The sequence below is a fragment of the Klebsiella sp. GW_Kp181 genome (genome assembly GCF_040062315.1).
Taxonomy (GTDB): Bacteria; Pseudomonadota; Gammaproteobacteria; order Enterobacterales; family Enterobacteriaceae; genus Klebsiella; species Klebsiella oxytoca.
This window is the reverse complement of sequence record NZ_JBEAFR010000045.1, coordinates 1-57,671: the sequence shown is the minus strand read 5'-3', so window position 1 is coordinate 57,671 and position 57,671 is coordinate 1. Positions and strand designations below refer to the sequence as shown.

Below are 57,671 nucleotides of genomic sequence, written 5' to 3'. Positions count from 1 at the left end.
TCCGAGGTTGCGCGCCACGCCGTCGTCCAGCCCCATCAGGGTCAGCGGACGCAGCAGCAGCAGCGTTAAAATGGCTCCGCCCAGCAGCTGCGGCCACAGTCGCTGCGCCACGCTCCAGTCGGTCTGGGTCAGGGTTCCGGTGCTCCACAGGAACATACTTTGCAGCTGATCGTGATGGAAGATCGCCATCAGTTGATTAAGCGCGCCGCAGTACAGGCTGACTATCAGCCCAGCCAGAATCAACGTCACCGGCGAGAGGCGTTTGCCCCACGACACACCAAACACCAGCGCGCCGACAATGCACGCCCCGGCAAGCGCGGCGAACTGCGACGCCAGCACGCCAGGGATCGCCCACAGCGTGGTGACCGTCATGCCCAGCTGCGCCCCGGTCGCTACGCCGAGCGTCGTCGGTTCCGCCAGCGGGTTACGTAGCACCTGCTGGAACAGCACGCCCACCAGCCCCAGCCCGGCGCCGACGAGCAACGATATAACCAGCCGCGGCAGCAGGCTGTAGTGGAACAGCATCTGAGCGATATTATCGATATTAGGCTGCCACAGCGCCTGCCCCCATTCGCTTCGCGGCAGCACCACGTTGAGGTTGAACAGCGTCAGCGCAGCAGCGACGATAAGCAGAGTTAACAGCAGAGATGTCGCCAAAGGCGAAATACGCGATCTCACACAGGGCCCCCCTGAGCGTCGGCCAGCACGCGGGCAAAATGCATCGCCGATAGCGTCGCGCCATAGAACCACACCGCCGGGACGCGCTGAAAACGCCCTGCGCGAACAAACGGCATCGCTTGCCACAGCGGCGTCGCCGTGAGCTGCGCCATCTCCCGCGCATTGCCGTGATCGAAGCAGATAACGTCGGCATCTCTGTAGGCCGCCAGCCGGTCAATACCGACGGTGACGCTGCCCCAGAAGGTGGTCTCGCCCTGCCAGGCATTTTTGATGGCAAAGCGGTCGAGCACTTCCTGGAACAGACAGTTCTGCGCAAAGACCAGCACGTGGCGGGTATCAAGCAGGGTAATCATCAGCAGCGGGCGATCGCCGCGGCGGGCAAAGCGCGGACGCAGGCTCTCCATCAGCGCGTCAAATTCCGCCAGATGGCGCTTCGCTTCCTGCTGCCTGCCGATCAGGTCAGCCATTTCGCTAAGCGACTGCTGAGCCATCATCAGCGGACGCTTGCCGTCGCTGAAGGTGAATCCTCGTCCGGGCGCAATACGCGCCAGCTTTTCCGCCGCCGGGCCGTACCCTGCCGACCAGACCAGAAACGACGGCTTCATCTGCGTCAGCAGCTCCAGATTGGGTTCGGTGCGCAGCCCAACATCAATCACCGAATCAGGCAGCGCCGGTTCATTGACCCACAGCCTGTAGTTAGGGATATCGGCAACGCCGTAGGGCGTGACGCCCAGCGCCAGCAGCAGCTCTACCGGCAGCCATTCGAGCGCGACAATACGCTGCGGATCAACTTCCGCCGCCCGCGCGCCGCGCATCTGCCACAGCAGCGGCGACAGCGCCATCGCGGTCAGCAGGCGCCGCCGCGTGATGAGTGTGAGGTTTTCCATCAATAGACAAAACTTACCGGCGCTGCGCCAGCCGGATGCGGCAGGATCCCCATCGGGATACCGTAAATTTGTTCCAGAGTTTCGCTGCGCATCAGCTCCGCGGGCGTTCCCTGAGCGATCATTTCACCGCCGCGCAGCGCAACCAGATAGTCGCAGTAGCGCGCCGCCATATTGATATCATGCAGTACGGCGATCACCGTCAGCCCGCGCTGCTGGCTCAGGCGATGAACCAGCGCCAGCACATCCACCTGGTGGGCGATATCCAGCGCCGAGGTGGGTTCATCGAGCAGCAGGCAGCGGCTATCCTGGGCCACCAGCATGGCAATCCACGCGCGCTGGCGTTCGCCGCCGGAGAGGCTGTCCACCAGCCGATGGGCCAGCGGTTTTAGCCGGACCAGCGCAATCGCCTCTTCCACTTTTTCCCGGTCCGCCGCGCCAAAACGCCCCAGCGCCCCATGCCACGGGTAGCGGCCGATAGCCACCAGTTCACGCACCGTCATGCCTTCCGCCGGGGGCAACTGCTGCGGCAGATAAGCCACCTTGCGGGCAAAGGCTTTACTGCCCCAGCTATCGAGCGGCTGACCGTCAAGCAAAACCTCCCCGTCCGAAGGCGGCTGATGGCGGCCAAGCATTTTTAGCAGCGTCGATTTGCCGGAGCCGTTATGGCCAATCAGGCCCGTGACTTTTCCCGCCGGGAAGGTTAACGACAGAGGATGCAGCAGCGTTCGGCCGGGCACGCGGAAGGTCACGCGGTCCAGTGAAAACGTCGTATCGGAGTGCGGAATGTTTTCCTGCATAACGGAACCTGGTAAGAGGCGCGGCGAACCGCGCCCGTTAAGTGGTTAGAAACGGAAAGTCGCGGTCGCCACAACCTGACGCTCAGCGCCCCAGTAACATGCGTATTCGCTGTAGCAGCTGGAAACGTATTCACGATCGAACAGGTTATTGACGTTGACTCCGATCGACGAGCCCGGCAAACCAAAGCGCGCGAGATCGTATTTCACGGTGGCATCCATTAACGCGTAGCCCGCGACGTTGAAGGAGTCGTCTTTTTTCCCGGTCGAAGTATCGTTTTTGTAATAACTCACCGTTGAACCGACATAGCGAGCACCGGCGCCCACCGTCAGGCCGCTAAGCGCGGTTTCGTGGAAAGTATAATCTGCCCACAGCGAGGCCATATTGCGCGGGACTTCTGCCGGGCGCTTGCCGTTAAAGGTGGTGTCGTGCTGGTACTGAGCATCCGTATAGGTGTAAGAAGCCGTCACGTTAATATTGGCATTAACCGCCGCTTTCGCCTCCAGCTCAATCCCGCGAGAGCGGATTTCGCCCGTCTGGATACTGAATGAGGAGTTGTTCGGATCCGCCGTCAGGTTTTTATCTTTGGTCAGCTGATATACCGCGGCGGTCAGCACCACCGGCATATCCTTCGGTACGTACTTCACGCCGGCTTCATACTGCTCGCCGTGGGAAGCATCGAAAGGTTTGCCATCCCGCGACGATCCGGAAACCGGCTCAAAAGACTGGCTGTAGCTGAAGTATGGCGAGATACCATTATCAAACAGATAGTTAATGCCGCCGCGCCAGGTGAATTGCTGATCGTGATTTTTGGCGAGGGTATTCGCAGGGCGCGTCAGGGTTGAAGCCATCGCATAGTCGTAGCGGCCCCCCAGCGTCATCACCCACTTATCCCACGCCATCTGATCCTGGGCATAGAGACCGGTCTGCTCCATACGGTTCAGCACTGAATAGGGGAAGTTAACGCTCACGTTTGAATTGCCATACTGCGGGTTCTGCATATCAATCGCGGAAGCCGTCCCGTAATCCGCGTTCACATCATTGCGCATGCGCGAATAGTCTACGCCGGTTAACAGGGTGTGCCCTACCGCGCCGGTAGCGAAATCAGACTGCAACTGGGTATCAACGGTAAACGTATTAAGGTTCTCATCGGAGCGAACATACGCACGGTTGATTTTGCCTGTCGGCGTATATCCGTTGCCATAGACTGAACGATACAGAGTATGGACGTTGGCATAACGCAGGTTCTGACGCACGGTGAAAGTGTCATCGAACTGATGCGAGAAGCTGTAGCCAACCATCTGCTGACGGCGAGACATCTTATTATTCGCTTCGCCTTCGTTAAAGTCCGTCGGCAGCTTATGCGCCTTACCGTTGGCGTCGTAATAGGGTACTACCGTCCCTTCACGCGGCAGCCAGCCGTAATACCCGGCATACGGATCGCTCTGGAAATTACTCAGGAAAGTGAAGTCCGTTTTGTCATCCGGACGCCAGCTAAAGGAGGGAGCGACCGCATAGCGGGTTGATTTCGCCATCTGCTGCTGGGCATCCTGGCTGCGGCCTAAACCGGTCAGCCGATATGACCACACGCCGTCTTCATCAATGGCATCGCTGAAATCAAAGCCCGTCTGCCACAGGTTATCGGTACCCATTTTAAACTGGATTTCTTTCAGCGGTTCAGTCGTCGGACGCTTGCTGACCATGCTGACGATACCGCCAGGGTTGCTGTTGCCGTACAGCACCGACGTTGGCCCACGCATCACCTCAACACGTTCGAGGAAATAAGGGTCCATCGATACTTCAGAATAGTTATTACCCTGCAGCTTCATCCCATCCAGATACTGGTTGGTATTCACCGTTGTTGACGTGGTGAAACCACGAATCGTCACCACATCATAGGTGGTTGAACTGCCGCGGGTCGAGAATACGCCTGGGGTATAGGCCAGCGCTTCTTTGACCGTCGTTGGCTGCTTCATCTCCATTTCCTGGCGGGTCACCACGGAAATAGACTGCGGCGTTTTTTCGATGGGTGTATCGGTTTTTGTTGCGGTAGCCGAATGTTTCGCCGCGATGGTCGCTGCCGGTCCCCAGGCGCTCTCCTGCGGAGCCGGAGCGGCGGTTACGGTAATGGTTTCTTCTTTCGGTTCAACTGCCGCCTGTGCATAAACAGACATGCCGCTAACCGCCGTGGCTACTACAGCTGCGATTTTACGCAGCGAGTGATTTGGCTGAGCAGTTTTAAGACGCGCCATGGGTATATCTCTGATAGAAGTGAATGATAACGTAAACGAGAATTATTATTATAACGGCTGACATAATAGGCGAAACGAGCGCGGCAAGGCAAGAAATATGCCCCCTGCGGGCTATCAAAGGATGAATAAATAACCAGACGGTAATTGTGGGGTTATAAGGCTGTTAATTAATTTACAGATATAAAAAGGCCCTCTAATACTGAGGTATTAGAGGGCCACTATTCCTGCACCCACTCAACCAACAAGGCGCCGGCTTTCAGGATGCAACGACGAGTTAATTACCGCCGAACATATCTTTAATCCAGCCCGCTACGCCATCGCTCTTCTCCTGCTTCGGCGGTTGCTGCTGATTTTGCTGCTGTTGCGGCTGTTGCCCGGACTGATTGAACGGATTATTCGCCTGCTGCTGCTGGAGCTGCTGCTGTTGAATCAGTTCGCCCTGGCGACAAAGCGCGTCCGGCGAGGTCGTCCATACCGGAAGCGAACGCATGCCGCCGCTACAGACAAAGTTACCGCTGCTATCGACGCCCATATCCACCACATCTTCCGGCGGAGTCAGGACCAGCGGAGTCGGCGTCTGGTTAGCCAGATAGCGCTGGTAAATCGACATTGCGCCGCTGGCGCCGTACAGCTTAGTCGGCTGGTTATTATCGCGTCCCACCCAGGTAATGGTCACCTGACCGCCGTCAATACCGGCAAACCAGGTATCAACGTTGTTGTTGGTGGTCCCGGTTTTACCCGCCAGATGCAGGCCCGGATACTTCGCGCCCAGCTGACGACCGGTACCGCGCTGCACCACCTGCTGCATAGTCCAGAGCGTCATATAAGCCGCCTGCGCCGGTACCGCCCGTTCCGCCTGCGGATAGCTTTGATAGAGTACGGTACCATCTTCAGCGATCACCGAACGCAGCGCTGACAGCGGTGCGCGGTTGCCACCGCTGGCAATGGTCTGGAACGCCTGCGCCACTTCAATCGGCGTCAGGTTCAGCGCCCCCAGCAGCATAGAAGGAACCGCATTCAGCTGATTCCTGGGCGCGCCCAGCTTAGTCCAGGTATCAACCACCGCCGGCAGGCCCAGCGCCATCCCGAGATTCACCGTCGGCACGTTCATTGAACGCGTCAGCGCGTCAACCAGCATCACCTTCCCGCTCTCGCTGTAGCGACGATCGTCGTTCTGCGGCGACCATGTCTGGCCGTTAGACAGACGAATCGAGATAGGCGCATCGGCGATCCAGGTATTGAGACGATACTGATTCGGCTGACTTAGCGCGGTCAGATAGGTCGCCGGTTTTGCCAGCGAGCCAATCGAACGGCGCGCCTGCATTGCGCGGTTATAGCCAGCAAACTGCGGCTCCGCCCCGCCGACCATCGCCCGTACTTCGCCGGTGAAGCGGTCGACAACCACCATCGCGGTTTCCAGATCCGGTAGCTTACGCTGTTTCTTCAGCGCCGGAATACCCTCTATCGCCGCTTTTTCCGCCGCATCCTGCGCCACGGAATCGAAGGTGGTAAAGATCTTCACGCCGGAGAGATCTTTGACTTTATCGCCCAGTTTCGCCTGCAGCTCCTGACGCACCATCTGCATAAACGCCGGCTGCGGAGAGATCACCCCACCGCGCGGCTGTACGCCCAGCGGACGCGCGCTGAGCATGTCATACAGCTCCTGATCGATAACCTGCTGCTGCTGCAGAAGACGCAGCACGAGGTTGCGTCGCTCCAGCGCCAGCTTCGGGTTACGCCACGGGTTGTAAACCGACGCGCCTTTTACCATCCCCACCAGCAGCGCCTGCTGATCGAGGCTGAGCTCTTCCACCGGACGACCAAAGTAATAGAGGCTCGCCAGCGGGAAGCCGCGGATCTCGTTATCGCCGCTCTGACCGAGGTACACCTCGTTCATGTACAGCTCAAGGATACGATCCTTGCTGTAGCGGGCATCGACGATCAGCGCCATATAGGCTTCGTTAATCTTGCGCCAGTACGAACGTTCGCTGGAGAGGAACAGGTTCTTCACCAGCTGCTGGGTCAGCGTACTCGCCCCCTGCACCGTACGACCGGCGGTCAGGTTAGCCAGCACCGCACGGCCAATGGAGTAAAGGCTGATGCCGTCGTGTTCGTAAAAATGGCGGTCTTCCGTCGCCAGCAGAGTATCCACCAGCAGATCCGGGAAGCCGTTGCGCTTCACAAACAGACGCTGTTCGCCGTTAGCCGATTGCAGCATGGTGATCAGGCGCGGATCGAGACGGAAGAAACCGAACTGGCGGTTATTATCCATGTTCTCGATGGTGTCGAGACGATCGCCATTAAAGGTCAGACGCGCGCGCACCTGGCCTTCTTTACTGTCCGGGAAATCGAACGGACGGCGGATCATCTCGATACTGTTGGCCTGTACCGTATATTCCCCCGGACGCGTCATCGCGCTCACCTGGCGATACTGCGTCGCGTTGAGCAGGCGCACCATTTCGTTTTTGCTGATCTGCATATCCGGCTCAAGGTTGACCATCCGGCCATAAACCGCCGCGGGCAGATCCCAGACTTTCCCGTCAATGCGGCTGCGGATTTTCTGGTCAAGGTAGACGCCATAGGCGGCAATCAATACCGCACAGACGACCCCAATTTTAATCAGCAGCCACAGCCAGGTGCGTTTACGACGAGGGGGTTTACCGCCTTTGCCTTTTCCTTTCCTCGGCATCGGTTTTTCATCCTCATAGTCATCATCGTAATCGTCGTCGTAGTCCTCTTCCCGAACCCGACGGCGAGTTACCTTTTGTTTTGCCGGGCGCGAGGGTCTCCCCTTACGTCCGATCGGCTCGCGGTCATCTCCCGCCATGCTTTTTCTCCGCAACTTACAGGCGTAAAGGCCTGATTCTCAATGTTTCCCCGGATGGGGGAAAGAAGAAATCTCTCAAATTGCCGCCCGAAGGTGTTGTTTTTCAGGCAACCATTTATGGACTGCGCGACGCATTATCATGTCGCTCGCATGATTTTCACTTTAAAAATTCACCATACAAATCACATTGTTACACGCTTCATCGACAGAATTATTCGGGACACGGAACGGATTGTCCAGGGAATACAGGATAGCACTAAACCGCGACATTCTTAACCAGCATTTTACATCCTCGCCGGGCAACCTCAGGGAAATTGTGATGTTTTTTAACAACATAAAAATGTGCGCCCGTAACGTTCTGCCGGCCGCAGAAAAAAACCGAAGCAGTTAGGCCGGAAAATATTATTTCCGCCGGAAAACAGAAACGACCCAGATGAAAGAAAATGAGATTTAAAAGAGCGCAATGATAAAAACGCGAGCCACTTAACATTTATAATTTGGCAGATTTTCTGATGACTGCCGAAAAATATTTGTTAAACTGTCAGCCAATTAATTTTTCTGCTTAATAGATTATGCGCAACTTTATTATATTTCCGCTTATGGCGGTTGCCCTGCTCTCAGGCTGTCAGCAAAATCGTCAGACAACCCTGAGTCCTGCGGTTAGCGGTGAGGCTCAGCTTGAGCAGCTTGCCTCCGTCGCCGCCGGGGCGCGCTATCTGAAGAATAAATGCAACCGCAGCGATCTGCCTGCCGATGACGCAATTAACCGTGCGGCAATAAACGTCGGTAAAAAACGCGGATGGGCAAATATTGATGATAATCTGCTGAGCCAGCGCAGCGCGCAGCTATATCAACAGCTCCAGCAGGATAGTACCCCGGAAGCCACAAAATGCAGCCAGTTTAATCGCCAGCTGGCGCCATTTATTGATAGCCTGCGCGGCAATAAATAGCGATTATTTTAATTCCGCTCGCGCTATTTTTATTCTTCCTGCGGACTCTCCTCAATCGTCCCGCCCGGCCAGTCATCCAGCGCCGCGAGGGTAAACGTTTTACCGTTGAAGCTAAAGACGGTGAGATCCTGCTGGATCTGCTCGATAACCAGATTCGCCAGCGGCGAGTCGCCCTCCTTCCAGGATTGTCCGTTTAATACAATGCTGCGTTTCTCCGCCAGGGTGGCGTAGACGTGCGCGCTGTAGCGCAGAGGCGGCAGATGATCTTCATCGATCGGCGCCTCCGCAAGGGCCTGCGTTTCTGGCCCGGCTTTAACCGGCTTGACGGCAGTTTTGACCGCCGGTTGATTCAGCGGCACTAACGCCGCATGGGCTACCGGCTGCGTTATCGGCTGCGGGACGGGTTTATTCCGCCACTGCTCGCCGCCAAACCAGCCGAGCGCAATCAGCAGCGCGGCATACAGCGGTACGGTCACGCAGGGAATTTGCACCATTTTCCCGCCCCCCGCCGGGGGACTGGACGGCGGGTACGGTTCTTGCTCACGAACAAGCACGGATTTCTCCTTAATCAGGACACGCCATCCCGGCCCGCGGTTTGTACGCCGCGGGCCGGGAGGTTAAGGTCTTACTTGCTGCTGACCGGCAGCCCCGCACCCTGAGCATCGCCCTGCGGCATTTCCAGCACCGCCACCGACCATGCCGGCAGGGTGACCGCGCCGTCTACGGCAATCTGCACGCCGTGAGCCAGCGAATTTTCGCCCGCCGCCTGCTGGATCGCGCTCAGCTGCAGCGTCTCACCGGCAAACTCATTCAGCGTACGGCTTTCCGGCGCAGCGTTGATCGCCACCACCAGGCCGTCAAGACGGCTATCCAGACTGGCGCCCGCTTTCACCCCGTCATCCACGGTCATAATCAGCAGACCGGCCTGCTGGTCTGAACCGGTATTACGGAAATCAACGCGCTTCATCACCGCGCTGCCCTCACCTAAGGTGAACAGCGGCGAGGATTTACGCAGCTCGGTCAGCTCCTGGTAGAAGGCGGTCATCTGCTTCAGCTCCGCTTCGCCCGGAGCGGCAACCATATCTTTGACGCGCGAAATCACGTCATAGTTACTGCCGTCATCGCTGATGCGCGGCATACCAACGTTGTAGTTATTGTCCTGCAGGGAATAATCCACACGGTTAAACCAGTCGCCGGAGTCGTAGGAGTCGCGGGTAAAGGATTTCGAGCGCAGCAGTTCAGAACCCTGCTGGTCGAAAGCGATCCCCTGCCCGAGCATCACCGTCGCCAGCGAAACGGCCTGCATGCGAACGCGGGTCGCCAGGTCGGCTTCCTGGGACGCTTTATAGCTGATCATATCCCACAGCGTCTGGTTGTCGTGCTTCGAAACATAGTTGACGACTTCCGTCGGATCTGCGGCATAGCCGCCAGGCGCGCCGTTATAGTCAATTTCGCTGCCTTTCTTCACCGCGCCGTCTTTGTCGATCATCACAAAGTCAGCAAGGTTACCGGCCATCCCCAGACGGGTCAGATCGGCCAGATGACGGACCTGATCATCGTTCAGGCTGGTGAGCTCGTTTGGTAATACGCCAGCGCCGCTGCCAACGCCCTGGTTTTGACGCAGCGCATCGCCGGAATCAAACGGGCCGCCGCCGCGCACGGAGTCGCGCAGACGATCGGAGAACGTCCCGATACCGGTGCCTTTCAGATTGATCTGCGAGGCGATTTCAAAGCGGTCGCTCTGGTTTGAATCCCAGCCTTCACCAAAGAAGTAGATATCCGGATTCAGGGCTTTAATGCGCTCCCACGCCGAGAGAATTTGCGCTTTCGGGTGATAGCCCATCAGATCGAAGCGGAAACCATCGATTTTATAATCCGTGGTCCATACCGCCAGCGAGTCGGCAATCAGCCTGGCGAACATCCGATGCTCCGGCGCAGAGTCGGAACAGCAGGTGGCGGATTCAACGCTGCCGGTGGTTTCATTCAGACGCTGATAGTACCAGGGCACTATCTTATCCAGCACCGACGTGCGGTCGGTCGGACCCGCGGCATTGGTGTGGTTATATACCACGTCCATGATCACGTTCATCCCCAGATCCTGCTTGATCGCCTGAATCATGGTACGGAACTCTTTGATGCGCGTCGTGCCTTCCGGATCGGTCGCGTAGGATCCTTCCGGAACCGTGTAGTGGAACGGATCGTAGCCCCAGTTATAGGAGTCGGTCTGCGCCACCAGCGTATTCAGCGCCTGTACCTGCGGATTATCCTGGCTATCGCTCTGCCTGAGCTGGTTCAGCACCTCCTCCACGGTGGAGCCGCTGTCGCAGTATCCGGCGAATTCACTGCTTTTCACCGCGCTGTTCACTTCGCACAGGCGGCTGAACGGCTGCTGAATATCGGCGACTTTGTCACTGAACTCGTTCACCGTCGCCAGATCGAAGACCGGCAGCAGCTCGATGTGCGTGACGCCTGAGGCGGAGAGCTTCTTCAGATGCTGTACCATATTGCTGTCGCCGGCGGTCAGCGCGAGATATTTACCGCGCAGTTCGGCCGGAACGGTCTGGTCCCAGGCGGAGAGATCGCGAATATGCGATTCATGGATCGTCATCTTCGCTAAATCCGCTTTTGTCTTCTGGGCATGCGGCATCGTCAGGCTATCCCAGCCGTCAGGCTTCAGGGCGCTGTCGTTGAGATCGACCACCTGGCTGTACTCCGAGTTGGTCGACAGGCTATGCGCATACGGGTCGGTGACTTCATACTGTTCAACCTTGCGCGACTGCGGGTGATAAACCGTCATCGCATAGCGGTAGAACGCGCCTTTCAGATCGCTGCCCCCCTGCCACGACCACGCGCCGGAAGCGCTGTCGCGGGCCATAGGATGGCTGCCAATCACTTTTTTGTCCGCGCTGTAGACCACCACATCCACCTGCTGAGCGGTCGGCGCCCAGACGCGGAAGGTGACGCCGCCGTCGGTCAACTGCGCGCCGTAGCTCAGCGCTTCCGCCGCTTCGGCATAGGTGTCATCCAGGACGCCCGCCGTCTGCACCTGGGTGGCGGAAATCAGGATCCCGTCCTCTGCGGCGGCAATGGCGACCGTTTCGCCCTGCAGCAGCTCGTCAACGTTCGCATTGTCCGGCAGCTTAAAAGCCGCATAGCTGGAAAGATGCGGGAAACGCATGCTGACCTGCTGATTGACCGTAGTCGGCGTTAGTTTCAGGTAACGGTCGGTAAATTTGCCTTCGCCATCCGCCGCCACTTTACTGCTGTGGCTGTAGTAGAGGCGCACAATGGGCTTGTCCTGTCCGCCCGGCCACAGCAGCGTATTTTTATCGACCCAGTGGGCTTCGGCCAGCGCGACGCCAAAAGCGGCGCGGAAAGCGTTGGCGCGGGAGTCATAGACCGCGCTGTTACCGGCGATCACCGATACCGTACGATCGGTGAAGTCGCCAAACGCCACCCGCAGATCGCTATCGATCAGTTTATTGGTGCCGTCGCGAACGATGACGTTGATACAACCGCTCTCTTTGTTGAGCGGAATAACCCAGTACGGGCCATATTTATCGCTGCCGCTCGGGGTGGTGCTGACGTCATTCCAGTCCGCTACCGGCGCGCTGAGCGCATCGCAGGTTTCGTTATTCCACAGATAGAGGTTTTTGCTGCTGTAGTCCGCCGCGCTGTTGCTGGTGATGCCGGCAATATCCACCAGGTGGATGACCGCCTGGTTTTCTGCCGCCGTGGCCGCTTCGCCGGGTACGGCAACGTCAGGTAAACGTACAACCACATCCTGATTACCAGGAGTGTCGGGATTTCCAGAGGAAGAAGAAGAGGATCCGTTATCGCAGCCGCTAAGTAAAACCAGCGATCCCAGAACCAGGGCATTACGGGTATATCTGAGCATTCGATAGTCCCTATACATGCTGATTAAATTATATGAAGTGATATATACGCGAAACTATTCCTGGCGCACTTAAGCACCATAAAAAAATAACGAGCATATCTTTAAAGCGTCGATAATTAGATATTCTTGCTCTCTCCGGTTCAATCATCCGTTCGCTCATTGTGTGGGGGCGTAGGCGGCCGGAGGAGAAAAAATAAAAAGGGAATGACGACCGCAATAGCCAAACTCTTTATCATTCGCAGCGACCTACGCAGATTCCCGCAATAAGCACGCTCACCATAAAAAAAATCCCCACCAATATCGGTAGGGCGGTACCTTTTACTGAGGGAAATAGAATGAGCAAAGGAATAAAAATGCCTAATTCCGTGATGAGATTAACAATATCAAATAAAAAAATAATTAATTACGTGCCTCATATTGTGACGTTCATCATATTATTTTTTATCTGCCAGCAGCTCGCCCAATTAACCTGGAAAATAATTCTCCCGGTAAACTTTACGGATAACGCATTAAGCTCTGCCGATACGACGGTGCCCGCCGCGCCCTCCCCGGAAAAGGCACTGCCGCGCTTTACGCTATTTGGCGTGGCGGAGAAAACGCCCTCCTCCGCAAACGGCGACAACCTCGAGCAGGCGCCCGTTTCGGCGCTCAAACTGCGCGTAACCGGCCTGCTCGCCAGTACCGATCCCTCTCGCGCCATTGCTATCATGATGCAGGGGAATCAACAGGTTAGCCTCGGGATTGGCGATAATACGCCGGGCGGAGAGGCGAAAATTGTCGCCATTTTCCCCGACCGCCTGATTGTTAATTACCGCGGCACAAATGAGGCTATCCCGCTGTTTAACGACCCGCCCGCCGCCGGCAAAAATAGCGCCGCGCCGCCAGCCGGCCAATTGGCGCAGGAGCTCCGCGCGCAGCCGCAAAATATTCTTCATTACCTCAATATTTCGCCGGTCATGGTCAACGACAAGCTCAGCGGATATCGCCTGAATGCGGGAAAAAAACCGGCGTTATTTCGCCAGGCGGGTCTCAAGGAAAACGATCTGGCGATTGCCCTGAACGGCCTGGATCTCCGCGATAAAGAACAGTCTCGCCAGGCATTAGCTCAGCTACCGGAATTAACCGAAATAACCCTTACCGTTGAACGCGACGGCCAGAAACAAGATATTTCTCTAGATCTGAGGGATGAATAATTGATCATCACCAACATTACCCGCCCATTTTTCCTGACGCTGCTGATATTCGCCGCGCTGATATTCAAACCGGCCGCGGCGGAAGAGTTTTCCGCCAGCTTTAAAGGCACCGATATTCAGGAATTTATCAATACGGTCAGTAAAAACCTGAATAAAACGGTCATTATCGATCCCAGCGTACGCGGCACCATTACCGTACGTAGCTACGATATGCTCAACGAAGAGCAATATTACCAATTTTTCCTCAGCGTCCTCGATGTCTATGGCTTCGCGGTGATTAATATGAATAACGGCGTCCTGAAAGTCGTTCGTTCGAAGGATGCGAAAACCGCCGCGGTGCCGGTGGCGAGCGATGCCGCACCGGGTACTGGCGATGAGGTCGTCACCCGCGTCGTGCCGCTGACTAACGTCGCCGCCCGCGATCTCGCGCCGCTGCTGCGCCAGCTTAACGATAACGCCGGCGCGGGCAGCGTGGTGCACTATGAACCCTCCAACGTCCTGCTGATGACCGGCCGCGCGGCGGTGATCAAGCGTCTGTTGACCATCGTCGAACGCGTCGATAACGCCGGAGACCGCAGCGTGGTGACAGTTCCCCTCTCATGGGCCTCCGCCGCCGATGTGGTCAAGCTGGTGACTGAACTCAACAAAGATACCAGCAAATCGGCCCTGCCCGGCTCGATGGTCGCCAACGTGGTGGCCGACGAGCGCACCAACGCGGTGCTGGTCAGCGGCGAGCCCAACTCGCGCCAGCGGATCGTCGCCATGATTAAGCAGCTCGACCGCCAACAGGCGACGCAGGGCAACACCAAAGTGATCTATCTGAAATACGCCAAAGCCGCCGACCTGGTCGAAGTGCTGACCGGCATCAGCAGCACGATGCAGAGCGAAAAGCAGGCCGCGAAGCCGGTGGCGGCGCTGGATAAAAATATTATTATCAAAGCGCACGGACAGACCAACGCCCTGATTGTCACCGCCGCCCCTGACGTGATGAACGATCTTGAACGGGTAATCGATCAGTTGGATATCCGCCGTCCACAGGTGCTGGTGGAGGCGATCATCGCCGAAGTGCAGGACGCTGACGGTCTTAACCTCGGCATCCAGTGGGCCAATAAAAACGCCGGGATGACCCAGTTCACCAACAGCGGTCTGCCAATATCTACGGCCATCGCCGGGGCCAACCAGTACAACAAAGACGGCACCGTCAGCAGCTCCCTGGCCAGCGCCCTTAGCTCCTTCAACGGCATTGCCGCCGGCTTCTACCAGGGCAACTGGGCAATGCTGCTCACCGCACTCTCAAGCAGCACCAAGAACGATATTCTCGCGACACCGAGCATTGTCACCCTCGACAACATGGAGGCCACCTTTAACGTCGGCCAGGAAGTCCCGGTGCTGACCGGCTCGCAAACCACCTCCGGCGATAACATCTTCAATACCGTCGAGCGTAAGACCGTCGGCATCAAGCTGAAGGTAAAGCCGCAAATTAACGAAGGCGATTCGGTCCTGCTGGAGATCGAACAGGAGGTATCGAGCGTGGCGGATGCCGCCTCCAGCACCAGTTCGGATCTCGGCGCAACCTTCAATACCCGTACGGTGAATAACGCCGTGCTGGTCGGCAGCGGCGAAACGGTGGTCGTCGGCGGCCTGCTGGATAAAAGCGTCTCCGACACCGCCGATAAAGTCCCTCTGCTCGGCGATATCCCGGTGATTGGCGCGCTGTTCCGCTCCACCAGCAAAAAGGTCTCCAAGCGCAACCTGATGCTGTTTATTCGTCCAACGGTGATCCGCGACCGAGACGAGTACCGTCAGGCTTCATCCGGGCAGTACACCGCGTTTAACGACGCCCAGAGCAAACAGCGCGGCAAAGAGAACAACGACGCGATGCTGAGTAACGATCTGCTGGAGATCTACCCGCGCCAGGATACCGCCGCGTTCCGCCAGGTCAGCGCCGCCATCGACGCGTTCAATCTGGGAGGCAATCTATGATGCCCGCCGCTGAACGACGTCCGCTGCTCCCCTTCAGCTACGCCCGCGCGCACAACGTGATACTCCTGAACAACGGCGCAAGCTGCGAGGTTTTCTGCCTTGCCGCCACCGCGCCGCAGGCGCTACTGGAAGCTCGCCGGGTGGCCGGGATGCCGTTCAGCCTGGAACGACTGGAAGCAGAGGCGTTCGAAAAGCTGCTGGTGCTGAGCTATCAGCGCGACTCCGCCGAGGCGCGGCGCATGATGGCGGATATCGGCAACGAGCTGGATCTGTACACCCTTGCCGAAGAGCTGCCGGACACCGACGATCTTCTGGATAGCGAAGACGATGCGCCGATCATCCGCCTGATTAACGCCATGCTCACCGAGGCTATCAAAGAGAAAGCATCGGATATTCATATCGAAACCTATGAACGCCACCTGCAAATTCGCTTTCGCGTCGACGGCGTACTGCGCGAAATCCTGCGCCCCCAGCGCCGCCTCGCCGCGCTGCTGATCTCGCGCATTAAGGTGATGGCGAGCCTTGATATCGCCGAAAAACGCATTCCTCAGGATGGGCGCATGGCGCTGCGTATTGGCGGACGCGCCGTCGATGTCCGCGTCTCCACCCTGCCGTCGAGCTACGGCGAACGCGTGGTGCTGCGTCTGCTCGATAAAAACAGCGTTAATCTCGACCTGCTGACCCTCGGGATGCCGCCCGCGCTGCTCCAGCAGGTAGATGGACTGATCGCCCGCCCGCACGGCATCGTGCTGGTGACCGGGCCGACCGGCTCGGGAAAAAGCACCACCCTCTACGCCGCGCTAAGCCGCCTCGATGCCCGCGAGCGCAACATCATGACCATTGAAGATCCTATCGAATATGAGCTGGAGGGCATCGGTCAGACTCAGGTTAACGCGAAAGTCGATATGACCTTTGCCCGCGGGCTGCGCGCCATTTTGCGCCAGGACCCTGACGTGGTGCTGGTGGGCGAAATCCGCGACGGCGAAACGGCGCAAATCGCCGTTCAGGCCTCGCTAACCGGCCATCTGGTGCTCTCAACGCTGCATACCAATAGCGCGCTGGGCGCCATCTCGCGCCTGCAGGATATGGGCGTCGAGCCTTTTCTGCTCTCCACCTCGCTGCTGGCGGTGATGTCGCAGCGGCTGGTGCGACGGCTCTGCCCGCACTGCCGCCAGCAGGAGCCGGCCAATGCCGATACCGCCCGCCAGATGGAGATCGCCCCCGGCACGGCGCTCTGGCAGCCCCGGGGCTGCGCCGAGTGCGGCTTTACCGGCTATCGAGGACGTACCGGCATTCACGAACTATTGCTGGTGGACGATCGCGTGCGCATGGCTATCCACCGCGGCGAAAACGAGGTGACGCTGATCCAACAGCTAGGAGCGGACTATGTCACCCTACGCCATGCCGGGCGGGAAAAGGCGCTGGCGGGGATCACCAGCTGGCAAGAGGTCCTGCGGGTCACCGAACAGCAGATCGCGGAGGCCTCCTGACATGGCGCTTTTTCGCTATCAGGCTGTTGATGAAAAGGGTAAAACCCGGCGCGGCATCCAGCAGGCGGATTCCGCCCGCCACGCGCGCCAGCTGCTGCGGGATAAGAACTGGCTGGCCCTGGATATTGCCCCGGCTGCCGGCGGCGGGCAACCGCGCTTTATCCGCCGGACTAACGCCCGCGATCTCGCCCTCGTCACCCGCCAGCTGGCGACGCTGGTCGCCGCCGCCATCCCGCTGGAAAAAGCGCTCGACGCGGTGGCTCAGCAGTGTGAGAAACCGCAGCTGAAAACCCTGATTGCCGGCGTGCGCGGCAAAGTGCTGGAAGGCCACGCGCTGGCGGAAGCGATGCGCGGCTACCCTGGCTGCTTCGACGCGCTCTACTGCGCGATGGTCGCCGCCGGCGAAGCTTCCGGCCATCTTGATGGCGTACTGAACCGGCTGGCGGACTACACCGAACAGCGCCAGCAGCTGCGCGCCCGGCTGCTGCAGGCGATGATTTACCCCATCGTGCTAACCCTGGTGGCGGTCAGCGTGATCGTCATTCTGCTGTCGACGGTGGTGCCGAAGGTTGTCGAGCAGTTTATCCACCTTAAGCAGGCGCTGCCGTTTTCTACCCGTCTGCTGATGGCGATGAGCGATATGCTGCGCGCCGCCGGTCCGTGGCTGCTGCTCGCCGCCATGCTCATGGCTCTGCTGCTGCGCTACCTGCTGCGGCAGCCGGCAAAGCGGCTGGCCTGGCACAGACTGCTGCTGCGCCTGCCGTTGATTGGCCGGGTCGCGCGCAGCGTTAACAGCGCCCGCTACGCCCGTACTCTGAGCATTCTCAACGCCAGCGCCGTTCCGCTGCTGCTGGCGATGCGCATCAGCGCGGAAGTATTAAGCAACGCCTGGGCTAAGCGCCAGCTCGAAGCCGCCAGCGACGCGGTACGCGAAGGCGTCAGCCTGCATCGCGCGCTCGAAATGACCCAGCTTTTCCCGCCGATGATGCGCTATATGGTCGCCAGCGGCGAACAGAGCGGCGAGCTCAACGACATGCTGGCGCGCGCGGCAGATAACCAGGACCGGGATCTGAGCGCGCAAATTCAGCTGGCCCTCAGCCTGTTTGAACCCCTGCTGGTAGTGGCGATGGCCGGCATGGTGCTGTTTATCGTCCTCGCCATTCTGCAACCGATACTGCAACTCAATACCCTGATGAGTATGTAATTGTTCTAATGGAGAAAAATATGCAACGACAGCGCGGCTTCACCTTACTGGAAATCATGGTGGTGATTGTTATCCTCGGCGTACTCGCCAGCCTCGTGGTGCCCAATCTGATGGGCAACAAAGAAAAGGCCGATCGGCAAAAAGTGGTCAGCGATCTTGTGGCGCTCGAAGGGGCGCTGGACATGTACAAACTGGACAACAGCCGCTATCCCACTACCGAGCAGGGGCTGCAGGCGCTGGTCAGCGCGCCATCGGCCGAGCCGCACGCGCGCAACTATCCCGAAGGCGGCTATATTCGCCGTCTGCCGCAGGATCCCTGGGGCAACGATTACCAGCTGCTAAGCCCCGGCCAGCATGAACAGGTCGATATTTTCAGCCTCGGGCCGGACGGCGTGCCGGAGAGCAATGACGATATCGGCAACTGGACGATTGGGAAAAAATAGTGCGACAGCGCGGCTTTACGTTGCTGGAGATGATGCTCATTTTGCTGCTGATGGGGGTCAGCGCAGGCATGGTGCTGCTGGCCTTCCCCGCCTCGCGCGATGATAGCGCGGCGCAGACCCTGGCGCGCTTTGAGGCGCAGCTGCGCTTTGTCCAGCAGCGAGGTCTACAAACCGGTCAGTTTTTTGGCGTCTCGGTGCATCCCGATAGATGGCAGTTTCTGGTCCTGCAAGCCCGCGAAAGCCATGAGCCCCCCTCTGTCGGCAACGACTGGAACGGCTATCGTTGGCTGCCGCTAAGCGCCGGACGCGTCGCCACTTCGGGCAGCGTCGTCGGGGACAAGCTACGCCTCGCTTTTCCGCAGGGCGAGGCCTGGACGCCGGGCGACAACCCCGATGTGCTGATCTTTCCCGGCGGGGAGATGACCCCCTTTCGGCTGACCGTCGGCGAAGCCACGGGTATCGCGTTTAATGCGCGCGGCGAAAGCCAGCCTCAACCGCAGGAGGCGCCATGAAAAAGCAGGCCGGCATGACGCTAATAGAAGTGATGGTCGCGCTGGTGGTCTTCGTCCTTGCCGGGCTGGCGGTGGTGCAGGCCACGCTCCAGCAAACCCGCCAGCTGGGGCGAATGGAGGAGAAAATTCTGGCCGGCTGGCTGGCGGATAATCAGCTGGTGCAGCTACGGCTGGAAAATCGCTGGCCCGCGCTGAGCTGGTCGGAAACCACGGTGCAGACGGCGGGCGTCAGCTGGCACATTCGCTGGCAGGGCGTGGAAACCGACCTCCCGCAGCTGCGGGCGCTGGACGTCGAGGTCCGCCATGCCAAAAGCGAAAAGATGCCCGTCTCTTCGCTGCGCACCTACGTGACGCCGCCATGATCCAGCGAGCTCGCGGATTTACCCTCGTTGAAATGCTGCTGGCGTTGACCATCCTCGCCGCGCTCAGCGTCGCTGCGGTCACGGTGCTGCAAAATGTGATGCGCGCCGATACGCTCACCCGCGATAAAGGCGAGCGCATCCAGATGCTGCAGCAAACGTTCAGCCAGATGGCGGCGGACTTTAGCCAAATCATTCCCCGCCGCAGCCGCGACAGCGCGAGCCTGTTTTTTGCCGGACGCTTTCAGCTCGGCAGCGACGACTGGGCGATCGCTTTTAGCCGCAACGGTTGGCCCAACCCTCTGGGGCTTCTGCCGCGTTCGGAAATTCAGAACGTCAGCTACCGCCTGCGCGGCAGCCACCTGGAGCGCCTGAGCTACGACCAGCAGGACCCGCTGCCCGGTAGTCTGCCCACGGTGACCGTTATGCAGCGCAACGTGCAGGCGTTTCGTCTGCGCTTTTACGCCAGCGGCCGCTGGCTGGATGAATGGCAGCAGCCGCAGAGGTTGCCCCAGGGGCTGGAGGTCACCCTGACGCTGGAGCCATACGGCGAGATCCGAAGGCTGTTTCTGCTTACGCCGGGAGGCAGCCAATGAATACCCGCCAGCGCGGCGTCGCCCTGCTTATGGTGCTGCTGATCCTCGCTCTGATGATGGTGCTGGCGAGCGCCATGACCGAGCGCAGCGCGCGGATGTATCAGCAAACCGCGACGACCCTCGATAACCTGCAGGCCAAATGGTACGCGCTGGGGGCGGAAACCCTGGCGGCGGCGTTGCTACAACGCGACGCGCTCGACTCGCCGAACCAAACCCATCTGGCGCAGAACTGGGCCCAGCAGGGGCGACGTTTTACGCTCAATGACGGCGAGATCTACGCCACCCTAAGCGACGCGCAGGCCTGCTTCAACCTCAACGCCATTAACCAGCTCAGCGGCGACGAAAGCGTTGAAATCCCTTATCCCGCACAGGTTTTTACCCGACTGCTGGAGAATCTCGGCAGCGAGCCGCTGCGCGCCTTACAGCTGACCGCCGCCCTGCGCGACTGGGTGGACAGCGATCGCCAGCCGCTGCTGAACGGCGCGGAAGATGAAGTCTATATGGCGCAATCCCCCGGCTATCTGAGCGGCAATCAGCCGCTGCAGGATGTCAGCGAACTGCGCCTGCTGGCCGGGATGGACGCGACGCTCTATCAGCGTCTGCTGCCCTACGTCTGCGCGCCTCCGGACGATGCGCTGCAGGTGAACGTCAATACCCTGCAGCCCGCTCAGGCCGCGCTACTGTCGGCGCTCTTCCCGGCTGAACTCACCCTTGCCGAAGCCCGGCAGCTGCTGCAGGCGCGCGCGGCCACCGGCTGGAGCAGCGTCGCCGCTTTCCTGTCGCAGCCGATACTACAAAAAACCGATACCGCCGCCGCGCGTCCGTGGCTGACGGTGCGCAGCGAGCGTTTTATCGCCACCTTCAGCGTAGTGATGGGCAGCGCCCGCTATCAGCAACGTAGCCTCCTGCAAAAGCAGGGGCGAACCTTCGGCGTCGTCCAGCGGCGCTATGGAATCTATTGGGTAGCCGATGAATAACCACCATACCTCTTCCGCCACCGTGCTGATTATTCGCCTCAATCCCGATGCCACGACGGCGATATGGCGGCTGGCCGCGCCGGGCGACGAGGCGCAGAGCGGAGAATGGCATCCTGACGTTGGCGATCCGACGCTCAACCTGCTGGCGCAACATTATCCGGCCTGGGTGCTGGTGCCCGCCAGCGACTGCGCGTTTCATCGCGTTACTCTGCCCGCCGGCGTGCGCCGAAATGCGCAGCAGGCCCTGGCGTTTTTACTCGAAGAACAGCTGGCAACAGAGGTCGAGGAGAGCCATTTTGCCCTGCTCCACCGGGATAAAAGCGATTGTGCCGTGGCGGTGGTCGGGCGGGAGAAGATGCGCGCCTGGCAGGCCTGGTGCGAACAACTCGGACTCAACGTGCTGGCCCTGACGCCGGATGCCCTAACCCTGCCGCACAACCCAACCGGCTGGAGCGCCGTACGCTGCGGCGAGCAGTGGCTGTTTCGCCACGATTCGGAGAGCGGTATGGCGGTGGAAACCTCATGGCTCGGCGAACTGCTGGTTCACTGGCCTGACCTCGCGCCCATCGCCTGCTACTCGCCGCCGCCGGAGATTGCCGCACCGTGGCAACCTCTGCCGACGCAGGATTTGCTGGAGCTGGCGGCGAGCAACCCGCAGGCGCGTAAAATCTGCTTATGCCAGGGCGATTTTGCCCCTGAACGCCGCCGGGCGCCGACGCCCCGACGCTGGCGCCCGGCTCTCGCCGCTGCGCTGGCGCTACTGCTGCTGTGGAGCGGGAATCGCCTCCACGACCATCTCGCGCTGGCGCGCCAGGCCGACGCCGCGGTACAGGCCAGCCGTGACTTTTACCGCCAGTGGTTCAAAAGCGAAAAAAACCTCGTCAATCCACGTCTGCAAATGCAGCAGCATCTGCGTCGACTGGCAAGCGCAAGCGCCCGGCCGGCGCTCATCTCGCGGCTCGGCGCTCTGCAGCAAATCATTGCTGAAACGCCGGGCATTCGCCTGCGCACCCTGAGCTATGATGCCGGGCGCAACGCGCTGCAGCTGGAGATATCCGCCGTCTCATCGCAGGCTCTGGAGCAGTTCAGCCAGCGGGCGCGGGCCGGCTTCCGCGTGCAGAGCGGGGAAATGAAACCGCGCGCAGACGGTATTGAAGGGCGTCTGACGCTGGAGGATAACGATGCATAACCTGATGACCTTATGGCAACAGCGTACGCGCCGCGAACGGCATCTGCTGCTGGGCATGGGCGTGATGCTGATTATCGGCCTGGTCTATTACGCTTTATGGCAGCCCTGGCAAAGTCGCGAGACACAGTGGCGGCAAACGCTGACCCGGGAGCAGGCCAGTCTGCAGTGGATGCGCCAGCAGACTCCCCTTCTGCAGCAGCTTCGCCAGCAGAAATCGCCTGCCGCGCCGCAAGAGCCATCAACGGTGATTATGCGCGAAGCCGCCCGCCACGGGATCGCCATCGTTCGCCTGCAGCCGCAGGGAGCTCGCCTGGGCCTTAGCGTGCAGCCCGCCGATTTTCAGGCGCTGATGGCATGGCTCGACGCGCTGGGGCAGGCGGGGATGACCACCGTTACGCTGACGGTGGCCGCCGTGGCGCAGCAGCCCGGCCGGGTCACCGTCACTACGCTGGTGCTGGAGCGCAGCGATGAAAAATAAAATCACTATCGGCCTGCTGCTGGCGGCGGTCTATCTCTTCTGGCTACTGCTTAGCGCGCCGGCGAGACTGCTGGCCCTGGCGCTGCCGGAAGGCGCGCGGCTCGGCGAAACCACGGGCACCCTGTGGCAAGGAGAAGCCCGTCAGGCCAGCTGGCGCGGTTTTGACATCGCCCATTTACGCTGGGAGTTTGGCTTTTCGTCGTGGCTTCCCGGCTGGCATATCGCGTTTAGCGCCCCCTCCGGCCTGCGCGGCCAGGCCTGGCTGCACGGCCTGAACGAGTTTGTGGTGCGCGAGGGCCGACTCGTGATTCCGGCCCGGACGATCGGCCAGCGGCTGGCGCTCGGGATACCGCTGGAAGCTCGTGGCCAGGTGATGCTGACGCTACCGGAAGCCCGTTTTAACGCTGGCGGCTGCCGACAGATAAGCGCGGGCGCCGTGCAGTGGCAGGATGCGGCGCTCACCTCCCCCGCCGGTTCGCTCGAACTGGCCCAGGTTAGCGGCAAACTAAGCTGCACCCCGGCGGGCGCGCTGGCTATCGCCCTGACCCAGGATTCCCATCAGCTTAGCCTCACCGGACAGGGCGTTCTGACACCCGACGGGCGCTATACGTTTAACGGCATGCTGCAAACCCGTCAGGCGGCTCCGGCGCTGCTGACGCTGCTGGTTGCGCAAACCGGCCGTAAAGATAAGCAGGGGCGCACGCCGTGGCAGTGGCAGGGACAGTGGCTATCCGAGGAGAAAAAATAGCCGTGGAAAACATCGCATTGTTACCCGAGTTCGCCGCGCAATTCCCGTTAATCTGGGGCGGTTTTTTATTCTTGTCCGGACTGGCGTTCGGCAGCTTTTTTAACGTCGTTATCCATCGTTTACCGCTGATGATGGAGTACGCAGAGGGAGTGAATCTCTGCCTCCCCGCATCGTTCTGTCCGCAGTGCCGTCAACCCATCGCCTGGCGGGACAATATCCCGCTGCTGAGCTTTTTATGGCTCAAGGGGCGTTCGCGCTGCTGCGGGCGACCGATTTCACGTCGCTATCCGCTGATGGAGCTGGCGACCGGCGCGCTGTTTATGCTGGTCGGGTACCTGATCCCTGCGGGCATGCCGCTGCTGGGCGGGTTAATTTTATTGTCGCTGCTGCTGATCCTCGCCGCCATCGACGCGCAAACGCAGCTGCTGCCTGACAGGCTGACTCTGCCGCTGCTGTGGGCCGGGCTGCTGTTCAATCTTACCGATCTCTTCGCGCCGCTGGCGGAGGCGGTCGTTGGCGCGATGGCCGGGTATCTATCGCTGTGGTCAGTGTACTGGGTGTTCCGTCTGCTGACCGGTAAAGAGGCGCTGGGCTACGGTGATTTCAAGCTGCTGGCGGCGCTCGGCGCGTGGCTCGGCTGGCAGGCGCTGCCGCATACGCTGCTGCTGGCTTCCGCCAGCGGCCTGATCTGGACGCTGCTGCAGCGCCTGGTAACCCGTCGTTCGCTCGAACAGCCTCTGGCCTTCGGCCCCTGGCTGGCGCTGGCGGGCGGCGGCATCTTTTTGTGGGGCCAGGTATAAAATATCCCCTGCTCGCGCTGCGCTTAGCAGGGCTACGGGCGGTGCTGGTCGGGTAGCCGGGTAAGGCGTTTACGCCGCAACCCGGGAACTCTCCGGCTACGAATACTTTTTGGTGCGGCGGGTCGGGGCGGTATTGGCCGGATCGTCGGGCCAGACGTGCTTCGGATAGCGCCCTTTCATCTCTTTTTGTACCTCGCGGTAGCTCCCCTGCCAGAACGCGCCTAAATCACGGGTGATCTGCAGCGGGCGCTGCGCCGGCGAAAGCAGCTCCAGCACCAGCGGCACCCGCCCCTGGGCGATAGTCGGAGTGGTCGCCTCGCCAAACATCTCCTGCATTCGCACCGCCAGCGCCGGCGGGTTTTCATCGTGATAGCGAATCGCAATGCGGCTACCGGTCGGCACCGTATAATGCGTGGGCAACTCGCTGTCCAGCTTCTGGCGCAGCGGCCACGGCAGCCAGTTTTGCAGCGCCTGACGCACGTCCAGCGTCTTCAGAGCCCGCAGCGAATGGACGCCCGCCATCTGCGGCAGCAGCCACTGTTCAAGCGAGGCCAGCAGCGACGCCTCATCAACGGCCGGCCACGCCTCCTCCGGCAGCCACTGCGCCGCGCAGTGCAGCCGCAGACGCAGCTGCTCCGCCTCCGGCGTCCAGTTGAGCACGTTCAGTCCCTTCTCTCGGATCCCATTAAGCATCGCCTGATGCAGTTCCTCTTCCGCCGGCTTCGCCAGCGGCTGGGTCTTGATGACCAGGCGTCCGATACAGGTGCGCCGCCAGGCCTTCAGCGTGCCTGGCGCCTCATCCCACTCGACGGTATCGGAACGCCGGACCAGCGCCGGACACTGCTCAATCAGCGCGTGAATATCGACCGGCAGCGCCAGCAGGATCCGCGCATCTGACGATGCGCTCCCCTGCAGCAGCAGCGGCGCAATCAGCCATTCGTGGCGGCTCAGGGCATCATCGGCGTCAAGCATCGCCCCCATCCCGTTAGCCAGCTGGTAGCGCCCCTCCTGACCGCGACGATGGGCGATACGGTCGGCAAAAGCGGAGGCCAGCAGCGCCGCGATGCTGTCGGCGTCGGGCTGACCGCCGCGAACCGCCAGCCTTTTCATCAGCTGCTGCGCCCGCTGCTGCCAGTTGCCCTGCTGACGGGCAAACGCCGCGCTGAGATCGCTATTGCCGCCGCGCGGCGGCTCTTCAAGGATCGCCGCCAGCTTAGCCGCCGTGGCGGCGCCATCGGCATCCTCCGCGGCCGTCAGCATTGCCGCCAGACGCGGATCGTTACCTAACGCCGCCATTTTGCGCCCGTGCGCCGACAGCCGGTCACCTTCCAGCGCAGAAAGGTCAGTGAGCAGACGCCGGGCCGCCGCCAGGTTGGTCGCAGGCGGCAGATCCAGCCAGCTGAGCTGGGCCGGGTCCTGACATCCCCACTGCAATAGCTCCAGCAGTAGCGACGACAAATCGCTTTGCAGGATTTCCGGGTCGCCCTGCGCCGCCGCGCGCTCGGCCTGCTCCTTTGCCAGCAGATGCAGGCAGATACCCGGCTCCAGACGCCCGGCTCGACCGGCGCGCTGGGTCATTGAGGCCTGGCTGATGCGCTGCGTCACCAGGCGAGTGAGCCCGGTCCGGGCGTCAAAGCGCGCGACTCGCTCCTGAGCGCTATCCACCACCAGCCGAATCCCCTCGATGGTCAGACTGGTTTCGGCGATGTTGGTTGCCAGCACCACTTTGCGCATCCCTGCTGGCGCAGGCAGTATCGCCTTACGCTGCTCGCTCAACGGCAACGCGCCGTACAGCGGGCACAGCACAACATCGCTCGCCACCCGCTCCGCCAGCCGCTCCTGCACGCGCTGAATTTCTCCTACCCCGGGCAGAAACAGCAGCATTGAGCCGTTCTCGCTACGCAGCAGCTCTGCGGCGGCTATCGCCACAGCCTCGTCAAAACGCTGATGAGTCGGCAACGGCAAAAAACGCCGTTCAACCGGAAACGCGCGCCCTTCGGAAACGATAACCGGCGCCTCCGGCAGCAGCTTCTGCAGGCGTTCATTATCCAGCGTCGCCGACATAATCAGCAGCTTAAGATCGTCGCGCAGTCCCTGCTGGACGTCGAGCAGCAGCGCCAGCGCCAGATCCGCCTGCAGGCTGCGTTCGTGGAATTCATCAAGGATCGCCAGCCCCACGCCGCTCAGCTCAGGATCGCGCTGGATCATCCGCGTTAAAATACCTTCGGTCACCACTTCGAGGCGCGTGTTCGGCCCGACGCAGCTCTCCGCGCGCATGCGATAGCCCACCGTCTCGCCGGGCTTTTCTCCCAGCAGTTCCGCCAGCCGCTGCGCCACGTTACGCGCGGCCAGCCGCCGCGGCTCCAGCAGGATTATGCGTCCGTTGATTTTACCTTCGGCGAGAATTTGCAGCGGCAGCCAGGTGGATTTCCCGGCGCCGGTTGGCGCGTTAAGCAAAACCTGCGGCGCATGCTGCAGGGCAGAGAGAAGTTCAGGGAGGACGGCGGCAACCGGCAATGAGGACACGAAGCGCTCCGGGGGTTAACATGTGAGGGCAAGCATTGTAGCATCCCGATAATTCATTACCGAGTCTCTATCATGTCCGAGCCGAAAAGGCTGTTTTTCGCCATTGAACTTCCTGGAGAAGTTCAGCAGCAGATCGTTCACTGGCGCGCCGCCAGCTTTCCCGAGGATGCGGGTCGACCGGTGGCGGCGGCTAACCTCCATCTGACGCTGGCCTTTCTTGGCGAAGTGAGCGCGGACAAGCAGCGGGCGCTGTCTGCAATGGCCGGACGGATCCGCCAGCCGGGCTTTACCCTGACGCTTGACGATGCCGGGCAGTGGCTACGTTCGCGGGTGGTGTGGCTGGGTACTCGTCAGCCGCCGCGCGGGGTTTTGCAATTAGCGAATATGCTGCGCGCCCAGGCCGCCCGCAGCGGCTGCTATCAAAGCCCGCAGCCGTTTCATCCGCACATCACCCTGCTGCGCGACGCGCGCCACGCGGTGCCTATTCCGCCGCCCGGATTTAGCTGGGCGTTTGCGGTCAACGAATTTGTTCTCTACCAATCCAGCTTTAGCCGCGGACGCACGCGCTATCAGGCGCTGGAACGTTACCCTTTCGACAAGGAAAGCTGATGCTGTTCACTCCTCCCCTGCAGTCCGCCATCCTGATTAAACGTTACAAACGGTTTCTCGCCGACGTCATGACCCCGGATGGACGCGAGCTGACCCTGCACTGCCCCAATACCGGCGCCATGACCGGCTGCGCCGCGCCGGGCGACACCGTCTGGTATTCCACCTCAGATAATCCTAAACGCAAATATGCTCACACATGGGAATTAACTGAAACCGTCGAGGGCGCGACAATTTGTGTTAATACTCTACGTGCTAATACGTTGGCGAAAGAGGCGATTCTGGCAGGTAAAATTCCCGAGCTTGTAGGCTACAACACGCTGAAAAGCGAAGTGAAGTATGGTGATGAAAGCAGCCGTATTGATATTCTGTTACAAGCAGATGACCGACAAAACTGCTATATTGAAGTGAAATCGGTTACGTTGGCGGAAAAGGAATACGGTTATTTCCCCGATGCGGTCACCGAGCGCGGCCAGAAGCACCTGCGGGAGCTGATGAGCGTGGCGGCGGCGGGCGATCGGGCGGTGATATTGTTCGCGGTGCTTCATTCCGCGATCGACCGTTTCTCTCCCGCGCATCATATTGATGCCAGATACGCACAGCTATTGATTGAGGCGCAAAACAAGGGGGTGGAAATTCTCGCGTACAAGGCGGAACTTTCTACCGAGATGATGACTCTGAATAAGCCAATTACCGTGGTGTTAACCCCCGGTAAATAAACGGCTAAATAGTATTCGGGTCGCGAGCGCAAATACGCTTTTCCTCACAGGGTTGTCAAGTGTAACGTTTAGATAATTGCTATCCGGAAAAGCATCTGCTATTTATAGCGGCCTGATTTTTCCCCCAACACGGGGATCGATAGTGCGTGTTAAGGAGAAGCAACATGCAAGAAGGGCAAAACCGTAAAACATCGTCCCTGAGTATTCTCTCCATCGCTGGGGTGGAGCCGTACCAAGTGAAGCCGGGCGAAGAGTATATGAACGAAGCCCAGCTGGCGCACTTCAAGCGCATTCTTGAAGCGTGGCGTAATCAACTTAGGGATGAAGTGGATCGCACCGTAACGCATATGCAGGATGAAGCTGCTAACTTCCCGGACCCGGTAGACCGTGCCGCTCAGGAAGAAGAGTTCAGCCTGGAGCTGCGTAACCGCGACCGCGAACGTAAACTGATCAAAAAGATCGAGAAAACGCTGAAAAAAGTCGAAGACGAAGATTTCGGCTTCTGTGAATCTTGTGGCGTCGAGATTGGTATCCGTCGTCTGGAAGCGCGCCCGACCGCCGACCTGTGCATTGATTGCAAAACGCTGGCGGAAATTCGCGAAAAACAGATGGCAGGCTAATCACTTCGCTGATGCATCTCTGGCGGGAGCTTTCTCCCGCCCTGATGCTTTAGTCATATCATGAAAGATTCACACTATATCGGGCGCTTTGCCCCCTCACCCTCCGGTGAACTCCACTTCGGCTCATTAATCGCCGCGCTTGGCAGCTATCTGCAGGCTCGGGCGCAGAACGGTATCTGGCGCGTGCGCATTGAAGATATCGATCCGCCGCGTGAAGTCCCCGGCGCCGCTGAAACTATCCTTCGTCAATTAGACCACTACGGCCTGCACTGGGACGGAGAGGTACTCTGGCAGTCAAAACGTCACGAAGCCTATCGCGAGCGCCTGGCCTGGCTGCGCGAGCAGGGCCTCTGCTACTACTGCACCTGCACCCGCGCGCGTATCCACGGTATGGGCGGCATCTACGACGGCCACTGCCGGGATTTACGCCTCGGCGCGGAAAACGCCGCTCTGCGTCTGCGGCAAACTCGTCCAGTCCTTGAATTTTATGACCAGCTGCGCGGCACCATCGTTGCCGACGAGCCGCTGGCGCGCGAAGATTTTATTATCCATCGCCGCGATGGGCTGTTCGCCTATAATCTGGCGGTGGTGGTGGACGATCATTTTCAGGGCGTCAGCGAAATCGTCCGCGGCGCCGATCTTATCGAACCAACGGTACGGCAGATTTCTCTCTATCAGCATTTTGGCTGGCAGGCGCCGGATTATATCCATTTACCGCTGGCCCTCAACGCGCAGGGCAATAAACTGTCGAAGCAAAACCACGCTCCGGCACTGTCTGAAGGCGACCCGCGGCCAGAAATTGTGCGGGCGCTAACGTTTCTTAATCAGGATGTCATTCAGGAATGGCAGACGCTGAGCATTGAGGATTTACTCAAGTACGCGATAGCGAACTGGCGGCCGGAGCAAATCCAGCATTCTCAAATGCGTTCCGCTGAGCTATGATTAGCCGCTATTTTTTTGTCCTGAAGTCCGTCTGACACTACGAGGTGTACCATTTTTACCCGAGTCGCTAATTTTTGCCGTAAGGTGCTAAGCCGTGAAGAGCGCGAGGCAGAAGCCGCCGTCGAACAACTACATATGACGGTTATCCCGCGTGAGCAGCATGCAATTTCCCGCAAAGATATCAGTGAAAATGCCCTCAAGGTCATGTACAGACTCAACAAGGCGGGCTACGAATCATGGCTGGTCGGCGGCGGCGTACGCGACCTGCTGCTGGGCAAAAAACCCAAAGATTTTGACGTCACCACCAACGCGACCCCGGAACAGGTGCGTAAGCTGTTCCGCAACTGCCGTCTGGTCGGCCGTCGCTTCCGCCTGGCGCACGTGATGTTCGGGCCGGAAATTATCGAAGTCGCGACCTTCCGCGGCCATCATGAAGGCCACACCACCGATCGCATCACCTCCCAGCGCGGCCAGAACGGCATGCTGCTGCGCGACAACATCTTCGGTTCGATTGAAGAAGACGCCCAGCGTCGCGACTTTACCATCAACAGCCTCTATTACAGCGTGGCGGATTTTACCGTCCGCGACTACGTCGGCGGCATGAAAGATCTGCAGGATGGCGTTATCCGCCTGATCGGCGATCCGGAGACCCGCTATCGTGAAGATCCGGTGCGGATGCTGCGCGCGGTACGGTTTGCGGCGAAGCTCGGCATGAGCATCAGCGAAGAGACCGCCGAGCCGATCCCACGCCTGGCGACGCTGCTGCACGATGTGCCGCCGGCGCGTCTGTTTGAAGAAGTCCTGAAGCTGCTGCAGGCCGGCGACGGATATCAAACCTATATCCTGCTGCGCGAATATAATCTGTTCCAGCCGCTGTTCCCGACCATTACCCGCTACTTCACCGAGCGCGGCGATAGTCCAATGGAGCGTATCATCAGCCAGGTGCTGAAGAATACCGATAACCGTATTCGCAACGACATGCGCGTTAATCCGGCGTTCCTGTTCGCGGTGATGTTCTGGTACCCGCTGCTGGAAACCGCGCAGAAAATCGCTCAGGAGAGCGGGCTGGCCTACTACGATGCCTTCGCGCTGGCGATGAACGACGTGCTGGACGAAGCCTGCCGTACGCTGGCGATCCCGAAACGCATCACCACTCTGGTGCGCGATATCTGGCAGCTTCAGCTGCGGATGTCCCGCCGTCAGGGCAAACGCGCGTGGAAGCTGATGGAGCATCCAAAATTCCGCGCCGCCTACGATCTGCTGGAGCTGCGCGCCGGCGCCGAGAACAATGGCGAACTGCAGCGCCTGACCAAATGGTGGGGCGAGTTCCAGGTCGCCGCGCCGCCGGCTCAGAAAAATATGCTGGATGATTTGGGTGACGATCCGGCTCCACGTCGTCGCAACCGCCGTCCGCGTAAACGCGCGCCGCGTCGCGAAGGTAGCGCATGACGCTTGCTTATATCGCTATCGGCAGCAATCTGGCTTCTCCGCTGGAGCAGGTTAACGCTGCCGTCAACGCGCTGGCGGAGATTCCTGACAGCCGGGTGATAAGCGTTTCCTCTTTCTACCGTACACCGCCGCTGGGGCCGCAGGATCAGCCTGACTACCTCAACGCCGCCGTGGCGCTGGAGACCTCTCTCGCCCCAGAGGCGCTGCTCGACCACACTCAGCGCATTGAGCTGCAGCAGGGCCGTACCCGTAAAGCTGAACGCTGGGGCCCCCGCACGCTGGATCTCGATATCATGCTGTTCGGCGAGGAAGTGTTGAATACTCCGCGCCTGACCGTGCCGCACTACGATATGAAAAACCGCGGTTTTATGCTGTGGCCGCTGTTTGAAATTGCGCCTGAACTACGTTTCCCCGACGGTTTGGCATTGCGCGATGTTCTGGCCACTCTCGGCGCAGAAAAACCCGCTAGCTGGTAATACCCCTTCATTTTTTAGCAATTACGGCGATCGTGGTAATCGGTTGCCTAAAACCATTGCCCCCCTGAATGCGGCTGCTAGAATGCCGGTTAAAATGACTTTCATCATCAGGAAACGTTATGAAACCGACCACTATCGCCCTGCTGCAGAAATGCAAACAGGAGAAGAAACGCTTCGCCACTATCACTGCCTATGACTACAGCTTTGCAAAGCTGTTTGCCGATGAGGGTATCAACGTGATGCTGGTCGGCGATTCGCTGGGCATGACGGTACAGGGCCACGACTCCACCCTGCCGGTGACCGTAGAAGATATCGCCTACCATACCCGCGCGGTGCGCCGCGGAGCGCCAAACTGCCTGCTGCTCGCCGATCTGCCGTTTATGGCTTACGCCACGCCGGAACAGACCTTCGAGAACGCCGCCATCGTGATGCGCGCGGGGGCCAATATGGTCAAAATCGAGGGCGGCGCATGGCTGGCGGATACGGTGAAAATGCTCGCCGAGCGCGCGGTACCCGTGTGCGGGCACCTCGGGCTGACTCCCCAGTCGGTGAACGTCTTCGGCGGTTATAAAATTCAGGGGCGCGGCGATGCCGGGCAAGTTCTGCTGGATGATGCGCTGGCGTTAGAAGCGGCGGGCGCACAGCTGCTGGTCCTGGAGTGCGTGCCGGTCGAGCTGGCGAAACGCGTCACCGAGGCGCTCACCATCCCGGTAATCGGCATCGGCGCGGGCAACGTCACCGATGGACAGATCCTCGTGATGCATGATGCCTTTGGTATCACCGGTGGTCACATTCCCAAATTTGCCAAAAATTTCCTGAGCACAGCGGGCGACATGCGCGCCGCGGTACGGCAATATGTTGCCGAAGTGGAGTCCGGTGAATATCCGGGCGAAGAACACAGTTTCCATTAAGGAGTATTGTTGTGCTGATTATTGAAACCCTGCCGCTGCTGCGCCAGCATATCCGCCGTTTACGTCAGGAAGGCAAACGCATTGCGCTGGTTCCCACCATGGGCAACCTGCACGATGGTCATATGAAGCTGGTCGATGCGGCAAAAGCCAGCGCGGATGTGGTGGTAGCCAGTATTTTCGTCAATCCGATGCAGTTTGACCGCCCGGACGATCTGGCGCGCTATCCGCGAACCCTGCAGGACGATTGCGAGAAGCTGAACAAACGCAAAGTCGATTTAATTTTTGCCCCTGCGGCGGCGGAAATTTATCCGCACGGCATCGAAAATCAGACTTACGTCGATGTTCCAGGACTGTCGACGATGCTCGAAGGCGCCAGCCGTCCTGGTCACTTCCGCGGCGTTTCGACCATCGTCAGCAAGCTGTTTAACCTGGTACAGCCGGATGTCGCCTGCTTCGGCGAAAAAGATTTCCAGCAGCTGGCGCTCATCCGCAAGATGGTGGCCGATATGGGCTATGACATCGAGATTATCGGCGTGCCGATTATGCGCGCTAAAGATGGGCTGGCGCTGAGCTCGCGCAACGGTTATCTCAGCGCTGAGCAGCGCAAAATTGCGCCGGGACTGCATAAAGTGATGAATAGCGTGGCGGAGAAACTGGCGGCCGGCGAGCGTAATCTTGACGAGGTTATCGCGATTGCCGCTCAGGAGCTGAACGAAAAAGGCTTCCGCGCCGATGATATTCAGATCCGCGATGCCGATACGCTGCTCGACCTGACGGAAACCAGTAAGCGAGCGGTGATCCTGATGGCGGCCTGGCTCGGCGAAGCGCGTTTGATCGACAATCAGATCGTCGCACTCGCTGGCTAGACACGGGTTAAAAATCAGGCAATACTGCCAGGAATTTCCTCAAGGCGGACGTCATGTCCGCTTTGTTATCGTTAAGCTTTAAAGGTAGACGTTATGATTCGTAATATGCTGCAGGGCAAACTCCACCGCGTTAAAGTCACGCAGGCCGACCTGCACTATGAAGGCTCCTGCGCTATTGATCAGGATTTCCTCGATGCGTCCGGCATCCTTGAAAACGAGGCTATTCATATCTGGAACGTGACCAACGGTAATCGTTTCACCACCTACGCCATCGCCGCAGAGCGCGGGTCGCGAATTATCTCCGTTAACGGCGCGGCGGCACACTGCGCCAACGTCGGTGATATTTTGATTATCGCCAGCTTCGTCACCATGCCTGACGAAGAAGCCCGCACCTGGCAGCCGAAAGTCGCCTATTTCGAGGGCGAAAACGAAATGAAGCGCCAGGCAAAAGCCATTCCGGTACAGGTTGCCTGATCTACCCCTGCGGCTGATTGCTTATCAGCCGCGACATCGTCTCCAGCGAATCCGTTCTGAGAATATATAGCCTTTTCAATAAGAACGGATTGTCGCCCGGCTTTACCTTACCTCTCACGGTAGTCACCGCCAGATGAAAACCGGCGTCGTTCGCCGCCTGAACCGCCTTAGCGTTATAGCCGCCAAACGGATAAGAAAGATAGAGCACGTGGGGATTAAACTGCGCCAGCGCCCGCCGCGAGTGTTCAAAATCAAACAGAATATTGTGATAGCTGCGGCTGAGCAGAATCGGATGACGCCGGGCATCACCCCGATGCAGGAAATGGGTATGCGACTGCACGTCGAAGACATCCTGAATCTGTTTTAACTCGGAAATGCTCATAAACTGCAGCGAGTTCGGCGCCCATTTCTGCGGATGGCGCTTGATGCGCGATGAAATAATAAAAGCCGTAGCGTGAAAGCCATATTGCTTAAGAATCGGGTACGCATAGCGGTTGACCGATTTCAGACCATCGTCAAAAGTGATCACCACCGAACGCGCCGGAAGATTCACTTTATTACGCAGATAACCTTCCAGTTGATACATGCTCAGCGTGGCATAGCCCTGGTCGTGTAGCCAGGTCATCTGGTTGCTGAAGGCGCGAACGGAAGTCGTGGTCGAGGTATGACGAAACCGGGTGTTTTCTTCGTCACGCAGAATATGGTGATAAGTGAGTATGGGGATGCCGTTATCTTCCTGCGCATCCAGACTGCTCACCCACGCCAGGCGGTTACCGATGCGTATCTGAAACCAGGTTTGATTCAACCGATCCCGGAGCTTGCTGATAATCGGATAGCGCAAATTATTCGCCAGGGTGCCGAACGGCGCGCTGCCAGCGGAGGGGCCATCATAGACGGGCGTATCTTTCCAGGTAATGAGATTCTGGTTGCTCAGAGGCTTATGCAGGTCGCCGAGGCTATCCTCAACCCGCTGCTTGCCCTGCACCGGCCCAAGGTGGCCTTTATCGATAAAGCCGGTCGCAGAGCCAAAATTAAACTCGTAGTAATCGGCTGCGGTCGGCACTACCGCCAGTATTTGCCCTGCCCGTACGTTGCCGACGCTCACTACCTGGTTGCCAACCTGCGCCCAGATATCCGCATCTTCGGTCGTTTGCATATAGCGCGCGGGGGTGCCCTGCTGGCTTAACAGGCTGGCGGAAGCGCTGCACGCCGTAAGCAGAAGGAGTAAAACAAACATTCGGGCAAGCATGCGCATCGAACCGGTAGATAAAAACTGCCGTCATTGTAACAAAAGCGCGATCAATACCAATGCTTAATTCCCGTACGGCTCATGCAGCAGCCGGAAGGGTGGATTCTTTTGCTGCTGATGCCAGAGACTGCTCACCGCCGGGCCTCCGGCGCTGACAATGGCGTGTCGGAAGGCTTCGCTGCTCAGGCTCTGGCGCAGCAAATACATACTTTCCAGTAATGAATAGTCGATCCCGGAAATCACTTCACAGTGGGTGTGCTTATGGCTCATCAGCGCCGCCACGCGATAAGGCGCCGCGCCGGATTTATCGGTCAGGAAAATAACGCCTTCGCCGCTGTCCGTCTCATGTAGCGCATCGCACATCATACGGCTCAGCATATTGCTGCTGAGATTGCGCCAGTAGTTGACCGCCCGGCACTGCGTCAACGGCCCAAACTTTTTCTCCAGACGATCCAGCATCTCCTGCGCCAGTTCATCGTGACAGGTAATCACCCAACCTAACATCGCCTACCTCCTTAGCAGGCAAACAATTTAGCAAGGCAAATGATGAATATCGGTGATGGCAATCAAATTGTTGGCTGGCGCTTTGCCTCAGTGAGCAGCAAAGCGCCATCGGTCGTTAAATTAGCTGCGCAGCCCGCGTCCGCGCTGGATCAGATACCAGCACAGGAGATAAAACGCGACGATAAACACGACCAGCACGCCGAAGGTCGTCGCCAGCGGAACATCGTTAATTCCGAGGAAACCGTAGCGGAAGCCGCTGATCATATAGACGATCGGATTGAGATGCGACAGCCCTTGCCAGAAGGGCGGCAGCAGGGTCAGGGAATAAAAAACCCCGCCGAGGTAGGTCAAGGGCGTCAGCACGAAGGTCGGAATAAGGCTGATGTCGTCAAAGGTTTTAGCAAACACCGCGTTCAGCAGGCCGGCCAGCGAGAATAGCACGGCGGTCAGTATCAGGGTCAGAGCGACAAATACCCACGAGTGGACCTGGAACGGAACGAAAAACAGCGAAATCGCCGTCACCAGAATCCCGACGCACAGACCGCGGGCAACCCCGCCGCCCACATAGCCGGCGATCACCACGTGCGTGGGGACCGGTGCGACCAGCAGTTCTTCAATATTGCGCTGGAATTTGGCGCTGAAGAAAGAGGACGCCACGTTGGCATAGGCGTTGGTGATCACCGCCATCATGATCAGACCCGGCACGATAAACTGCATATAGGTAAAACCGTGCATCTCACCGATGCGCGAACCGATCAGATTGCCAAAAATGACAAAGTAGAGGGTCATGGTTATCACCGGCGGCACCAGTGTCTGGACCCAGATACGCATAAACCGATGGATCTCTTTGGTCCAGATGCTTTTCAGCGCGACCCAATAAAGCTGCATCATGCTGATTCTCCTTTCCGGTCATGCACCAGCGTGACAAACAGTTCTTCAAGCCGGTTTGCTTTGTTACGCATACTTAATACTTGTATTCCCTGCGCGCTCAGCTGAGTGAACACGCTGTTAATCCCCTGCTCGCGCAGCACTTCTACCTCCAGAGTCGACGTATCGACCAGACGATACTGATAGCCTTCCAGCACCGGCAGCGGGCTTTTGGGAGCCAGGTCGAGAATAAAAGTTTCTGATTTCAGCTTGGCCAGCAGCGCTTTCATCGATGTGTTTTCCACCAGCTCGCCGCGCTGAATAATGCCGATATTGCGGCACAGCATTTCGGCCTCTTCCAGATAGTGGGTGGTCAGGATAATCGTCGTGCCTTTATCGTTGAGATCTTTCAAAAATCCCCACATCGAGCGACGAAGCTCAATATCCACTCCCGCCGTGGGCTCATCGAGGATCAGCAGCTTCGGTTCATGCATCAACGCGCGGGCGATCATCAGGCGGCGCTTCATGCCGCCGGAGAGCATCCGCGCGCGCTCGTTGCGCTTTTCCCATAGGTCGAGCTGTTTGAGGTACTTTTCACTGCGGACAATCGCTTCTTTGCGCTCAACGCCATAGTAGCCCGCCTGGTTGACCACAATCTGCTGCACGGTTTCAAACGGGTTGAAGTTGAACTCCTGCGGCACCAGACCGAGCTGGCGTTTGGCGTTCACCACATCCTTTTGCAGATCGTAGCCAAAAACATTCACCTCGCCGGAGGTTTTATTTACCAGCGAACTGATAATGCCGATAGTGGTCGATTTCCCCGCGCCGTTAGGCCCCAGGAGCGCGTAAAAATCGCCCGCTTCGACCTGCAGATCGATTCCGCGCAGCGCCTGAACTCCACCGGGGTAGGTTTTCTTGAGCTGTTTTAGTTCCAGAGCAATGGTCATTAAAGGTCTCTTCTCGTGTCGCGACACGCGATGGGTTGTTTTAAAAAATGTGAGGTTACCCTATATTAGCGCAACGCACTTACTTGGTTACAGGCCCGTAAACATCCATGAACGATATAGATACACTCATCAGCAACAATGCACTATGGTCAAAAATGCTGGTGGAGGAAGACCCCGGTTTCTTTGAGAAGCTGGCACAAGCGCAAAAACCGCGCTTTCTGTGGATTGGATGTTCCGATAGCCGCGTCCCCGCCGAACGTTTGACCGGGCTGGAACCCGGCGAGCTGTTTGTACACCGTAACGTTGCAAACCTGGTGATTCATACCGACCTGAACTGTCTTTCCGTGGTGCAGTACGCGGTTGATGTACTGGAAGTCGAGCACATCATCATCTGCGGCCACTACGGCTGCGGCGGCGTGCAGGCGGCAATTGAAAATACCGAGCTTGGCCTGATCGACAACTGGCTGCTGCATATCCGCGATATCTGGTTTAAGCACAGCTCATTACTGGGTGAGATGCCCGAAGAGCGTCGCCTTGATACGCTGTGTGAATTGAATGTGATGGAGCAGGTTTACAACCTGGGTCACTCAACGATTATGCAGTCGGCGTGGAAGCGCGGACAGAAAGTGACCATCCACGGCTGGGCCTACGGCATTCACGACGGCATGTTACGCGATCTTGACGTGACCGCCGTCAGCCGCGAAACGCTGGAACAGCGCTATCGCCAGGGTATTTCCAACCTTAAAAGCAAGCACGTCAATCACAAGTAATTCACGCGCTCCTCTTAATTATTATCCCGGGCCGCCGGGATAGATAATCCGCTTTATTCGTCGAGCAGGGTCACTTTGCCGATATAGGGCAGGTGACGGTAGCGCTGAGCATAGTCAATGCCGTAGCCCACGACGAATTCATCCGGGATCGCAAAACCGACGAACTCTACCGGCACGTTAACTTCACGGCGGCTTGGCTTATCGAGCAGGGTACAAATCGCCAGGGATTTAGGTTCACGCAGGCTAAGAATTTCACGCACTTTTGACAGCGTGTTGCCGGAGTCAATGATGTCTTCCACGATCAGCACATCTTTACCGCGGATGTCTTCATCCAGATCTTTGAGGATTTTGACGTCGCGGGTGGTGGACATGCCGCTGCCGTAGCTGGATGCGGTCATGAAATCGACTTCATGGGGTACCTGAACTTCACGGCACAGGTCGGCCATAAACATAAATGAACCGCGTAATAGCCCCACCAGCACCATTTCGCTGCCGCTATCCTGGTAATGTTCATTAATTTGACGACCGAGCTCAGCAATACGGGCTTTGATCTCAGTTTCCGGGATCATCACTTCTACAGTATGTTTCATAAAACTAACCATTTGATTCTTAATGTAAATCATCAATGCCGCTGCGATTGCACCGACGTTGACCGGCAAGCCACGCAGTATACCAGCAAAAAGAAATATGCGATGCAGTGATTAATAAAGCCCATTTTGTGATTCCGATCACACTTGTTAAATCCTATAATTAATTGCAGGTAAAAAATTAACAATCAAACGAGTGTCTTTCTATGGCAGAAACAAAATCTCAACAATCACGGCTACTCGTGACGCTGACGGCTCTTTTTGCAGCGTTCTGTGGCCTCTATCTTTTAGCGGGCGGAGCCTGGCTGGTCGCCCTCGGCGGCTCCTGGTACTACCCTATCGCAGGTCTGGTGATGCTGGGCGTCACCGTCCTCCTGTTCCGCGGTAAGCGCTCTGCGCTTTGGCTTTACGCCGCGCTGCTGCTTGCCACGATGATTTGGGGCGTCTGGGAGGTTGGTTTTGACTTCTGGGCGCTGACCCCACGCAGCGACATTCTGGTCTTCTTCGGCATCTGGCTGATTCTTCCTTTTGTCTGGCGTCGCCTGCCGATTCCCTCCGCTGGCGCCGTTGCCGGGCTGGTCGTCGCCCTGCTGATTAGCGGCGGCATCCTCACCTGGGCCGGCTTCAACGACCCGCAGGAAGTCAACGGTACGCTGAGAGCAGATGCAACGCCAGCAGCGCCTATTTCCGACGTTGCCGATGGCGACTGGTCGGCGTATGGCCGTAATCAGGAAGGACAGCGTTACTCGCCGCTGAAGCAGATCAACGCCGATAACGTGAAGAATCTGAAAGAAGCCTGGGTCTTCCGTACGGGCGATCTCAAGCAGCCTAACGATCCGGGCGAAATTACCAACGAAGTTACGCCGATTAAAGTGGGCGACACGCTCTATCTGTGTACTGCCCACCAGCGCCTGTTCGCGCTTGATGCGGCCACCGGTAAAGAAAAATGGCATTTCGATCCGCAGCTCAACGCAGATCCCTCTTTCCAGCACGTGACCTGCCGCGGCGTTTCATATCATGAAGCCAGAGCGGACAATGCGCCGGCAGATGTGGTTGCCGACTGCCCGCGCCGTATCATTCTACCGGTCAACGATGGCCGCCTGTTCGCCATCAATGCCGAAACCGGTAAGCTGTGTGAATCCTTTGCTAATAAAGGCATTCTCAATCTGCAAACCAACATGCCTGTCACTACGCCGGGTATGTACGAACCAACTTCACCGCCGATTATTACTGATAAAACGATCGTTATCGCCGGCGCCGTGACCGATAACTTCTCGACCCGCGAGCCGTCTGGCGTTATCCGCGGCTTTGATGTGAATACCGGTAAGCTGCTGTGGGCCTTTGATCCGGGTGCGAAAGATCCCAACGCGATTCCGAGTGATGAACATCATTTCACACTGAACTCACCTAACTCCTGGGCGCCAGCCGCCTATGACGCGAAGCTGGATTTGGTCTACCTGCCTATGGGCGTGACCACCCCGGATATCTGGGGCGGCAACCGTACGCCAGAACAGGAACGCTATGCCAGCTCCATCGTGGCGCTAAACGCCACCACCGGTAAACTGGCATGGAGCTACCAGACCGTTCACCACGATCTGTGGGATATGGATATGCCGTCGCAGCCGACGCTGGCGGACATCGACGTCAACGGTAAAACCGTACCGGTAATTTACGCTCCGGCAAAAACTGGTAATATTTTTGTCCTCGATCGCCGTAACGGTGAGCTGGTTGTCCCGGCACCGGAAAAACCGGTTCCGCAAGGGGCGGCGAAAGGTGACTACGTCTCAAAAACTCAGCCGTTCTCCGATCTGAGCTTCCGCCCGAAAAAAGACCTGAGCGGCGCGGATATGTGGGGCGCTACCATGTTTGACCAGCTGGTGTGCCGGGTTATCTTCCATCAGCTGCGCTATGAAGGCATCTTCACCCCGCCGTCAGAACAAGGAACTCTGGTGTTCCCGGGTAACCTGGGGATGTTCGAATGGGGCGGTATCTCCGTCGATCCGAACCGCCAGGTGGCGATTGCTAACCCAATGGCGCTGCCGTTTGTGTCAAAACTGATCCCGCGCGGCCCCGGCAACCCGATGGAGCAGCCGAAAGACGCCAAAGGTTCCGGTACTGAAGCAGGTATTCAGCCACAGTACGGCGTTCCTTACGGCGTTACGCTAAACCCGTTCCTGTCACCGTTTGGTCTGCCTTGCAAACAGCCGGCCTGGGGCTATATCTCCGCGCTGGATTTAAAAACCAACGAAGTGGTGTGGAAAAAACGTATCGGTACGCCGCAGGATAGCCTGCCGTTCCCGATGCCGATTAAACTTCCGTTCACCATGGGTATGCCGATGCTGGGCGGCCCTATTTCTACGGCAGGCAATGTGCTGTTTATCGGCGCGACCGCAGATAATTACCTGCGCGCGTACAATATGAGCAACGGTGAAAAATTATGGCAGGCCCGTCTGCCGGCAGGCGGCCAGGCGACGCCGATGACCTATGAAGTGAATGGCAAGCAGTACGTTGTCATCTCTGCGGGCGGTCACGGTTCGTTTGGCACGAAGATGGGCGACTATATCGTCGCTTACGCTCTGCCGGACGACGCGAAGTAATTCCGCTTTGCCTTCTGAGCCCCTTCCCTTGTCTTAGAGACAGGAAATAAAAAAACGCCCTTTACGGGCGTTTTTTTCAGTCGAGACCAGAGTTACTTCGCGAACTGCAGGGAAAGCAAAGAGGCTTTTGCCGCTTCCTGATACTGTTCAACTAAATCTTTGGTCATATTAAACGTCATCTGCACCGCCTTATTATCCTGCGATGTGATTAACATCATATTGAGAATTTCAGTATCCGCAGCCTGCGAATAGAAGGTGAGTAACCACCCCTTATGACCATCAACGGTAACGGCCTCGGCCTGCGGTTTTAAACTCTCCAGCATCTTAAGCATCATCTCTTTAAATGCATCGAGCTTCTCCGCTGGTAACGGATTGCGCCCTGCGGTAACCCCCAGCGATGCTTTGCCTTTCTCATCGCCATAAATGACCTGTGGACGGTTTTCGGAAGGGTATTTGAGCTTTGCCATCTCTTCAGACATTGGCGTCAGCCCCTCGGGGATTTCAACACTAAGCTTTAAATCGGGTATGTCCTTGCGTTCCATCGTCATCCCGGCATGTGCGGAAAGCGTAACAAATAGCGCCAGCGATGCGGCAATCACTTTGCGGTAAATATCCATTTGAACCTCGTTGATTATTAAGCAATCGCGACAGTATATGCGTGATTTTATTAATCAACACCCTCGGTAAGGACTTTAAGAAAAGTGCCCGCCCGCCGCGCAGGGCGAACGAGCAGGAAACGTCCTCAGGCAGTCGTAAAGGCCAACATCATTCCCGTATCTTCATGTTCCAGCAGATGGCAGTGCGCCATATAGGCAAACTCCTTCGGGGCATCATGGTCAAATTTCACCAGTACTTCACTCACTGCGCCTTCCACCCGAACGGTGTCTTTCCAGCCGCTGCGATGCGCTGCAGGCGCCTTGCCGTTTTCAGATAAAATACGGAACTGGGTACCGTGGATATGAAACGGATGCAGCATCATGTCGCCCTTACCGGAAATCACCCACCGCTCATACTGCCCTTTCGCCGCCGCAAACATGGGGACATTCATATCAAATGCTTTCCCGTTGATGCGGTTAGCGTTATGGAAATCAAAATCCTTATTACCGTGCTTCATCTGCGTCATGCCGCCATGATTCATATGTTCCATGTCGCCGTGGTTCATAGTGTTCATATTCCCCATCTCGCCATGGTTCATCATCGCGCCGTGGTCCATTCCGGACATCGCCTGATCGCCGTATTTTTGCATCAGCGCCTGCATGCCCATCATATCAAGCATCGGATCCATAGAGAGCTGCAGCGTACGCTGGGTTAGCCCTTGTAAGGAAGGTAGCGCTGGCATGGCGGCAAGGACATCCGGCAGCTTACCGGAAGCCGGAATCGTCAGCGGCTGAACGCGTAATACTGGCTGCGGTTTATCGAATGGCGTAATAGCCATACCCATCTGACTCACCGGCAGCGTTATCAGATCAAAGGGTTTACCGTCCGTCGTATCCACCAGCACTTCAAACCGTTCCCCCATCAGCACCGGCAGCTCGTTAACTTTTACCGGCTCAGCAAGCAGACCGCCATCGCTTGCCACGACGTACATGGGCCGCTTATCGCTGGTAGAGAAATTTAAAGAACGCGCGTTGCAGCCGTTAAGCAGACGCAAACGCAGCCAGCCGCGAGGAGCGGCATGCTCCGGATAAAGCGCGCCGTTGGTCAGCAGCGTATCGCCAAACCAGCCAACGGCGGCGCTCATGATATCGAGCTGGTAGTCAATCTGGCCTTCCGGGGTGAATTTCTTATCCTGCACGATCACCGGCACATCATCGATTCCCCACTGCTTTGGCAAGAGCAGCTTTTCACTTTCTGCATCAGAAATGAGCACCAGACCGGCCAGCCCCATCGCCACCTGTCTGCCGGTTTTACCGTGTTGGTGAGGGTGGAACCAACAGGTCGCCGCCCGCTGCGTTGGCGTAAACGTCACGGTACGGGAACCTCCTGCGGGAATCACCCCCTGAGGGCCACCGTCAACGACGCCGGAAACCTCCAGACCGTGCCAGTGCACGGTAGTCTCCTCCGCCAGACGATTATGAATATCGATGGTTGCCGCCTCGCCTTGCTTAAGCTGCAGGGCCGGCCCCAGCAGGCTACCGTTGTAGCCCCAGGTCGTCGCCAGGTGAGAGCCGAACTGCGTTTTTCCGGCCTGAATGGTTAAGGAGATGCGATTGCGCGCGTCAGCCATCAGCAGTTCCGGCACGGGCAAAGAGGGACGACCGGCAGCCAAAACCGCGCGGCTCCAGAGCGGCAATGCGCTGGCTACGCTGACCGCAGCGGTTAATTTAAGAAATTCACGACGTTGCATTTTTCACATCCTTTTATTCTGCAGGTGAATAAATGAGCTTAAACCCTCCACCAACGGGAAGGTCAAGCGGAAGAGTAAGAATAAAGCTCAGCGTAGTGTAAAGAAGTATGCTAACTTTGTTTGTCAGTGATTCAATGGTAGAAAAAATGAAGACGCTTTTCAGAACAATAGTGCTTGGCAGCCTGCTTACTCTCTCCGCCAATAGCTATGCATTAAGCGAGTCCGAAGCGGAAGATATGGCTGATTTGACGGCGGTATTCGTCTTTCTGAAGAACGATTGCGGTTATCAAAATCTGCCTAACACGCAGATTCGTCGCGCTCTGGTGTTCTTTGCTCAGCAGAACCAGTGGGATTTAAGCAACTACGACAGCTTCAATATGAAAGCGCTGGGCGAGGATAGCTATCGGGATCTCAGCGGAATCAAAATTCCTACCACCAAAAAATGTAAAGCGCTGGCTCGCGACTCGCTTAGCCTGCTCGCCTACGTGAAATAATCACGCTTCTGATTTAACAAGTTTAATAGCCGTTTAAATACGGCTATTGCGTTATTAGTAATAGCAATTCACTTTACAGCGACGACTAATTCATATCTCAATTCAAAAACCTCACCGATAATTCATTAAGTGTTTAACTAATTAATAAAATTAATTCTAATAAACCATAAAAAAAACAGCAGCCATATTATTGCAATCTCCTTTTTTGCACATTATTATCGCCCGATAACGACCCTTTTTATCAATGGAATGAAACCTTGAACATATCCTTATTTACCCGCATAGCACCTCTGGCCGTCATTTTATTAGTAGGTTGTCAATCAACACAATCCCGACAATCCGCCAGATTAATGAAACCTTTACCTGACGCGACATTAAATCAACAGCAAACTGAACAGCAGAGAATTGCCGAGGAGCAAGCGCGCATTGAGACTTGCCGTAAAGCGCTGGAGTCACTGAAAGAGGTGAATCCAAAGCAGGCAGCTAAATTGGGGAATGAGTTCACCGCCCTGCTCAACGCCGCATCTCAATATAATTCTGTGCGCAGCAAAGTTGCAGAGCCAACTAAACAGGGTATCGACTCTATGTACCAGTTCAAATCAATCAAGCTATGCGCGGATATTGAAAAGGAACTGATCGATAGTCTGGTTAAACGCGGTGAAAATGTTCAGCCATGAACGGAAAAATAGCTATTAACTTCAATTCGATATCGCTGGCAGCAGCGCTTGTGCTGGCGCTGTCGCCATCACCCGACGCTCGCGCGGAAAAAGAGGCGCTGATACACGTTACGGCAAATTCGAATAGTGACGCTTCAGGGCCGGCATTTTTAAATTACGCTAAAGAGCAGCAGACTCAGAAAGATCGCGCGCCTGCGAAGTCCGTTGAAGAAAAAAACGCTATTACGCAAACAACGAATAAAAAAAACGAGCAGAAAACCACTGAACTTTCACGCCAGGCTGCAATAATTGCTCAAAAAGATAAAATCATTCGGCAACTTCGACAACAGCTTTCAGCAAAGCCAGCTACGGTTTATGCCGTACAGGACAATCAAAAAGATCTGACGGATAAAATTCGCCAGCTTGAGAAAGCATTAACGGTTGCCGTAGCAGAAAAACAACGCTTAATAGACAAAGAGCTCTCCGCCGCCGCTGAAATGAAACAGAACCAGGGGCAGCTCAATGCCACGGAAAATAAAATTCTGCTACAGGAAAAAAAGCTAGCTTCTGCGGAATCAGCGAAACAAAAGCTTGAATCACTGCTAACGGAAGCCACCGCTGAAAAGCAAACGCTGTTAAAGAAACTCGCGGCTGAGGAAAAACAACAGCAAGATATCGCCTCTAAGCTTGCTGCCGCTGCATCAGACAAGCAAGCGCTCGCTGCAAAGCTCGCTGTCGCAGAAACCGCACAGCGGGAACTCAAAACAAAACTGGATGCGGGAGAAACCAGCCGGCAAGCGCTGGCGGCGAAACTTGCTGCCGCAGTAGCGGCAAAGCAGGATTTGGCGGTAAAACTGGCGGCCACGGGGGTAGAAAACCGGGCGCTCACGGCAAAACTGGACTCCTTCACCATCAGCAGGCAGCAGCCAGCGCCTCAGGAAAACGCGGTCAGCCCGCAGGCAGATGAAAACAACGCCCTGCTGCAGGCCAGCGCTGATGAGATAAGCCAGCTAAAGGCCCGGCTTGCTGATGCCGAGACAAAATCAGGTAAAAACCCGGCGGCTATCGATTTTACCAGGGAGCCTCAGCAGCAGGCTTACTCTGTCGGCGTATCGATGGGCGAGGAGGCGCTAAAAGTGTTGTCCACCCGCAGTTCCCAGGGCATAAAAATCAGTAAAGATACCGTTCTGCAGGGCATCCTGGATTCGTTTTCAGGGAAAATCGCCCTCGACGAGAAAGCGCGCAATAAGGCTCTGTTCGATGTGTCGAAAAAGGTCTTTCAGCATCTGCATAAGATAGAACAGCAGATGGTTAACGAAGGAAAAAAATACCAACAAAAGTTCGCGAAACAAAAAGGTGTGGTATTTAAAGATGGGGTATACAGCCGTATCGACTATGCCGGCGAAGGTAAGATCCTCGACAGCGATACCGTCACCGTAACCATCAAGGAGACGCTAATCGATGGAACCGTTATTAACGACATGGAAGCGGAAGGCAAAGTCTGGTCTCAGACCCTAAAATCCTATCCTCCTGTCTTCCTCGGGCCAATAAAGCGCCTGGGGAACCACGGTTCTATTACGGTGGTTATCCCTTCTGAACTCGCCTATGGTAGCGAAGGCCGGCCACCAAAAATCCCGCCCGGAGCGACCATGGTGTATTCAGTCAGAATCGTCGACGCCACGGCGGCACAGCCCCAGGCTAAAAACCCCTGATCCTCACGCCTCCTGACAGGGAGGCGTGTTTCCCTTTTCTTGAAAGGTTATGCCCCACGCTTCATTTGCTGAAATATCCACCGTGCATCATCTTCTATAGTTGGCTATGATGTTGCGCTCATTTTTAATGGGTGTAACAGGTGTTAACAAAGGAGGATCTGCCCGTGGCCGATAGCAATCTGTGGCATGAAACGCTGCACGACCATTTTGGTCAGTATTTCAGCGTTGATAACGTACTGTATCATGAGAAAACCGATCATCAGGATTTAATCATATTCGAAAACGCTGCCTTTGGCCGCGTGATGGCGCTGGATGGCGTAGTGCAAACCACCGAACGTGATGAGTTTATCTATCATGAAATGATGACCCATGTTCCTTTGATGGCCCACGGCCAGGCGAAACATGTATTAATCATCGGCGGCGGCGATGGCGCAATGCTGCGCGAAGTCTCCCGTCATCGCAACATCGAAACCATCACCATGGTTGAAATTGACGCGGGCGTAGTTTCATTCTGCCGCCAGTATCTCCCTAATCATAACGCTGGCGCGTACGATGACCCGCGCTTTACGCTGGTTATTGACGATGGCGTCAATTTTGTTAATCAAACCGCGCAAACGTTTGACGTCATTATCTCCGACTGCACCGATCCTATCGGTCCCGGCGAGAGCCTGTTCACTTCCGCCTTTTACGAAGGCTGCAAACGCTGCCTCAATCCAGGAGGAATCTTCGTTGCTCAGAACGGCGTTAGTTTCCTGCAGCAGGATGAAGCCGTCGATAGCCATCGTAAGCTCAGCCATTACTTTGGTGATGTAAGCTTCTATCAGGCGGCGATCCCAACCTATTACGGCGGCATCATGACCTTCGCGTGGGCCACGGACAATGAAGCCCTGCGCCATCTTTCCAGTGAAATCATCCAGGCCCGTTTTCACAAGTCAAACCTGAAGTGTCGCTATTACAACCCGGCAATTCACGCGGCGGCATTTGCTTTACCGCAATATTTACTGGATGCGCTATCCACCGTTAAGTAAGGGGGTGATCTAAATTGAAAAAATTGAAGCTGCACGGCTTTAACAATCTGACCAAAAGCCTGAGTTTTTGCATTTATGATATCTGCTACGCAAAAACGGCAGAGGAGCGCGATGGCTACATCGCCTATATTGATGAACTCTATAACGCCAACCGCCTGACGGAAATTTTGTCGGAGACCTGTTCGATTATCGGCGCCAATATTCTTAACATTGCCCGTCAGGATTATGAACCTCAGGGCGCCAGCGTGACTATTCTGGTCAGCGAAGAGCCGATCGACCCGCAGCTCATCGATCAGACGGAACACCCGGGTCCACTACCGGAAACCGTCGTGGCGCATCTCGATAAAAGCCATATTTGCGTTCACACCTACCCGGAAAGCCATCCTGAAGGCGGGCTGTGCACCTTCCGCGCCGATATTGAAGTCTCAACCTGCGGAGTCATTTCGCCGCTGAAAGCCCTGAACTATCTGATTCACCAGCTTGAATCCGATATCGTCACCATCGATTACCGCGTTCGCGGCTTCACCCGTGATGTGAACGGTATGAAGCACTTCATCGATCATGAAATCAACTCCATTCAAAACTTCATGTCCGAGGATATTAAATCTTTGTATGACATGGTGGACGTGAACGTTTATCAGGAAAATATTTTCCATACCAAGATGTTGCTGAAGGAGTTCGACCTTAAGCACTACATGTTTCACACCAGGCCGGAAGATTTAACGGAAGAAGAGCGCAGGGTCATCACCGATCGGCTCTGGAAAGAGATGCGCGAAATTTACTACGCAAGAAATATTCCGGCGGTGTAACGCCCGGCGGAGCACGGAGGCTCCGCCAGACTTAGCGCTGCTGCATAAACTCCCGATAGGCAGCAACGACCTGCAAAAAATCTTCAACGCCGCAGAGCGAGAGGCTTTCTTCGTCATAGTAGCTCATCCCCTCTTCTATCTCATCACCGGAAAAATCCAGCTGATTAGCGCGGATCATCACTTCTTCACCATCCAGCCATAGCGTGTATTCATGGCCGGCACGTTGCCAGGAACGTTCGCTGCCTTTAATGGTACGCGCAGCCTGCTCTACTTCATCCAGCAGGGCAAGGTTGCCTTTAACCTCCTCGTTGAACCAGTGGCCGAGCGCCTCATGGTCCATCGACATTCGCACCTTTACCACTCCGGTAATATCGCGCAGAAATTCGTAATCCATAGTCTTTTCCTCTGCAAGGGCAGTGCGTCACCGCTGCACTGTACCCATAACGTCATTATCGCAGCAGTCAGAGAGAAAAAAAGCGTCGCTGACGGAGGGATTGGAAATAAAAATGCCCGGTGATGCAATGTTCACCGGGCATTGAAGGGATTATGTACAACGCTGACTTATTGCGTTATACCGCGGTCTGGAAAATCACCCCATCAGCCTTCTCAGTATACTGACCCAGCTGATCGAAGTTCAGGTAGCGGTAGGTATCCGCCGCGGTTTTATCCACCTGAGCAACGTAGGTCTGATACTCTTCCGGTGTCGGTAGCTTACCAATCAGCGCCGCAACGGCCGCCAGCTCCGCAGAAGCCAGGAAGACGTTAGCGCCGGTACCTAAACGGTTCGGGAAGTTACGGGTTGAGGTTGAAACCACCGTCGCACCGTCGGCAACGCGCGCCTGGTTACCCATACACAGGGAGCAGCCAGGAATTTCAATACGCGCACCGCTCTTACCGAACACGCTGTAGTAGCCTTCTTCAGTCAGCTGCGCAGCATCCATACGGGTTGGCGGCGCCACCCACAGGCGAGTCGGCAGTTGGCCTTTGTGGCTGTCCAGCAGCTTACCGGCCGCGCGGAAGTGGCCAATGTTGGTCATGCAGGAACCGATAAAGACTTCATCGATCTTCTCACCCTGCACGTCGGACAGCAGACGCGCATCGTCCGGATCGTTCGGCGCGCAGAGGATAGGCTCTTTGATATCGGCCAGATCGATCTCGATCACCGCCGCATATTCTGCATCCGCATCGCCTTCCAGCAGCTGCGGATCGGCCAGCCATTTTTCCATGCCCTGAACGCGACGCTCCAGCGTACGACGATCGCCGTAACCTTCGGCGATCATCCACTTCAGCAGGACGATATTGGAGGTCAGATATTCAACAATCGGCTCTTTGTTCAGCTTGATGGTACAGCCGGCAGCAGAACGCTCGGCGGAGGCATCGGTCAGCTCAAACGCCTGCTCGACCTTCAGATCCGGCAGACCTTCAATTTCCAGAATGCGGCCAGAGAAGATGTTTTTCTTCCCTTTCTTCTCAACGGTCAGCAGACCTTGTTTGATTGCGTACAGCGGGATCGCATGCACCAGATCGCGCAGAGTGATACCCGGCTGCATTTTGCCTTTAAAGCGAACCAGTACTGATTCCGGCATATCCAGCGGCATAACGCCGGTTGCTGCGGCAAACGCCACCAGACCGGAGCCTGCCGGGAAAGAGATACCAATCGGGAAACGGGTATGCGAGTCACCGCCGGTGCCCACGGTATCCGGCAGCAGCATACGGTTCAGCCAGGAGTGGATAACGCCATCGCCCGGACGCAGCGATACGCCGCCGCGGTTCATAATGAAGTCAGGCAGCGTATGGTGCGTTGTCACGTCAACCGGCTTCGGATACGCAGCGGTGTGGCAGAAGGACTGCATCACCAGGTCGGCAGAGAAGCCCAGACAGGCCAGGTCTTTCAGCTCATCACGGGTCATTGGCCCAGTGGTGTCCTGAGAGCCTACGGAGGTCATCTTCGGTTCGCAATAAGCGCCCGGACGGACGCCGGCAACGCCGCAGGCGCGGCCAACCATTTTCTGCGCCAGCGAGTATCCGCGGCTGCTTTCCGCTACATCTTTCGCCTGACGGAAAACATCGCTGTGCGGCAGACCCAGCGCTTCACGCGCTTTGGTGGTCAGGCCGCGACCGATAATCAGCGGAATACGGCCACCGGCGCGGACTTCGTCGATCAGCACGTCGGTTTTCAGTTCGAAGTTCGCCAGCAGCTCGCCGGTTTCGTGGTTACGCACTTCGCCTTTGAACGGATAAACGTCGATGACGTCGCCCATATTCAGGCGGTTTACGTCAACTTCAATCGGCAGCGCGCCAGCATCTTCCATGGTGTTGAAGAAGATAGGCGCAATTTTGCCGCCGAGAACCAGACCGCCGCCGCGTTTGTTCGGCACGTTCGGAATATCGTCGCCCATAAACCACAGCACCGAGTTGGTGGCGGATTTACGCGATGAACCGGTACCAACGACATCACCAACGTAGGCCAGCGGGAAGCCTTTTTGCTGCAGGGCTTCAATTTGCTTAATCGGGCCAACGACGCCAGGCTGATCCGGGTCGATACCTTCACGAGCGTTTTTCAGCATCGCCAGCGCGTGCAGCGGGATATCCGGACGGGACCAGGCATCAGGAGCCGGAGACAGGTCATCAGTATTGGTTTCACCGGTCACTTTAAAAACGGTCACGGTGATTTTATCGGCCAGCTGAGGACGGCTCAGGAACCACTCAGCATCTGCCCAGGATTGCATCACCTGTTTGGCATATGCGTTGCCCGCTTTGGCTTTCTCTTCTACGTCGTAGAAATTATCGAACATCAGCAGGGTGTGGGACAGCGCTTTGGCGGCAATCGGCGCCAGCTTTGCGTCGTCGAGCGCGTCAATCAGGGGATGAATATTGTAACCGCCCTGCATGGTGCCCAGCAGTTCGATAGCTTTTTCAGGGGTAACCAGTGGGGAGGTCGCTTCGCCTTTAGCGATCGCGGCAAGGAATCCGGCTTTAACATAGGCGGCTTCGTCGACGCCTGGCGGTACGCGGTTAATTAACAGGTCTAACAGGAATTCTTCTTCACCCGCAGGCGGGTTTTTCAGCAGTTCTACCAGCGCGGCCATTTGGGTTGCATCTAAGGGTTTGGCAACAATCCCCTCGGCGGCACGCTCAGCTACGTGCTTACGGTATTCTTCTAGCACGACGGTTCTCCTCGCTCTCATTGTAAAATGCGGTAGGCGATTCTCTTCACGCTCCTGTGAGACAGCAGTTTGTAGGGTAAATGCCCGATACCGCGTCGGCAGCATAGCAGGATTTTGGCGGGGTGTTAATCTGTTTACAAAAAAGCAACATTAAAAATTAGCTGAATCGTTAAGGGCAGAATATTGCAGGTTTTATGTCAGTTTAGCGGAAGATAAAATTAATTCTGTTACACATAACTGACCACAATCCCAACAAAAATCAAAAACGCAAATGCGCCCTCCTTAATACTCAGGCACTTCTCCGTCGTTCGACAATAGTCAGTCGAAACGGGCCAACTTTTGTGTCGGGAGTACTCATGACGCTGCCTTTCAAACCCCACGTGCTCGCCCTGCTTTGCAGCGCCGGGCTACTCGCCGCCGCGGGTACGCTGTATGTAAAAAGCCGGGAACCGCAAACCGCTGCCCAGCCCCCTGCCGTTACGCAGACGGCTCAGGCAACCGCCGCCGCTCAGCCGGTTACTGCCGCCTTGACTCCCGCACAGATAGATCAGTGGGTCGCGCCGATTGCGCTCTATCCCGATAATCTACTGTCACAGGTGCTAATGGCTTCGACTTATCCGGGCAACGTCGTGCAGGCGGTGCAGTGGTCGCAGGATCATCCGACGATGAAAGGCGATTCGGCGGTACAGGCGGTGGCAAATCAGCCCTGGGATCCCAGCGTAAAATCGCTGGTCGCCTTCCCCGCTCTGCTGACGTTAATGGGGGAAAACCCGCCATGGGTGGAAAACCTGGGGAACGCATTTCTTGCCCAACCTCAGGACGTAATGGACTCGGTGCAGCGCTTACGCGCCATTGCCCGGCAAACCGGAACGTTAAAATCCACGCCGCAGCAGAAAATCATTACCGCCACCAGCTCCGCGGCTCCGGCAACGTCAACGTCAACGTCAACGACCACCGCTTCCCGCAGTAGCAGCGCCGTCACCTCCTCCGCCCCGGCGCCAGTGATTATTAAGATCGAATCCACCGATCCGAATGTCGTGTATGTGCCGGCCTATAATCCCTCGGTGGTTTATGGCGCCTGGCCTGACGCGGCCTATCCACCGGTCTACCTGCCGCCGCCTCCCGGCGAGCAGTTCACCAATAGCTTTGTAAAAGGTTTTGGTTTTAGCCTCGGCGTCGCCACCACCTATGCCTTATTCAGCAATATCGACTGGGATGACAATGACCATCATCATGATGACGATCATCACCATCACGATGATGATCATCACGGCGACTACTCGCACAACGGCGATAACATCCATATCAACGTGAATAATTTCAACCATATCACCGGGCAAAATCTGCCGGGGAATCATGCCAGCTGGCAGCATAATCCCACCTGGCGCGGTAATATTCCGTACCCAAACGACAACATTGCGCAGCAATTCCATCAGACCACTGTTCCCGGTGGGCTGAGCGCGACCCGACATCCGCCAGTCGATCGCAACGCACAGCGTCAGGCAGCGATGACTCAGTTGCAGCAGCGTACCGGCCCGGCGGCAGCTGCAGGTCACTCGACCGCACATGCACCTTACCGCGATGCCCAGCGTCAGGCCGCATCGCAGCAGCTGCATCAACTGACCCAGCGCAATAACTATCGCGGTTATGACCAGGCGCCGGCGGTTAATCATAGCGCCGTACAACCGCAACATCGGGAAGCGCTAAAAACGCAAATCCGGACTTCCACAGGGCAGCAGCAGCGCCGCGAACAGTTGCGGACCGCAACGCCCGAACAACGCCAGCAGAAGCTAAATGACCTCCACGTCAATGCCCTCAGCGGTAACGACATCCGCTCTCCCGACTGGCAGTCGCAGCGGGAACGCGGCCTGCAGAGCCGTCATATCTCAGGTTTAAACAGCGAGCAGCGCAGCGCGGTCAGAGAGCACTTGTCCGAGCATCGTGAACTGCGCCATCGCTGAGGATACGCAAATGAAAAAATTATTAAAAATGACGCTGCTGGCCCTGGCCCTGGCGCCCGCCATGGCGCTAGCTCAGCAGCAGTTTTCCTCCCCTGATGAGGCCGCAAGCGCGCTGGCTGAGGCAATCGGCAGGCATGATGAATCTGCCCTAACCGGGCTGCTCGGCGATAGCTGGCAGCAATTTTTACCGCCGGATGGCATCGACCCTGACGCCGTCGCTCGCTTTCAGCGTGACTGGAAGGTTGGCCACCGTATCGTTCTGCAGGAAAATACCGCCTGGCTGGAGGTAGGCCGGACAGAGTGGCGTCTGCCGATACCCATCATCAAAGATAACGATGGCTGGCGTTTTGATATGACCGCGGCTGAAGATGAGATTCTCACGCGCACAATTGGTCGTAATGAACTGTCAGCCATTCAGGCTATGCACGCTTACGTTGACGCTCAGCAGGATTTTTATCAGTTAAACCACGCCTGGGCGCAGAAGATTATCAGCAGCGACGGCAAGAAAGATGGGCTCTACTGGCCCGTCGCGCCGGGAGAGGCATCCAGCCCGTTAGGGCCAGCCTTCAGCCCCGTTGAACCCGGTGAGGGCTATCATGGCTATCGTTTCCGTATTATCAAAGATGGGGGCAATCATGGCGTCGCCCTGCTGGCATGGCCCGCGACATGGGGGAAAACCGGCATCATGAGCTTTATGGTCAACCAGGATGATCGCGTTTATCAGGCTAATTTAGGTGAAGAAACGCCGAACAAGGCGCAGGCCATTTCTCAGTTTTCACCTGATAATGGCTGGCAGGCCATCGAGCAGTAAAAAAGCCCGGCGCGCGATAACGCCGCCGGGCCATATCGCCGTGATGAGTTAGCCCTGATGGGGCATCAGAGACGGGTCGCCCGCAAAAGCCGGTTTAGTGCTGCTCAGTGCCGCTTCGTCAGCGCTGATGCTACCGGAATTCGCCGCCCACACGCCTTCGCGAGTCTTCGTGATCTGCTGATGCTGCATATTTAAATCCTGGCCCATAGCCGCAATATGCGTACTTTCAGTACCGCCGCTGTTATCAGCCCAGGGGATAACGGCATCAGCTGCGCAGGCCATGCCCGAAACTAAGGTTGCTGCCAACAGCGTCGTCGTTAAAAATCTTTTCATCACACACCTCACATATAGTTAATTAGCTATAAGTTTATAGAGTTACTATTTTTCAAGTATTAATAAGGTATGCAATTTTATTAACAGCGACACAGTTCTAAACATCAGGCATAAAAAAAGCGGCTCACTGAGCCGCTTCTTCATTTTGCCTGAAAGAAAAACTTACTTTTTCTTCGCTTTCGCGTTCGGCAGGTCGGTGATGCTACCTTCGAAGACTTCCGCAGCCAGGCCAACGGACTCGTGCAGAGTCGGGTGAGCATGGATAGTCAGCGCGATGTCTTCAGCGTCACAGCCCATTTCAATCGCCAGACCGATTTCACCCAGCAGCTCGCCGCCGTTGGTGCCGACAATCGCCCCGCCGATAACGCGATGAGATTCTTTGTCGAAAATCAGTTTGGTCATACCGTCAGCGCAGTCAGAAGCGATAGCGCGGCCAGAAGCCGCCCACGGGAAGGTGGCGGTTTCATAGCTGATGCCTTTCTCTTTCGCTTCTTTCTCTGTCAGACCAACCCATGCAACTTCTGGTTCGGTATAAGCGATAGACGGGATAACTTTCGGGTCGAAGTAGTGCTTCATACCGGCGATAACTTCTGCGGCAACGTGGCCTTCGTGAACGCCTTTGTGCGCCAGCATCGGCTGACCAACGATATCGCCGATCGCGAAGATGTGCGGCACGTTAGTGCGCAGCTGTTTGTCGACGCGGATAAAGCCACGCTCGTCAACTTCAACGCCTGCTTTACCGGCATCAAGGTTTTTACCGTTCGGCACGCGGCCGATAGCGACCAGAACGGCATCGTAGCGCTGCGCTTCCGCCGGGGCTTTTTTGCCTTCCATGGAAACGTAGATACCGTCTTCTTTCGCTTCAACGGCGGTCACTTTAGTTTCCAGCATCAGGTTGAATTTCTTGCTGATGCGCTTGGTGAAGACTTTCACCACGTCTTTATCGGCAGCCGGGATAACCTGGTCGAACATTTCAACCACGTCAATCTCTGAACCCAGCGCGTGATATACGGTGCCCATTTCCAGACCGATGATACCGCCGCCCATAACCAGCAGACGTTTTGGTACGGTTTTCAGCTCCAGCGCATCGGTGGAGTCCCATACGCGCGGATCTTCATGCGGAATGAACGGCAGTTCAATCGGACGGGAACCCGCCGCGATGATAGCGTTGTCGAAGTTGATCACGGTTTTGCCGTTTTCGCCTTCCACTTCCAGGGTGTTAGCGCCGGTAAATTTACCCAGACCGTTAACCACCTTCACTTTACGACCTTTGGCCATGCCAGCCAGACCACCGGTCAGCTGAGTGATGACTTTTTCTTTCCAGGTGCGAATCTTGTCAATGTCGGTTTTCGGCTCACCGAAAACGATGCCGTGTTCGGCCAGCGCTTTCGCTTCTTCGATAACTTTTGCAACGTGCAGCAGTGCTTTAGAAGGGATACAGCCGACGTTCAGGCAAACACCGCCGAGGGTGCTGTAACGTTCTACGATGACGGTTTCCAGACCTAAATCAGCGCAACGGAAGGCAGCAGAATAACCTGCGGGACCTGCCCCAAGTACCACGACCTGAGTTTTGATTTCAGTACTCATCATGACCTCTGTAATTTGTATCCGGCGGGTCTGACGCTATAGTTTTTACGCCCATGTCCACCGGGACGTTCTATCCGCAAGCATTTTACAAAATTGTTAACAATTTTGAAACAACAAACGGCAAACGATTTTGTCCTTTATTGCTGGTAACTTCAAAACGCAGAAGAGATTACCAGAAAAAAGCCGGCCGTCAGGCCGGCTTTTCGCTTACATCACCAGGCGGCGAATGTCGCTCAGCATATTGTTGATGATGGTGATAAAGCGCGCACCATCAGCACCGTCGATCACGCGGTGGTCGAAGGACAGAGAGATCGGCATCATCAGACGCGGAACAAACTCTTTACCATTCCACACCGGCTCCATCGCGGACTTGGACACGCCGAGGATAGCCACTTCCGGCGCGTTAACGATCGGCGCGAAGTGGGTGGTACCCAGGCCGCCGATGCTGGAGATAGTGAAGCAACCGCCCTGCATTTCGCCAGCGGTCAGCTTACCATCACGCGCTTTCTTAGAAATCACGGTCAGTTCACGAGACAGCTCGGTTACGCTCTTCTTGTTCACATCTTTAAAGACCGGAACCACCAGACCATTCGGGGTATCAACCGCCACACCGATGTTGATATATTTCTTCAGCGTCAGACGCTGGCCATCTTCAGAGAGCGAGCTGTTGAAGCGCGGCATTTGCTCAAGCGCAGCGGCAACGGCTTTCATGATGAAGACAACCGGAGTGAATTTCACGTCCAGTTTACGCTTCTCAGCTTCGGCGTTCTGCTGTTTACGGAACGCTTCCAGATCGGTGATATCGGTTTTGTCGAAGTGAGTAACGTGCGGGATCATCACCCAGTTACGGCTCAGGTTAGCACCAGAGATTTTCTGAATGCGACCCAGTTCAACTTCTTCCACTTCACCAAACTTGCTGAAGTCCACTTTCGGCCACGGCAGCATGCCCGGGATACCGCCACCGGTTGCCGCAGGCGCAGCTTCAGCGCGTTTAACCGCTTCTTTCACGTAAGCCTGAACGTCTTCGCGCAGGATACGGCCTTTGCGACCCGTACCTTTCACTTTCGCCAGGTTGACGCCGAACTCGCGCGCCAGGCGACGAATCAGCGGCGTTGCATGAACGTACGCGTCGTTTTCAGCGAACTCAGATTTGCCTTCCGCTTTAGCAGCAGGAGCTGCAGCAGGTTTCGCCGCCTGAGCCGGAGCTGCCGCAGGTGCAGCGGCTTCTTGCTTAGCCGGAGCCGCTGCAGGCGCTGCGCCTTCCACTTCGAAGACCATAATCAGGGAGCCGGTTGAGACTTTGTCGCCGGTGCTGATTTTGATCTCTTTCACGGTGCCCGCAAACGGCGCCGGAACTTCCATAGAGGCTTTATCGCCTTCTACGGTGATCAGCGACT

At 57.0% G+C, this 57,671-nt stretch carries 52 protein-coding genes (1 of these 52 running past the window's edge); 32 read left to right on the top strand and 20 right to left on the bottom strand.

The window, feature by feature from the left end; all coding sequences use genetic code 11:
• From fhuB to mrcB, 5 genes are all read right to left on the bottom strand, one after another.
• Window positions 1–678: the start of a Fe(3+)-hydroxamate ABC transporter permease FhuB gene (gene fhuB, locus ABLV11_RS08840; protein ID WP_224329792.1), read on the bottom strand. 1,305 nt of this gene lie to the left of the window's left edge; the window shows 678 of its 1,983 coding nt (coding positions 1–678); the start codon lies at window positions 676–678; the stop codon falls past the left edge of the window.
• Entirely contained in the window at window positions 675–1,565 is an 891-nt protein-coding gene (gene fhuD, locus ABLV11_RS08835) for a Fe(3+)-hydroxamate ABC transporter substrate-binding protein FhuD (protein WP_016808882.1), read from the bottom strand. Before fhuD ends, fhuB begins: the two co-directional genes overlap by 4 nt.
• A complete protein-coding gene (gene fhuC, locus ABLV11_RS08830; RefSeq protein ID WP_348855288.1) occupies window positions 1,565–2,362 on the bottom strand; it encodes a Fe3+-hydroxamate ABC transporter ATP-binding protein FhuC in 798 nt (265 codons plus the stop codon). Before fhuC ends, fhuD begins: the two co-directional genes overlap by 1 nt.
• Window positions 2,363–2,407: 45 nt before the next feature.
• Window positions 2,408–4,612 carry a ferrichrome porin FhuA gene (gene fhuA / locus ABLV11_RS08825; protein ID WP_348855287.1) on the bottom strand — a complete coding sequence of 735 codons (2,205 nt, stop codon included), beginning with the start codon at window positions 4,610–4,612 and terminating at the stop codon, window positions 2,408–2,410.
• A gap of 274 nt (window positions 4,613–4,886) precedes the next feature.
• On the bottom strand, window positions 4,887–7,439 hold the full coding sequence (gene mrcB / locus ABLV11_RS08820) for a bifunctional glycosyl transferase/transpeptidase (protein ID WP_004107974.1): 2,553 nt from the start codon (window positions 7,437–7,439) through the stop codon (window positions 4,887–4,889).
• A 572-nt stretch (window positions 7,440–8,011) separates the two neighbouring features.
• Here mrcB and pulS point away from each other — a divergent pair.
• On the top strand, window positions 8,012–8,389 hold the full coding sequence (pulS, locus tag ABLV11_RS08815) for a GspS family T2SS pilot lipoprotein variant PulS (protein ID WP_004107976.1): 378 nt from the start codon (window positions 8,012–8,014) through the stop codon (window positions 8,387–8,389).
• Window positions 8,390–8,418: 29 nt separating this feature from the next.
• Here pulS and gspB read toward each other — a convergent pair whose 3' ends face one another.
• Both gspB and pulA read right to left on the bottom strand, forming a co-directional pair.
• A complete protein-coding gene (gspB, locus tag ABLV11_RS08810) occupies window positions 8,419–8,943 on the bottom strand; it encodes a type II secretion system assembly factor GspB (protein ID WP_126488482.1) in 525 nt (174 codons plus the stop codon).
• 71 nt (window positions 8,944–9,014) lie between these two features.
• On the bottom strand, window positions 9,015–12,287 hold the full coding sequence (pulA, locus tag ABLV11_RS08805) for a pullulanase-type alpha-1,6-glucosidase (protein WP_126488481.1): 3,273 nt from the start codon (window positions 12,285–12,287) through the stop codon (window positions 9,015–9,017).
• Between the two features lie 353 nt (window positions 12,288–12,640).
• Here pulA and gspC point away from each other — a divergent pair, with 353 nt between their 5' ends.
• The 13 genes from gspC to ABLV11_RS08740 are packed head-to-tail and all read left to right on the top strand — an operon-like array spanning window position 12,641 to window position 24,259.
• A complete protein-coding gene (gspC, locus tag ABLV11_RS08800) occupies window positions 12,641–13,480 on the top strand; it encodes a type II secretion system protein GspC (protein WP_126488479.1) in 840 nt (279 codons plus the stop codon).
• Window positions 13,481–15,463, top strand: coding sequence for a GspD family T2SS secretin variant PulD (pulD, locus tag ABLV11_RS08795; RefSeq protein WP_053064619.1), 1,983 nt, complete (start codon window positions 13,481–13,483; stop codon window positions 15,461–15,463).
• Window positions 15,460–16,953 carry a type II secretion system ATPase GspE gene (gene gspE, locus ABLV11_RS08790; protein WP_126488477.1) on the top strand — a complete coding sequence of 498 codons (1,494 nt, stop codon included), beginning with the start codon at window positions 15,460–15,462 and terminating at the stop codon, window positions 16,951–16,953. Before pulD ends, gspE begins: the two co-directional genes overlap by 4 nt.
• 1 nt (window position 16,954) lies before the next feature.
• Entirely contained in the window at window positions 16,955–18,157 is a 1,203-nt protein-coding gene (gene gspF / locus ABLV11_RS08785) for a type II secretion system inner membrane protein GspF (RefSeq protein WP_017144958.1), read from the top strand.
• A gap of 20 nt (window positions 18,158–18,177) precedes the next feature.
• A complete protein-coding gene (gspG, locus tag ABLV11_RS08780) occupies window positions 18,178–18,600 on the top strand; it encodes a type II secretion system major pseudopilin GspG (RefSeq protein ID WP_004107983.1) in 423 nt (140 codons plus the stop codon).
• Complete coding sequence (gene gspH, locus ABLV11_RS08775) at window positions 18,600–19,112, top strand: type II secretion system minor pseudopilin GspH (protein WP_023320342.1); 513 nt, start codon at window positions 18,600–18,602, stop codon at window positions 19,110–19,112. Before gspG ends, gspH begins: the two co-directional genes overlap by 1 nt.
• Window positions 19,109–19,474: a type II secretion system minor pseudopilin GspI gene (gene gspI, locus ABLV11_RS08770; RefSeq protein ID WP_126488475.1), complete on the top strand. Its 366-nt coding sequence runs from the start codon at window positions 19,109–19,111 to the stop codon at window positions 19,472–19,474. Before gspH ends, gspI begins: the two co-directional genes overlap by 4 nt.
• Window positions 19,471–20,067: a type II secretion system minor pseudopilin GspJ gene (gspJ, locus tag ABLV11_RS08765; RefSeq protein ID WP_126488473.1), complete on the top strand. Its 597-nt coding sequence runs from the start codon at window positions 19,471–19,473 to the stop codon at window positions 20,065–20,067. Before gspI ends, gspJ begins: the two co-directional genes overlap by 4 nt.
• The gene (gene gspK, locus ABLV11_RS08760) at window positions 20,064–21,044 is read left to right on the top strand and encodes a type II secretion system minor pseudopilin GspK (RefSeq protein WP_004107989.1); all 981 of its coding nucleotides are present in this window, start codon (window positions 20,064–20,066) and stop codon (window positions 21,042–21,044) included. Before gspJ ends, gspK begins: the two co-directional genes overlap by 4 nt.
• Window positions 21,037–22,233: a type II secretion system protein GspL gene (gspL, locus tag ABLV11_RS08755; RefSeq protein ID WP_126488471.1), complete on the top strand. Its 1,197-nt coding sequence runs from the start codon at window positions 21,037–21,039 to the stop codon at window positions 22,231–22,233. The genes gspK and gspL overlap by 8 nt, the downstream gene beginning before the upstream one ends.
• Window positions 22,226–22,711 carry a type II secretion system protein M gene (locus ABLV11_RS08750; protein ID WP_016808874.1) on the top strand — a complete coding sequence of 162 codons (486 nt, stop codon included), beginning with the start codon at window positions 22,226–22,228 and terminating at the stop codon, window positions 22,709–22,711. Before gspL ends, ABLV11_RS08750 begins: the two co-directional genes overlap by 8 nt.
• The gene (locus ABLV11_RS08745; protein WP_032728911.1) at window positions 22,701–23,459 is read left to right on the top strand and encodes a type II secretion system protein N; all 759 of its coding nucleotides are present in this window, start codon (window positions 22,701–22,703) and stop codon (window positions 23,457–23,459) included. The genes ABLV11_RS08750 and ABLV11_RS08745 overlap by 11 nt, the downstream gene beginning before the upstream one ends.
• A gap of 2 nt (window positions 23,460–23,461) precedes the next feature.
• Window positions 23,462–24,259 (top strand): A24 family peptidase, encoded by a 798-nt coding sequence (locus ABLV11_RS08740; RefSeq protein WP_053064614.1) that lies wholly within the window; start codon window positions 23,462–23,464, stop codon window positions 24,257–24,259.
• A 96-nt stretch (window positions 24,260–24,355) separates the two neighbouring features.
• Here ABLV11_RS08740 and hrpB read toward each other — a convergent pair whose 3' ends face one another.
• The gene (gene hrpB / locus ABLV11_RS08735; RefSeq protein ID WP_126488469.1) at window positions 24,356–26,785 is read right to left on the bottom strand and encodes an ATP-dependent helicase HrpB; all 2,430 of its coding nucleotides are present in this window, start codon (window positions 26,783–26,785) and stop codon (window positions 24,356–24,358) included.
• Window positions 26,786–26,857: 72 nt separating this feature from the next.
• Here hrpB and thpR point away from each other — a divergent pair, with 72 nt between their 5' ends.
• The 9 genes from thpR (at window position 26,858) to panD (ending at window position 33,848) form a co-directional block, all read left to right on the top strand.
• Window positions 26,858–27,394 (top strand): RNA 2',3'-cyclic phosphodiesterase, encoded by a 537-nt coding sequence (thpR, locus tag ABLV11_RS08730; protein ID WP_004108002.1) that lies wholly within the window; start codon window positions 26,858–26,860, stop codon window positions 27,392–27,394.
• On the top strand, window positions 27,394–28,110 hold the full coding sequence (gene sfsA / locus ABLV11_RS08725) for a DNA/RNA nuclease SfsA (RefSeq protein ID WP_004108004.1): 717 nt from the start codon (window positions 27,394–27,396) through the stop codon (window positions 28,108–28,110). The genes thpR and sfsA overlap by 1 nt, the downstream gene beginning before the upstream one ends.
• Before the next feature lie 164 nt (window positions 28,111–28,274).
• A complete protein-coding gene (gene dksA, locus ABLV11_RS08720; protein ID WP_004098689.1) occupies window positions 28,275–28,730 on the top strand; it encodes an RNA polymerase-binding protein DksA in 456 nt (151 codons plus the stop codon).
• A 60-nt stretch (window positions 28,731–28,790) separates the two neighbouring features.
• Window positions 28,791–29,672, top strand: a complete 882-nt coding sequence (gluQRS, locus tag ABLV11_RS08715) for a tRNA glutamyl-Q(34) synthetase GluQRS (RefSeq protein ID WP_004108006.1) — start codon at window positions 28,791–28,793, stop codon at window positions 29,670–29,672.
• Window positions 29,673–29,723: 51 nt separating this feature from the next.
• Window positions 29,724–31,121, top strand: a complete 1,398-nt coding sequence (gene pcnB, locus ABLV11_RS08710; RefSeq protein ID WP_071787138.1) for a polynucleotide adenylyltransferase PcnB — start codon at window positions 29,724–29,726, stop codon at window positions 31,119–31,121.
• Window positions 31,118–31,597, top strand: coding sequence for a 2-amino-4-hydroxy-6-hydroxymethyldihydropteridine diphosphokinase (gene folK / locus ABLV11_RS08705; protein ID WP_004108010.1), 480 nt, complete (start codon window positions 31,118–31,120; stop codon window positions 31,595–31,597). The genes pcnB and folK overlap by 4 nt, the downstream gene beginning before the upstream one ends.
• A 119-nt stretch (window positions 31,598–31,716) precedes the next feature.
• Window positions 31,717–32,508 (top strand): 3-methyl-2-oxobutanoate hydroxymethyltransferase, encoded by a 792-nt coding sequence (gene panB / locus ABLV11_RS08700; protein ID WP_004108012.1) that lies wholly within the window; start codon window positions 31,717–31,719, stop codon window positions 32,506–32,508.
• Between the two features lie 11 nt (window positions 32,509–32,519).
• Window positions 32,520–33,374 (top strand): pantoate--beta-alanine ligase, encoded by an 855-nt coding sequence (gene panC / locus ABLV11_RS08695; RefSeq protein ID WP_070555855.1) that lies wholly within the window; start codon window positions 32,520–32,522, stop codon window positions 33,372–33,374.
• 93 nt (window positions 33,375–33,467) lie between these two features.
• Window positions 33,468–33,848, top strand: coding sequence for an aspartate 1-decarboxylase (gene panD / locus ABLV11_RS08690; RefSeq protein ID WP_004108014.1), 381 nt, complete (start codon window positions 33,468–33,470; stop codon window positions 33,846–33,848).
• A 1-nt stretch (window position 33,849) separates the two neighbouring features.
• On the opposite strand, the gene ABLV11_RS08685 is transcribed toward panD, so the two are convergent.
• From ABLV11_RS08685 to ABLV11_RS08670, 4 genes are all read right to left on the bottom strand, one after another.
• Complete coding sequence (locus ABLV11_RS08685) at window positions 33,850–35,103, bottom strand: polysaccharide deacetylase family protein (RefSeq protein WP_348855286.1); 1,254 nt, start codon at window positions 35,101–35,103, stop codon at window positions 33,850–33,852.
• 57 nt (window positions 35,104–35,160) lie between these two features.
• Entirely contained in the window at window positions 35,161–35,601 is a 441-nt protein-coding gene (locus ABLV11_RS08680; RefSeq protein ID WP_016809928.1) for a PTS sugar transporter subunit IIA, read from the bottom strand.
• A 120-nt stretch (window positions 35,602–35,721) separates the two neighbouring features.
• Complete coding sequence (locus tag ABLV11_RS08675) at window positions 35,722–36,492, bottom strand: ABC transporter permease (protein ID WP_004108033.1); 771 nt, start codon at window positions 36,490–36,492, stop codon at window positions 35,722–35,724.
• Window positions 36,489–37,415 (bottom strand): ABC transporter ATP-binding protein, encoded by a 927-nt coding sequence (locus tag ABLV11_RS08670; protein ID WP_004108035.1) that lies wholly within the window; start codon window positions 37,413–37,415, stop codon window positions 36,489–36,491. Before ABLV11_RS08670 ends, ABLV11_RS08675 begins: the two co-directional genes overlap by 4 nt.
• A 107-nt stretch (window positions 37,416–37,522) precedes the next feature.
• Here ABLV11_RS08670 and can point away from each other — a divergent pair, with 107 nt between their 5' ends.
• Entirely contained in the window at window positions 37,523–38,185 is a 663-nt protein-coding gene (gene can, locus ABLV11_RS08665) for a carbonate dehydratase (RefSeq protein ID WP_004108036.1), read from the top strand.
• Between the two features lie 53 nt (window positions 38,186–38,238).
• Here can and hpt read toward each other — a convergent pair whose 3' ends face one another.
• On the bottom strand, window positions 38,239–38,775 hold the full coding sequence (gene hpt / locus ABLV11_RS08660; RefSeq protein WP_023322073.1) for a hypoxanthine phosphoribosyltransferase: 537 nt from the start codon (window positions 38,773–38,775) through the stop codon (window positions 38,239–38,241).
• A 203-nt stretch (window positions 38,776–38,978) separates the two neighbouring features.
• On the opposite strand from hpt, the gene ABLV11_RS08655 reads away from it, so the two are divergent.
• Window positions 38,979–41,369 carry a glucose/quinate/shikimate family membrane-bound PQQ-dependent dehydrogenase gene (locus ABLV11_RS08655; protein ID WP_004108050.1) on the top strand — a complete coding sequence of 797 codons (2,391 nt, stop codon included), beginning with the start codon at window positions 38,979–38,981 and terminating at the stop codon, window positions 41,367–41,369.
• Between the two features lie 92 nt (window positions 41,370–41,461).
• Here the strand turns inward: ABLV11_RS08655 and ABLV11_RS08650 are convergent, their stop codons facing one another.
• Complete coding sequence (locus tag ABLV11_RS08650) at window positions 41,462–41,986, bottom strand: hypothetical protein (RefSeq protein ID WP_004108052.1); 525 nt, start codon at window positions 41,984–41,986, stop codon at window positions 41,462–41,464.
• 125 nt (window positions 41,987–42,111) lie between these two features.
• The gene (gene cueO, locus ABLV11_RS08645; protein ID WP_004110613.1) at window positions 42,112–43,716 is read right to left on the bottom strand and encodes a multicopper oxidase CueO; all 1,605 of its coding nucleotides are present in this window, start codon (window positions 43,714–43,716) and stop codon (window positions 42,112–42,114) included.
• A gap of 146 nt (window positions 43,717–43,862) precedes the next feature.
• On the opposite strand from cueO, the gene ABLV11_RS08640 reads away from it, so the two are divergent.
• The 5 genes from ABLV11_RS08640 (at window position 43,863) to speD (ending at window position 48,415) form a co-directional block, all read left to right on the top strand.
• Window positions 43,863–44,210: a YacC family pilotin-like protein gene (locus ABLV11_RS08640; protein ID WP_004872121.1), complete on the top strand. Its 348-nt coding sequence runs from the start codon at window positions 43,863–43,865 to the stop codon at window positions 44,208–44,210.
• Window positions 44,211–44,467: 257 nt separating this feature from the next.
• Complete coding sequence (locus tag ABLV11_RS08635; protein ID WP_032704957.1) at window positions 44,468–44,887, top strand: hypothetical protein; 420 nt, start codon at window positions 44,468–44,470, stop codon at window positions 44,885–44,887.
• The gene (locus tag ABLV11_RS08630) at window positions 44,884–46,578 is read left to right on the top strand and encodes an FKBP-type peptidyl-prolyl cis-trans isomerase N-terminal domain-containing protein (protein WP_126488467.1); all 1,695 of its coding nucleotides are present in this window, start codon (window positions 44,884–44,886) and stop codon (window positions 46,576–46,578) included. Before ABLV11_RS08635 ends, ABLV11_RS08630 begins: the two co-directional genes overlap by 4 nt.
• Before the next feature lie 164 nt (window positions 46,579–46,742).
• Window positions 46,743–47,606 (top strand): polyamine aminopropyltransferase, encoded by an 864-nt coding sequence (speE, locus tag ABLV11_RS08625; protein WP_004108060.1) that lies wholly within the window; start codon window positions 46,743–46,745, stop codon window positions 47,604–47,606.
• A 14-nt stretch (window positions 47,607–47,620) separates the two neighbouring features.
• Window positions 47,621–48,415 carry an adenosylmethionine decarboxylase gene (speD, locus tag ABLV11_RS08620; protein ID WP_004108061.1) on the top strand — a complete coding sequence of 265 codons (795 nt, stop codon included), beginning with the start codon at window positions 47,621–47,623 and terminating at the stop codon, window positions 48,413–48,415.
• A gap of 31 nt (window positions 48,416–48,446) precedes the next feature.
• On the opposite strand, the gene yacL is transcribed toward speD, so the two are convergent.
• Together yacL and acnB are read right to left on the bottom strand one after the other, a co-directional pair.
• Entirely contained in the window at window positions 48,447–48,809 is a 363-nt protein-coding gene (gene yacL / locus ABLV11_RS08615) for a protein YacL (RefSeq protein ID WP_004108063.1), read from the bottom strand.
• A 175-nt stretch (window positions 48,810–48,984) separates the two neighbouring features.
• Window positions 48,985–51,582, bottom strand: coding sequence for a bifunctional aconitate hydratase 2/2-methylisocitrate dehydratase (gene acnB, locus ABLV11_RS08610; protein ID WP_004108065.1), 2,598 nt, complete (start codon window positions 51,580–51,582; stop codon window positions 48,985–48,987).
• Between the two features lie 356 nt (window positions 51,583–51,938).
• Here acnB and ABLV11_RS08605 point away from each other — a divergent pair, with 356 nt between their 5' ends.
• Both ABLV11_RS08605 and ABLV11_RS08600 read left to right on the top strand, forming a co-directional pair.
• Window positions 51,939–53,543: a DUF3300 domain-containing protein gene (locus tag ABLV11_RS08605; RefSeq protein WP_126488465.1), complete on the top strand. Its 1,605-nt coding sequence runs from the start codon at window positions 51,939–51,941 to the stop codon at window positions 53,541–53,543.
• A 10-nt stretch (window positions 53,544–53,553) separates the two neighbouring features.
• Window positions 53,554–54,354 carry a DUF2950 family protein gene (locus ABLV11_RS08600; protein ID WP_105889700.1) on the top strand — a complete coding sequence of 267 codons (801 nt, stop codon included), beginning with the start codon at window positions 53,554–53,556 and terminating at the stop codon, window positions 54,352–54,354.
• Between the two features lie 48 nt (window positions 54,355–54,402).
• On the opposite strand, the gene ABLV11_RS08595 is transcribed toward ABLV11_RS08600, so the two are convergent.
• From ABLV11_RS08595 to aceF, 3 genes are all read right to left on the bottom strand, one after another.
• On the bottom strand, window positions 54,403–54,687 hold the full coding sequence (locus ABLV11_RS08595; RefSeq protein WP_004108075.1) for a hypothetical protein: 285 nt from the start codon (window positions 54,685–54,687) through the stop codon (window positions 54,403–54,405).
• A 162-nt stretch (window positions 54,688–54,849) separates the two neighbouring features.
• Window positions 54,850–56,274, bottom strand: coding sequence for a dihydrolipoyl dehydrogenase (gene lpdA, locus ABLV11_RS08590; protein WP_004098637.1), 1,425 nt, complete (start codon window positions 56,272–56,274; stop codon window positions 54,850–54,852).
• Between the two features lie 207 nt (window positions 56,275–56,481).
• On the bottom strand, window positions 56,482–57,671 hold a 1,190-nt coding region (gene aceF / locus ABLV11_RS08585), incomplete at its 5' end, for a dihydrolipoyllysine-residue acetyltransferase (RefSeq protein WP_348855285.1).

Bases quoted from the DNA above. Each gene is read 5' to 3' on its own strand.
- ABLV11_RS08640 (WP_004872121.1), top strand. From the start codon at position 43,863: ATGAAGACGCTTTTCAGAACAATAGTGCTTGGCAGCCTGCTTACTCTC.
- pulS (WP_004107976.1), top strand. From the start codon at position 8,012: ATGCGCAACTTTATTATATTTCCGCTTATGGCGGTTGCCCTGCTCTCA.
- can (WP_004108036.1), top strand. From the start codon at position 37,523: ATGAACGATATAGATACACTCATCAGCAACAATGCACTATGGTCAAAA.
- gspK (WP_004107989.1), top strand. From the start codon at position 20,064: ATGAATACCCGCCAGCGCGGCGTCGCCCTGCTTATGGTGCTGCTGATC.
- gspG (WP_004107983.1), top strand. From the start codon at position 18,178: ATGCAACGACAGCGCGGCTTCACCTTACTGGAAATCATGGTGGTGATT.
- ABLV11_RS08670 (WP_004108035.1), bottom strand. From the start codon at position 37,415: ATGACCATTGCTCTGGAACTAAAACAGCTCAAGAAAACCTACCCCGGT.
- ABLV11_RS08750 (WP_016808874.1), top strand. From the start codon at position 22,226: ATGCATAACCTGATGACCTTATGGCAACAGCGTACGCGCCGCGAACGG.
- cueO (WP_004110613.1), bottom strand. From the start codon at position 43,716: ATGCAACGTCGTGAATTTCTTAAATTAACCGCTGCGGTCAGCGTAGCC.
- fhuD (WP_016808882.1), bottom strand. From the start codon at position 1,565: ATGGAAAACCTCACACTCATCACGCGGCGGCGCCTGCTGACCGCGATG.
- mrcB (WP_004107974.1), bottom strand. From the start codon at position 7,439: ATGGCGGGAGATGACCGCGAGCCGATCGGACGTAAGGGGAGACCCTCG.
- gspC (WP_126488479.1), top strand. From the start codon at position 12,641: ATGCCTAATTCCGTGATGAGATTAACAATATCAAATAAAAAAATAATT.
- ABLV11_RS08605 (WP_126488465.1), top strand. From the start codon at position 51,939: ATGACGCTGCCTTTCAAACCCCACGTGCTCGCCCTGCTTTGCAGCGCC.
- gspE (WP_126488477.1), top strand. From the start codon at position 15,460: ATGATGCCCGCCGCTGAACGACGTCCGCTGCTCCCCTTCAGCTACGCC.
- ABLV11_RS08675 (WP_004108033.1), bottom strand. From the start codon at position 36,492: ATGATGCAGCTTTATTGGGTCGCGCTGAAAAGCATCTGGACCAAAGAG.
- gspF (WP_017144958.1), top strand. From the start codon at position 16,955: ATGGCGCTTTTTCGCTATCAGGCTGTTGATGAAAAGGGTAAAACCCGG.
- hpt (WP_023322073.1), bottom strand. From the start codon at position 38,775: ATGAAACATACTGTAGAAGTGATGATCCCGGAAACTGAGATCAAAGCC.
- thpR (WP_004108002.1), top strand. From the start codon at position 26,858: ATGTCCGAGCCGAAAAGGCTGTTTTTCGCCATTGAACTTCCTGGAGAA.
- folK (WP_004108010.1), top strand. From the start codon at position 31,118: ATGACGCTTGCTTATATCGCTATCGGCAGCAATCTGGCTTCTCCGCTG.
- gspI (WP_126488475.1), top strand. From the start codon at position 19,109: ATGAAAAAGCAGGCCGGCATGACGCTAATAGAAGTGATGGTCGCGCTG.
- fhuC (WP_348855288.1), bottom strand. From the start codon at position 2,362: ATGCAGGAAAACATTCCGCACTCCGATACGACGTTTTCACTGGACCGC.
- ABLV11_RS08745 (WP_032728911.1), top strand. From the start codon at position 22,701: ATGAAAAATAAAATCACTATCGGCCTGCTGCTGGCGGCGGTCTATCTC.
- gspL (WP_126488471.1), top strand. From the start codon at position 21,037: ATGAATAACCACCATACCTCTTCCGCCACCGTGCTGATTATTCGCCTC.
- lpdA (WP_004098637.1), bottom strand. From the start codon at position 56,274: ATGAGTACTGAAATCAAAACTCAGGTCGTGGTACTTGGGGCAGGTCCC.
- ABLV11_RS08655 (WP_004108050.1), top strand. From the start codon at position 38,979: ATGGCAGAAACAAAATCTCAACAATCACGGCTACTCGTGACGCTGACG.
- panD (WP_004108014.1), top strand. From the start codon at position 33,468: ATGATTCGTAATATGCTGCAGGGCAAACTCCACCGCGTTAAAGTCACG.
- gspJ (WP_126488473.1), top strand. From the start codon at position 19,471: ATGATCCAGCGAGCTCGCGGATTTACCCTCGTTGAAATGCTGCTGGCG.
- ABLV11_RS08680 (WP_016809928.1), bottom strand. From the start codon at position 35,601: ATGTTAGGTTGGGTGATTACCTGTCACGATGAACTGGCGCAGGAGATG.
- gluQRS (WP_004108006.1), top strand. From the start codon at position 28,791: ATGAAAGATTCACACTATATCGGGCGCTTTGCCCCCTCACCCTCCGGT.
- panB (WP_004108012.1), top strand. From the start codon at position 31,717: ATGAAACCGACCACTATCGCCCTGCTGCAGAAATGCAAACAGGAGAAG.
- ABLV11_RS08600 (WP_105889700.1), top strand. From the start codon at position 53,554: ATGAAAAAATTATTAAAAATGACGCTGCTGGCCCTGGCCCTGGCGCCC.
- pulA (WP_126488481.1), bottom strand. From the start codon at position 12,287: ATGCTCAGATATACCCGTAATGCCCTGGTTCTGGGATCGCTGGTTTTA.
- ABLV11_RS08685 (WP_348855286.1), bottom strand. From the start codon at position 35,103: ATGCGCATGCTTGCCCGAATGTTTGTTTTACTCCTTCTGCTTACGGCG.
- dksA (WP_004098689.1), top strand. From the start codon at position 28,275: ATGCAAGAAGGGCAAAACCGTAAAACATCGTCCCTGAGTATTCTCTCC.
- ABLV11_RS08650 (WP_004108052.1), bottom strand. From the start codon at position 41,986: ATGGATATTTACCGCAAAGTGATTGCCGCATCGCTGGCGCTATTTGTT.
- ABLV11_RS08630 (WP_126488467.1), top strand. From the start codon at position 44,884: ATGAACGGAAAAATAGCTATTAACTTCAATTCGATATCGCTGGCAGCA.
- fhuA (WP_348855287.1), bottom strand. From the start codon at position 4,612: ATGGCGCGTCTTAAAACTGCTCAGCCAAATCACTCGCTGCGTAAAATC.
- yacL (WP_004108063.1), bottom strand. From the start codon at position 48,809: ATGGATTACGAATTTCTGCGCGATATTACCGGAGTGGTAAAGGTGCGA.
- sfsA (WP_004108004.1), top strand. From the start codon at position 27,394: ATGCTGTTCACTCCTCCCCTGCAGTCCGCCATCCTGATTAAACGTTAC.
- ABLV11_RS08595 (WP_004108075.1), bottom strand. From the start codon at position 54,687: ATGAAAAGATTTTTAACGACGACGCTGTTGGCAGCAACCTTAGTTTCG.